The organism is Rhodococcus sp. IEGM 1351, assembly GCF_030056875.1.
Taxonomy (GTDB): domain Bacteria; phylum Actinomycetota; class Actinomycetes; order Mycobacteriales; family Mycobacteriaceae; genus Rhodococcus_F; species Rhodococcus_F opacus.
The window spans coordinates 342,866-400,536 of sequence record NZ_JASHKU010000003.1 but is presented as its reverse complement, the minus strand read 5'-3'; the positions used below and the strand labels follow the sequence as shown (position 1 = coordinate 400,536).

The window sequence follows — 57,671 nt, the reverse complement described above, 5'->3', positions numbered from 1 at the left end:
GGGAACCCGATGACCACGGTTACCACCTCTTCGCCCACGACGCCGCAACTCGAAGCGGCAGCCCGCCGCCACCTGTGGGGGCATTTCTCCCGGCACGGGCAGAACATCACCCCGCCGATCATCACCCGCGGTGAGGGTGCCCGGATCTGGGACGCGGCCGGCAAGAGCTACCTCGACGGGCTGTCCGGGTTGTTCGTGGTTCAGGCCGGTCACGGCCGGACCGAGCTCGCCGAGGCCGCCGCCAAGCAGGCCGAACAGCTCGCGTTCTTCCCGCTCTGGTCCTACGCCACCCCACCGGCGATCGAACTCGCCGAACGCCTCGCCGGCTACGCCCCCGGCGATCTGAACCGGGTCTTCTTCACCACCGGCGGCGGCGAGGCCGTCGAAAGCGCCTGGAAACTGGCCAAGCAGTACTTCAAGAAGGTCGGCAAACCCGGCAAGCACAAGGTGATCTCCCGCTCCATCGCCTACCACGGCACCCCGCAGGGCGCCCTCGCCATCACCGGCATCCCCGCCCTGAAGGCCCCGTTCGAACCGCTCACCCCCGGCGCGTTCCGGGTCCCCAACACCAACATCTACCGGGCCCCCGAACCCCTCGGCTCGGACCCGAAGGCGTTCGGGATCTGGGCCGCCGACCGGATCGCCGAGGCCATCGAATTCGAGGGCCCGGACACCGTCGCCGCCGTCTTCCTCGAACCGGTGCAGAACGCCGGCGGCTGCTTCCCGCCCCCGCCCGGCTACTTCGAGCGGGTCAGGCAGATCTGCGACGAGTACGACGTGCTGCTGGTCTCGGACGAGGTGATCTGCGCGTTCGGCCGGATCGGGTCGATGTTCGCGTGCGACGACTTCGGGTACGTCCCCGACATCATCACCTGCGCCAAGGGCCTCACGTCCGGGTACTCCCCGATCGGGGCGATGATCGCCTCGGACCGATTGTTCGAACCGTTCGCCGACGGGACGTCGATGTTCGCGCACGGCTACACCTTCGGCGGGCACCCCGTCTCGGCGGCGGTGGCATTGGCGAACCTGGACATCTTCGAACGCGAGGGCCTCAACGCCCACGTCGCCGAGCAGGCGCCGGCGTTCCGGGCCACCCTCGACAAGCTCACCGATCTGCCGATGGTCGGGGACGTGCGCGGCGAGGGCTTCTTCTACGGCATCGAACTGGTCAAGGACAAAACCACGAAGGAGTCGTTCACCGACGACGAGGCCGAACGGATCCTGCACGGGTTCCTCTCCACCGCCCTGTTCGACGCCGGCCTGTACTGCCGGGCCGACGACCGCGGCGACCCGGTCATCCAACTCGCCCCGCCCCTGATCTGCGGACAGACCGAATTCGACGAAATCGAACACATCCTCCGCAGCGTCCTCACCGAAGCCTGGACCCTGCTGTGAACCACCAGGACCTTCCCGGGCTGTACGTCGGCGGCCGCTACCGGGACGGCCGGGCGGCCGAACGGTACGAGGTGCTCGATCCGGCCACGGGCGAGGTGATCTCCTCCCGCACCGAAGCATCGGTGGACGACGTCGACGACGCGGTCGCCACCGCGAAGACCGCCTACGCGGACTGGTCGACGACGAGCCCGGGCGAGCGTTCCGCCGTCCTGACTCGATGGGCTGCCGAGCTCACGGAGATGTCCGACGACATCGCACGCACCGAAACCCGGCAGACGGGCAAACCGATCAAACTCTCGACCGAGTTCGACGTTCCCGGGTCGATCGACAACGTGTCGTTCTTCGCCGGCGCGGCCCGCAATCTGGAGGGCAAGGCGTCGGGCGAGTACTCCCCCGACCACACGTCCAGCATCCGCCGCGAACCGGTCGGGGTGATCGGCTCGATCGCGCCGTGGAACTATCCGCTGCAGATGGCCGCGTGGAAGGTCCTGCCCGCGGTGGCCGCGGGCAACACCATCGTGCTCAAACCGGCGGAGATCACTCCCCTGACGTCGCTGCTGTTCGCGGAGGCCGCGTCCCGAGCCGGAATGCCGGACGGCGTCGTCAACGTGATCACCGGCCGCGGCGTGACGACGGGGTCGTCGCTGGTGTCGCATCGGGACGTGAGCATGGTGAGTTTCACCGGATCGACGCCCGTGGGACGGCAGATCGCGGCCGCCGCGGCGGGCAAGCGACTTCATCTGGAACTGGGCGGGAAGGCCCCCTTCGTGGTGTTCGACGACGCCGATCTCGAGGCGGCGATCAACGGAGCCGTCGCCGGTGCCCTCATCAACTCGGGCCAGGACTGCACCGCGGCCACCCGCGCCTACGTGCAGCGTCCGCTGTACGACGACTTCGTCGCCGGGGTGGCCTCACTCATGGATACCGTCCGCCTGGGCGACCCGTCCGATCCCGAGACCGACATGGGGCCGTTGGTGTCGCGGCGACAGCAGCAGCACGTCGCCGGATTCATCGATCGCGCCCGCGACACCGGGGCGAAGATCGTCCGCGGCGGATCCGTCCCCGGGGGCGACCTCGCATCCGGCTTCTACTACGAGCCGACGCTCGTCGTGGGTGCCGACCAGTCGAGTGAGATCGTGCAGCGGGAGATCTTCGGCCCGGTTCTCGTCGTCCTGCCGTTCGACAACGATCCGGACGGAATCGCGCTCGCCAACGACACCGACTTCGGGCTGGCGGCGTCCGCGTGGACACGGGACCTGTACCGGGCTCAAACCGCCTCCCGCGACATCGCCGCGGGCTGCGTGTGGATCAACGACCACATCCCGATCATCAGCGAGATGCCCCACGGCGGGTACAAGGCGTCCGGTTACGGCAAGGACATGTCGACGTACTCGCTCGACGAATACACCAACGTCAAGCACGTCATGTCCGACATCACCGGAACCGCCAGGAAGGACTGGCACCGGACGGTGTTCGGCGACCGAGGATAAGCCCGATCGCCGGGGCGGCAGCGCGTGTGCCGTCCCGGCGACCGCGGCGGTTCTGCCGAGTCCCGCCCTGTGCGCGACTACGCTGACGAACAGGCGCGTTCGCTTCAGCTGAAAGGCAGAGACGATGCATGTGACTCCGTTCGCCTGGATTGTGACGATCATCGTGATCGTCGCGCTGCTCGCGTTCGACTACTTCTTCCACGTCCGCCACGCGCACATCCCGACGCTGAGGGAAGCGGCGATCTGGTCGTCGATCTACGTCGGACTCGCGGTGCTCTTCGGAGTCGCGGTCCTGATCTTCGGCGGCGTCGACATGGGCTCGGAGTACTTCGCCGGCTACGTCACGGAGAAGGCGCTGTCCGTCGACAACCTCTTCGTCTTCCTCATCATCATGTCCAGCTTCCGGGTGCCGCGCGAAGACCAGCAGAAGGTCCTGCTGTTCGGCATCGTGTTCTCGATCTTCGCCCGGACCGCGTTCATCTTCCTCGGTGCCGCGCTGATCAACTCGTTCGCGTGGGTGTTCTACTTCTTCGGCCTGATCCTGCTGATCACCGCCGGCAACATGCTGCGACCCGAGACCGAGGATTCGCATTCGGCCGACAACTTCATCATCCGGATCGCGAAGAAGTTCATGCACACCACCGAGCACTACGACGGCGACAAACTCTTCACCATCGAGAACGGCAAGCGGGCGATGACGCCCATGCTGCTGGTGATGGTTGCGATCGGCGGCACCGACATCCTGTTCGCGCTCGACTCCATTCCCGCGATCTTCGGCCTCACCCAGAACGTCTTCGTCGTCTTCACGGCCACCGTGTTCTCGCTGATGGGTCTGCGGCAGCTGTACTTCCTGCTCGACGGTCTCCTCGACCGCCTCATCTACCTGTCGTACGGACTGTCCGCGATCCTCGCGTTCATCGGGGTCAAGCTGATCCTGCATGCGCTGCACGAGAACAACCTGCCGTTCGTCAACGACGGCGAACCGGTGAACGTCATCGAGATCAGCACGTTCGCGTCGCTGGCCGTCATCATCGGCATCCTCGTCATCACCGTGATCGCGTCGCTCACCAGCAAGCGGGGCAGGGCACAATCCGCCATCGCCGGTGCCCGGCGGCACGCGATCAACTACCTCGACCTCGACTACACCGCCGACCTGGCCGAGCGCGAACGCATGTATGACAAGTTGCGGGGCGAGGAGGAACAGCTCAAGAAGCTCGACCCGAAGTTCAAGAAGATGGTCCGCGAGGAAACCGCACTCATGGACCTCATCAAGCGCGCCCACCAGGAGCACGACGCGTTTCTCAAACAGAATTAGACGAACAACGAAGCGCCCACCGAATCGGCGGGCGCTCCTGTGACTCGTGCCCCATCCCCATGAAGGCACGCGCCGCGACTACCTCCTCCTCATCCGCATTCCGCCGTCCGCCATGCCCATGGCGGTGATACCGAGACCCAGCAGACAGACGACGATGCCGCAGATCACGTTCGACCAGATCATTCCCGCCGTGGTGGTAACTCCGACGACCAGCCACGGGCTGACGATCATCCACAGACCCAGCAGCGGCGCGACGAACGCCATGCCGTGCGTGCGTGAGTAGGCCGACGTGAAACCGACGGCAAGCAGTGCCACCGCAACACCCGACAACAGATTGCACATCGCCAGGCCCGACTGGCTCGCGAACCCGACAATCCACGGCGACGCCGCCATGTAGAGGCCCGCCATGAACATCAGGCCCTCGGTGACCTGCGTCATCGGCTGTTCCGAGACTCGGTCGTAGCGAGCCCGCAACTCGGCGATATCAGGGTGTCTCTCGATCGACATACCTGGTGTCGTCATCACCCACCTCCTTGAAAAAGAGAACCAATCCCTACCGAAGGGGGTGCCCCGAACTTGGCAGGGCAAACCAGCGATAACCAGGTAATTTTTGCGAATTTGTGCTACCGACCAGTCCCCTCGGACCGCGGCGCCCTTGGGCAAGCGTCCAGGGGCGGGCATACTCGAATTGTGTGGTGGATTGCCTGGGTCGCGCTCGTGTGGGTAGCACTGTCGGTGCCGCTCGCGATCCTCATCGGGAGAGCGATACGGCAGAAAGACCTGCGCGAACTACCCGCCAGGGAAGACACGACAAGAAAGAACGACCCGCCCGACCGAACGGTTGCGTGACCGCGCCCCAGCGCGCGCAGTCCCGGCGCAGCTTGGAAGGATAGCGGGATGGCGCTGCCCTTCTATCCACTCGTGTTCATGAATCTGTTGTTTGCGGCGACCACACTGTGCCTTGCACGCCCCTCCCGCCTGTCCGCCGCAGCCACCGTCGCTGCCGCGGTTCTATGGCTGTTCGGCAACGGACCGCTCGAGGGTCAAGTCCTCTGGGAGTTCGACGCCACGCACGGGCTCACGGTGTCCGACCTGCTGTCCGTTGCGGCCGTCGCCATCGCCGCGTGGACGTTCCCGACTACCGAGGACCGACCGTGGGCTCGGCGAACCGGGCGACGCCGCCGAACGCCGTTCCGAATTCGGTACTGAGCGGGCTCAGCGTCTCGAGGACGCCCCGACCACCCTCAACACCGCAGCTGACGTCATGTGCCAATGCGTACTGTCGACGATCCGGTTTCGGACAGCGCCCGCCACGTAGGGCTCCCAGCTCGCTGCCGCCGCCGATCCCGTCGGATCGTCCCGTCCGGCAGTGAAGAACGCGACATCACCGCGAAAGACACCCGGGGTGTGGTGATCGAGCAGCGCGCAGTTGTGTGCGGCACCCTCGATCAGCCTGTGGAGTTGGTCGCGGCTGAGAACGGCCGTGGGGCCGCCCGTCGCAGCCAGTAGGTCCACCGCCGATTCGGGTGTCATGTCCGCAACGGCCGCAGGCACGTCCGCATCGACGCCGATTCCCGAGAGCAGGTCGCTCACACTCACCGGCATCTCCGTGTCCCTCGGGTCCGGTTGATGCGCGTAACTGTCGAGCATCACGACGGTCGCCACCTCGTGACCCGCAGCTTGCAGTTGCACTGCGACTGCATGCGCGAGGACGCCGCCGAGCGACCAGCCCAGAAGTTCGTACGGACCGCGAGGCTGGATCCGGCGGATCTCCCCCACGTACCTCGCCGCGAAATCGTCGATCGATGCCGGCAGCGGGTCCTCGCCGTTGATCGCCGGCGACTGGAGGCCGTAAATCGGCCGATCGGGATCGATCCTGGACGTCAAACCCGTGTAGCACCAGGCGAGACCCACGATCGGGTGGAAGCAGAACAGTGGGCGCCCCTCCCCCGCGGTCCTGATGGGGAAGACCACGTCGAGCGCCCCGTCACGTTGTCGATCGGCCGAACTCAGCCGTTCCGCTATCGAACTCGGGGTCGGATCCGTCATCACCATCTGCAGTGGAACCACAACGCCGATGGACGCCTCGAGGGCACTCACCACGCGCACCGCCATCAGGGAGTTTCCGCCCAGCTCGAAGAAATTGTCGTCCGCACCCACCGTCTCGAGACCGAGCAGCTCCGCGAAGGCGATTGCCACCGCAACCTCGATGTCCGTCACCGGGGCGCGGAACGGCCGTGGTTCGAACCGCGGCTTCGGAAGTGCACGCCTGTCGAGCTTCCCCGCCGACCCCAGGGGCAGTTCGTCCAGGATCATGATCTGCGACGGCACCATGTACGCGGGTAACCGTTCTCGCGCAGACGCCGCCAATTCACGAGTGTCGATCCGCTGACCCTGTTCGGCCACGACGTAACCGACGAGGTGGTCACCGCCACGCTCGTCCGAGACCAGCGCCACGGCGGCCTGGGACACCCGCACCGCCGCCTCCAGCACCGACTCGATCTCCCGCAGTTCGATGCGCAAGCCGCGCAGCTTGACCTGGAGGTCCGTTCGGCCCAGGTACACCAGCTGACCGGTTCGGGTCCACTTCACGAGATCGCCTGTGCGGTACAGGCGTTCTCCCCGCCGACCGAAGGGATCGGCCACGAATCGTTCCGCAGTGAGCTCGCTCCGTCCCACATACCCGCGGGCCAATTGGTCGCCGCCGAGATAGAGTTCGCCGGCGACACCCACCGGAACCGGATTCAGCCGTGCGTCCAGCACGTACGCCTGGGTGTTCCACACCGGCGCACCGATCGGCACTCGCGCATCCACGGATTCGCCCAGCCTGAACGCTGTCGCGCTGATCGCCGCCTCGGTGGGACCATACGTATTGTGGAACGCGCCCGGACGGAGTGCGATCACGTCCTCCGCGAGTTCGGACGACACCTCCTCGCCGCCCACATGGAGGTGTCGTAGCGAGGACAGGGTCTCCCCCTCACCCATTGCGAGGAACGCGGCCAGTACCGACGGCACGAAATGCATCATGGTGATCCGCTGCTCGCGGATGACTGCCGCCAGATAGTCGAGGTCGCGATGCCCGCCGGGCCGCGTGACCACCAGTTGGGCTCCCACACTCAGGGGCAGGAAGATCTCCCACACCGAGACATCGAACGTGTACGGAGCCTTGAGCACTCCGCGGTCGTCGGCGGTGACCTCGTACCCCTCGGCGAGCCAGCGCAGCTGATTCACGATCGCGGCGTGGCTGACGGCCACGCCCTTGGGTCGTCCCGTCGATCCCGACGTGAACAGCACATAGGCCGTGTTCTGCGGCCGCAGCGGGCCCACCCGCTCGGCGTCGCAGATCGGCCGCGAACTGAACCCGGACAGATCGACGGTGTCGATGTCGACGTGCGCGATACCGGCGGGCAAGGACGCGCGGGTCCACGAAGTGGTCAACACCAGTTCCGCCGCCGCGGAGCCCAGCACGTCCTCGACACGCTCTGCCGGGTGGTCGGGGTCGAGAGGCACGTACCCACCGCCGGCCCGGAGGACCGCGCACATTCCGACGATCATGTCCGGTGAGCGCTCGAACGCAAGCGCGACAAGGGATTCCGGTCCTACCCCGCGCTCGAGGAGCAGCCTCGCCAGGCGGTTGACACGCGCGTTCAGCTCGCCGTATGTCAACGAATCGCCCTCGAAGACGACGGCAACGGCATCGGCGGTGTCGGCCACCTGAGCATCGAGAAGATCGACCAGCGTCGATGCGCGCAGCTCCACGTCCGTCGAATTCCACGTATTCAGCATCTGGACCGTCTCGTCGTCCGTCAGCAAGGACAGATCGCGGACCTGATGACCCGGTTGCGTTGCGAAGGCCTCGGCGACGCGCACCACACCCCGGACGAACCGATCCGCCGTTTCCGAATCGAACAGCTCGGTGGAGTACGTGAGCGTCCCGGCGACACCGGCAGGGTCACCGTTCTCGTCGTAACTGTCCGAGAGCGAGAAGTCGAGGTCGAACTTGGTGACATGCGCGTCGATCTCGAGCGGCGCAATGGTCAGTCCCGGCAGTTCCAGCTTCGCCTCGGCCTGATTCTGAAACGCGAGCATGACCTGAAACAGCGACGAATACGATTGCGAACGAACCGGGTTCAGAATCTCGACCAGCCGCTCGAACGGAACCTCCGCGTGGGCCATCGCCCCGAGATCGGTCTCCCGGACCTGGTCCAGCACGTCGAGGAGGGAGGCGTCGGGATCCACCGCGGTACGCAGCACCAGCGTGTTGACGAACATTCCGACCACGTCGTCGAGCACCCGCTCACCGCGGCCCGCGACCGGAGTGCCGATCACGATGTCCGAGGTGCCCGTCACGCGCGCCAGCAACACCGCCAGAGCAGCATGCATCACCATGAACAGGGTCGTATTGTGTTGTTGTGCAACATCGCCGAGACGTCGATGCGTGTCGGCCCCGATGGTCACGGGCACCACGGCACCCCGATGGGTGCGTGCCGCGGGTCGGGGGCGATCGGTCGGTAGCTCGAGGAACTCGGGAATACCCGCGAGTGTGCGCGTCCAGTAGGCGAACTGCTTCGCGGCCGGCGACTCCGGATCACCTTCATCGCCCAGCACCTCGCGCTGCCACAGCGCGAAATCGGCATACTGAACCGCGAGCGGTGTCCACCCGGGACGGTCGCCCCTCGCCCGCGCCAGGTACGCCGCCGCCACATCCCGCGCCAGCGGTGCCATGGAGAAGCCGTCCGCACTGATGTGGTGGACCACCACGACCAGGATCAGTTCGTTGTCGCTCACCCGCAGGAGCCGCCCACGGATCGGGACCGATGCCGAGACGTCGAATCCCCGTGCGACGACCGAGAGTACGTGGGCGTCCACGGCATCTGCTGTCACGACTGTCGGCGACAAATCCAATTCCACAGTTTCAGCGGGCACCACGATCTGCACCGGCTCGCCGTCGTGTTCGGGGAACACCGTCCGGAGAGATTCGTGCCGTTCCAGCACGTCGCGCACCGCCTGTTGCAGTGCGGGCACGTTCAGGTCTCCGGTCAACCGCACGGCCAGGGGGATGTTGTAGGCCGGGGAAGCGGGGTCGAAGCGGCTCAGGAACCACATCCGCTGCTGCGCCGGCGACAGGGGAACACGTTCCGGTCGAGGCCGCCGCGACAGGACCGGCCGGTTACCCGTGCCCAGCACCGAAGACACCTGCTCGGCCAGTGCCTCCACCGTCGACGCCTCGAACAGCATCCGGACCGGCACGTGCGCATTCAACGCCTCCCCCAATCGGGCGGCCGCCTGCGTCGCGATCAGCGAGTTACCGCCCAGTGCGAAGAATTCGTCGTCGAGCCCGACCTGCTCCACTGCGAGCACCTCGGCGAAGACGGCGACGACCGCCTCCTGCACCGCCGACACCGGTGCCCGGAAGACCCTCGACTCGAGTACCGGCGCCGGCAACGCCTTCACGTCGATCTTGCCCGACGGGTTGAGAGGAAACGCGTCGAGCACCACGACCGCGGCAGGCACCAGGTACGACGGCAACATGTCTTCGAGTCTCTTGCGCAACAACTCCACATCGAGAGAACCGCGGGGCACGACATACGACACCAACGCGTCGGCGCCGGCCGCGTTGGGCCGGGCCACCGTGATCGCACCGTCGACGTCGGCGACCCGGGTGATCACCGCGTCGACCTCCCCCGGTTCGATGCGGACGCCACGAATCTTCACCTGCCGGTCCACTCGCGCGATGAACTGCAGATTGTCGTCGGCACGGCGATGCACGAGGTCGCCGGTCCGGTACATCCGAGTACCGCCCGCACCCGCGACGAAACGCACCGAGGTTCGCCCCGGATCACCGACGTACCCGCGAGCCAGTCCGGACCCGGATAGATACAGCTCGCCGATCGCACCCACGGGAACCGGGCGCAATCGGTCGTCGAGCACCCGACCGGTGGTGCCGGGAATCGGTCCGCCGATGGTCACGTGGTCGTCGACCGCGGCGAGGGTGGCGACGACGGTCGACTCCGTCGGCCCGTACGCATTGAGCATTCGCCGGCCGTCGCTCCATGCCGCGGCGAGGTCGGGATGCAGAGCCTCACCGCCGACCGCGACGACTTCGATGTGCTCGAGCCCGTCCGTGTTCAAGGACGCCAGCACCGCCGGCGTCGACAGATAATGGCTCACCTGATGCTCGACGAGCACACGATGCAAATCCGGTCCCGCATACACCTCGGCGGGGGCGACCACCAGGCAGGCACCTGAACCGAACGCGAGCAGCGCCTCGAGGAGCGCGGCGTCGAAGGTGGGGTTGTAGGCGTGGAGCACCCGTGAGGCCGACGTGACCCGGTACCGACGCACCGCTTCCTCGGTCAGCGAGGACACACCGCGGTGCGGCACCATCACCCCCTTGGGCGTGCCAGTGGAACCCGACGTGTAGATGACGTACGCCACCTCGTCCGGATGCACCGGAACATGCACCGGAGCAACATCTTTCAGACAGTCACCCGCGGTGACCGGCAGCCACGCGATCCGCGAACCGCCCACCGACATCGCCCCGACCCCGACACACACGTCGGCCTCGGTCAGCACCCGTTCCAGACGCTCCGCCGGATGTGTCGGATCCACCGGGACGAAGGCCGCACCGGTCTTGGTGATGGCCCACAGCGCAATCATGAAATCCACCGACCGCGGCAGGGCGAGCGCGATCACGCGGCCCGGACGGGCACCTGCGTCGATCAGGACACGCGCCAGCGAATCGGACCGCGCATCGAGGTCACGGTAGGTGAGAGTCACGGCACCGTCGGAGAGCGCCTGTGCATTCGGGAAGGCGCGGGCAGTGCCGGTCAGAATCCCGGAAAGGGTTCTCGGTTCCGACGGTTCGCCGCCGTCGAGGACTGCGCCGGCAGCGAGGCCGATGCTGCCGACGTCGATCTCGGGGCGGTCGGTGACGACGGCCAGCACGTCCACGAACAACTCGGCCAGCGATCGAACGGTCGCGGTGTCGAACAGCGACGGCGTATAGGTGACGACACCGTCCACTCCCACCGGATCGTGATCCGACCAGCGCTCCGAGTACGTGAACGCCAGATCGAACGGCGTCGGCGTGGTGCGCTTCTCCGAGGTCGGCGCGAGCACGAGCGACACCTGCGGTCGCTCGCCGCCGAGCAGGTCGGCGAGCGCCTCGAACGGCACGTCCGCGTCCTGGAAAGCCGCGACATCGAAGCTCCGGACCTGCTCGAGGACCTCGAGAAACGACATGGAGGGGGTGACGCGGGCCCGCAACGCCACCGTCTTGGCTCGATCTCCCGCCAGCCCGGCATTGCCACCGATGACGATGTCGCGGTGAACACCGATGCGTGCGAGCAGGATCGCGAGAGTCGCCCGTAAGACCGTGAACAGCGTCACGCCCTGTTCGCGCGCCAACCGCAGGGCGGCCTCGTGGCGATCGGAGCCGATCGCGAACTCGTGCACGCAGTCCGAGCGGGAGGCAGCTCCCCCGACTCTCCGGTCGGTCGGCACCGGCGACGACGAACCGACGCCGCGCAACGCCCGCTGCCACCGTGCGAGGCTGCTGTCTCCGGATGTCCTCGGTAGCCGCTCCAGTTGCCCGTCGAGATACCGCCCTCGGTCCCCGGTTCGGTACATCCGTACTCCCCCGGCTCCCTCCGTGCTCTCGGGCACGAACGGGTCGGCCACGAACCTTTCGGCAGTACCCCGGGGCCGACGGTGAAATCCTCGGGCAACCTGCTGCCCTCCCACATACAGTTCCCCGACCGTGCCGGGCGGGACGGGCCGCAACGCCCGGTCCAGCACGTAGATGCGGGACCCGGCATCCAGGTAGGTGGGTTCTGCAGGCTCGCGCTCTGTTCGGTCGTGCCCCACCGTCCCGCCGTCGACGAGCGGCCCCCAGATGTCCGCCACCACACCGGCGCAGTCGTTGCCCGACCGTGCCAGCACATTCGCGTGGGTCACCGCGACCGGTTCCGAGCCCACGGGGCAGAGCACATAGGCAACGCGGTCCGGATGAATCGGTTCCGACTCCCACGCCGTGACGTCGTTGTCGCCGGCGCTGTTCATCTCGACGTCGTCGAGCAGCACGGTCGGGTATCCGCCGTGAGGAATCGCTCCGGCGTCAGCCCGACTGAGGAGCAGCAGCGTCGGCACCACGTCGGCCAGCATGTACCGGATGCGTTCGGTGGGATGGTCGAGGCTCAGCGGGAGGCAGGTCGCGCCTGCCCGCATGACGGCAATATGCGCAACCACCCGGTCGGCCGGGTTCGACAGTCCGACAGCGACAATGGTCGAATCTTCGATTCCGGACGCCGTCAGCGCCCGCGCCAGACGGTCGGAGCGACGGTCGACCTCGGCATAGGAGAGCACCTCCCCACCGCAGCTGACGGCGACGGCGCCCGGGCGGTCGGCAACTCGCTGCAGGAACACCTCGGACAACGACGTGTCGTGGTCCGCCGATTCCGTCATCCCTCCGACGGCTCTGGCGCGCTCGTCCGGCGTCAGCAGGTCGATCGAGCTCAGCGCAACACCGGGGTTCTCGGCCACCACCACGAAGAGCCGGTGCAGCCGCCACGTCCAGCGCTCCACCGTCTCCCGCTCGAAACGATGTGCCGCGTAACGTAATACGCCCTCGACCCCGCCGCCTTCTCCGCCGACTCGATCACGCAGCGATACCACCAGGTCCAGACCGTCGAACTCCCGCTCCGTCTCCGCTTCCACCGACAGCATCACCTGGAAGAGCGGGTGCCGTCCCGGCGAAAGCTCTTGCCCGACAGCATCGACCACGTGCGCGAACGGAACCGCGCCGTGTGCGCGTGCGGCCTGCTCGACGCGACGGGTTTCGACCAGGAACTTCTCGAACGTCAGAGGTGGATCCGGCCTGCTGCGCAGCACCAGGGGCTCGGAATCGTGGTCGCCCCGTCCGTCGGCGCAGTCCGACAGGACCGCTCCGATGGCGAGGTCGTCCTCACCGCTAACGACGGACAACAACACCGCCACGGCCGCGTGAACGACCGTGAAGAGCGAGACCTCGTGCCGGGCCGCCAGGTGGTGCACATCCCGGCTCAGGGCGGGATCCAGGGCGAACGGAACCACACCGGTGAGCGCCCCGGAGTTCAGCGAGACCTCGTGGTCCATCGGCAACGGCAGGGAACTCGGCATACCCCTGAGCTGCTGTGCCCAGTAGCGCAATTCGCGTTCGTACGGCGCAGGAATCGGCAACGCGGATCGATCGACCTTGCCGCTCGGTGTGAGCGGCACCGCATCGAGAACTGTGACCGTCGAGGGCACCATGTACGCCGGCAGCCGCTCGGCCACACCGGCGAAAACGTCGTCGGGATCCAGGCCGGCGCCGTGAACGTAACCGTCCACCACCAACTCGCCGTTCCGGTCGTGTGCCACGGCGATCGCCGTGTCAACACCAGGATGCCGACCGAGGACCGCGGTGATCTCGCCCAGTTCGACCCGGAATCCGCGGATCTTCACCTGATCGTCGGCCCGGTCCACGAATTCCAACTCGTGGTCCTCAGTCCACCGGACGAGATCGCCCGTCCGATACATGCGTCGCAGATCGGTCGCGAACGGATTGGCGACGAAACGAGTCGCGCTCGCACCCGGCCGCTCCAGGTATCCGCGGCCCACCCCCGGACCGGACAGGTACAACTCGCCCACCACTCCGGCCGGCACCGGCTGCAGGAACCGGTCCAACACCACGGCCGACACACCTTCGATCGGTCGCCCGATCGTGGTGCGGGAACCAGGGACCAGCGCTTCGGTGGCCGTGGCCCACACGGTGACTTCCGTCGGCCCGTACAGGTTCAACACGGTGCGGCCCACGCCCCAGCGCGCCACCAGTTCCGGCGGGCAGACCTCACCGGCGACGGCGAGTACCTCCAGGTCGGCCAATCCAGCCGGATCCATCTGCGCCGGGACCGCCGGTGTCGTGGTCCAGTGGGTGATCCGCTCACGCCGCAGCAGGTCGGCGAGCGCCTTCCCCCCGCGCACCGGCGGCGGCGCGATCACCAGCGTCGCACCCGCTGTGACTGCGACCAGCAACTCGTGAATCGAGGCGTCATAGGAGGGCGACGCGCACATCAGCACCCGCGAGCGGGAATCTGCCGCGTAGAGACGACGCAGTGCGGCGGCGTGATTCGCAAGTCCCCGATGGGGCATGGTGATACCGCGTGGCGCCCCGACCGAGCCGGACGTGTAGATGACATAGGCCGCGTTGTCCAGCCTGATCGGGTGTGCCAGTTCCGCATCGGCTATAGGCGCGCTGTTCCCCGGCGCATCGGCGACATCCACCCACTCGACACCAGGAGGCACCACCTCCGGTTCCGTTGCGACAGCGATGGTGACGCCTGATTCGTCGATCATGTGCGCGATGCGTTCGGCCGGATAGTCCGGGTCCACCGGAACGAACGCCGCACCGCATCGCGCGACGGCCCACACCGCGACCACCTGTTCGATCGAGCGGGGCAGCATCAACGCAACGCGGTTTCCGACGCCTACGCCCTGCGCAAGCAGTCTGCGCGCGAGCCGATTCGATCGCTCGTGCAGAGCGCGGTAGGTCATCTCGACATCGCCACAGCGGACGGCAACCGTGTCGGAATCCGCTGTCTTGTCGAACATGTCCGGAAGGGTGAGCGGAGATACCGAGGGGGGACCGGTGAGAGGCACAAGCGTCTCGAGTTCGTCGTCGGTGAGCAATGGCAGGCTGCCGACCGCTGCCTCGGCATCCGCGCCGACGAATCCGCCCAGATACTCCAGAAATCTCTCGTGGTGTCCCGCAAGTTCGTCTCGTTCGTACACCGCCGGGTTGCCCTCGAAGTCCACGCGGACGTTCTGGCCGGCGGCACCCGGATAGATCGCCACCGCGAGGTCGTCGACCGGGCCGGCGGTGAGAACATTCAGTTCACCGAGTACCTCACCCCACCACGTCTCGGTGTGGAACATCATGATGTTGACCATCGGCCCGAAGCCGCGGCCGACGCGGGAGGTCGACCGCATGTCGTGGAGGATGTCTTCGTACCGGAAACGTTGATGTCGCAGCGCACCGGTCAGTTCCAGTTGGACACGGCGCACCAGGTCGTGTGTAGTCCCGTGCGCATCCACCGCGATCCGGAGCGGAACGATGTTGGCCACACTGCCACCCGAACGGCGCGCGCCCGCGGTGGTGCGGGCTGACACCGGGAGACTCAGCACGACATCCGAATTGCCCGTCATCCGTGCGAGAAATGCGGCGAACGCCGCGACCACGATCGGTACCTCGAACGAATTCCAGTCGCGAGCGAGTGCTTCCAGCTCGTCGACGACAGCGGGATCCATCACCTTGCCGGCGAGCAACGACACTGCCGACGGGGCGCTCTGCCGGTCGGTCAACCGGGAAGGCTCGGGCAGGTCCGCTGTGCGTTCGGCCCAGTACTCTCGGTCGATCTCGAACCGGCGGGACTGCGGGTACGCATCCTCGGCCTCGTACAGTTCGCGTAGTGGCAGCGCCTTCGACGCGGGAGCCTCCGTGCGCGCGACTGCGTGCGTGTAAAGCTCGGCCACCCGATTCATCAGCACCATGGCGCCGTAGCCGTCGAGGATCAGGTGGTGCGCGAAGGTGGTGAGAAAGTAGTGGTCACGGCCGACGTGCAGCAGTGTCGCGGAAATCAACCGGTCCCGATACACCGACATGGGGCGGCGCCGCCGCTCGTCCATCCACCGGTGCGCCTCGGCCACAGGATCTTCACGGGACCGGAGGTCGACGTAGGCGAGTTCGTCGTCGATCGTCTCGTCGGCCAACTGGTACGGCTCACCCGCGTAGTCGACGATCCGTACCCCGGGTGACTCGATATCGAACGAGCCCTGCTCGGACGCCCACTTCAACGCTCCGACGTCCACAGGCCCACGGAGTTCGACGTACTGCGCGACGAGTATGGGGACGTTCGGTTCCAACTGCTGCGCAAACCACAGCCCCTTTTGGGCATGCGAGAGCGGGAAGGCACGTGAATCCACTTCACCTGCAGTCTTGCGCGGAAACCCCGAGCCCACTATCTGTCCCCCGATCTACAACTTTGACGAACTGCCCGGACGGGGCCGTATACGTATGGGTGTTGCAGAGGAAATCGTTACGGTGACCCTACTCGCAGTCCCAACTCGTTCGCAGCGCTCGTCCGGCGGGTGCCCGCGCCACCACCGAACAGGAACATGCCTGCGCTTACCCTTACTCTTTGTTGACCGGAACAGACACGGACAGAGGAGGATACGACAGGTGGCGCAGGTCTACTAACTTCGCAGAAAACGGGAATGCAACAGCAGAAGCCGGCGCGGTGACATAAGCCGCAGTAGTCCTGTGCATTCCTCCCGCGACTAGCAGTTCAGCTACGCGACCAAAAACCTCATCCTCGATAGCTAGGAGCAGACCTGAATGGACGCGAAGTCGCCCAACAACTCCCACAGCGACGGTTCGATACCCGCTGGGGCGCCGACGGCGCCGCGTCGGTGGACCGTTCGACGGCGCGTACTCACCGGTGTGGGCATAGCCGCTGTCGTGGTCGTCGCATGGTTCGGCTTCTCGGCCTGGCAGGTCCAGCACAACCTCACCGCCGCGCGGGACAACGCGCAGCTCGCGAAGAATTCACTGCTCGACGGGGACACGGAGGGCGCCCAGCGAGCGGCGGCCGAAGCCCGGGAACGGGCCGAGGGCGCACAGGACAACCTGCACTCGGTCCCCTGGAGTTCGCTGGCAGCCGTTCCCGGCCTAGGAGCCCCGTTCGAATCGGCACAGCAGATGTCCGACGTCGTGGTCGGGCTCACTCGTGACGTTCTCACACCCGCGGTCGACGTCGGCGTCGCGTTGTCACCCCGCGATCTGATCGGCGAAGGCGGCAGCGTGCAACTCCAGCCGCTGCGCGACGCGGCCCCGGCACTGCAGGAGACGTCAATTGCGGCGCGGAACCTGGCGACCCAGGCGCAGGGCATTCGAGGCGCGGGATACCTCGGCCTGGTGGACGATGCGCGGTCCGAACTACAGAATCAGACCGACGACGTGGCGAAACTACTGGAGAACACGACGATCGGCGCCAAAGTGCTTCCGGCGATGCTCGGCCTCGACGGACCTCGGAGCTACTTCCTCGCGTTTCAGACCAACGCGGAAGCACGCGCCACCGGCGGACTCGTCGGCGGCTACAGCGTCATCCGCGCCAGCGACGGAAAACTGGGCATCGAGAAACTCGGCAAGAACACCGAAGTGTCCTACGACAAGCGGCCACTCGATCTCGGCCCCGATTACAAGAGCATGTACGGCAACTACAATCCCTCGGTCGACATCCGAAACAGCAACCTGAGCTCCCACTTCCCGTACGCGGGCCGGATCTGGCAGTCGATGTGGGCGCAGGAGTCGGGTGAGCAGGTGGACGGAGCAATCGCGACGGATCCTGTGGCACTGAGCTACGTCCTGGCCGCCGTCGGCCCGGTCACCCTGCCCGATGGGGAGGTTGTCGATGCCGGCAACGTCGTCGAACTCACCGAGTCCACCGCCTACACCCGATTCATCACCGACGAGGCCAATTACCACGCCGAGAACGCCGACCGCAAGGAATACCTGCAGACCATCGCCGGGAAAGTCGTCGAGAAGATGACCGGCAAGATCGAATCACCCCAGCGACTTCTCGATGCGGTCGGGAGGGCCGCCGGAGAGCGGCGCATCGCAGTGTGGAGTGCGCATCCGGAAGAGCAGGCGATTCTCGCCGACACCACGCTGGGATACACGGTGCCCCAGGATCCCGCCCCGTACGCCGGCGTCGTGATCAACAACAACGGCGGCAACAAGCTGGACTACTACCTCGACCGCGAGATCGACTACACCGCCGGCGACTGCACAGGTGATACCCGTACGACCGCCGTCACCGTGCGGCTGACCAACAACACCCCGGACACCAACTTTCCGCGCATCGTCGCAGGAACCTTCAAGGACAAGCCCCTGCCATATGGCACCAACGTCGCCATGGTGTCGTTGCTGTCGACCAACGGTGCAACCCTGACGAAGGCAAGCATCGACGGCAAGCAGTCGTTCGCCATCCAGGGAAAGGAACTGGGTCACCCGGTCTTCACGGTCCCCGTCACCATCCCGAAGGGTGCCACCGTCGAGTTGCGGTACGAACTGAACGAACCCACCGCACCGGGTGAGGCGCGGGTGCCGGTCCAGCCGCTCGTCGATGATCCGAAAGTGACCGTCAATGCGCCAGTGTGCGATGGATGATCCTTTCGTTCGCCGGTTACGCACTACCCGCGCACCAATCGAAGGAACGTGATGAGCGAGTCGCAGATTTCCGTGATCATAGTGACCTACAACAGCGAAGCCGTCATCGGCGATTGCGTTCGCCCACTGTCCCGACAGGACGGAATCGAACTCATCGTGCTGGACAACGCATCCGCGGATCGCACACTGGCGGTTCTCGCTGAGGTAGCGCCGGACGCAGTCGTAGTTCGGAACGAGGAGAACGTGGGTTTCGCCCGAGGTGTCAACCGTGCGGCACGCCATGCACGGGGGCGAGCGATACTGCTGCTCAATCCCGATGCACGCATCTCCCCTCGAGACGTACTCGCTCTGGCGACAATCTTCGACGAGTCGCCAAGTGTCGGGATCGTCGCACCGACACTCAGTCATCCGGCCGGACGCCTTCAGATCCGCGAAGGTGGCAGGGAACCCAACGTCGTCAGCGTGTTCAACCACTTCTCGGGCCTTTCACGACTGTCGCACAGACATCCTCATTTCGAAGGTCTTTATCTCCTCCATGCCCACGATTTCGCAACGCGCGAGCTGGATTGGGTATCCGGGGCCTGCATGATGGTCCGCAAGCAGACATGGGACGAATTGGGCGGACTCACCGAAAGATGGTTCATGTATGCGGAGGACCTGGAGTTCTGTCTTCGCACACGGCAACACGGCATGCGGATCATCATGAGTGCCGAACAATCGGGAACCCACGTTGTCGGAGGCAGTACAGGCTCCAACGTATCGAAAAGGCCGAATCCTGCATGGGTGATCAATCTCTACGACTTGTACAAGTGGAAGATGGCCCAGAATCGTGTGCAGAGTGTGGTGTGGAAGGCCTCCGTCGCCGCTGGCCTACTGTCGAGGTCGGTGGCGTTCTACGTGAAATCGCTCGGCTCACCGGAACGGTCAGTGCTGTGGCGGTCCGAGTCGCACAGGTTCCTCTGGTACACCCGCTCACTTCTCGCGCAATCCAGCAGAATCGATGAGGTCACGGCATGACCGGTCCGAATCCGCGAATCCTCGTGCTCTGGGCCGATCGGGAGTCGACGAATCTCGGCCTTCGCGCTCTGGCGGAGGGAACAGAGTCGATAGTCGAACGGAGATGGCCGAACGCCGAATTGACCTTCCACACCCAGGACAGTGACGACACCCCACTCAGCAAGCGAAGCGTGCTCCGGGACGTCTTCCGCTCACGCGGACCGATCAAGCGGGAACTCTCCCGATACGATGCGATTCTGGACACCGGCGCCGGCGACAGCTTCACGGACATCTACGGGCTTCGACGCCTCGTCTTGATGGCTTATGTACAGCGCGTCGCCGCACAGTTGCGAGTGCCGACCATTCTCATGCCCCAGACGATCGGCCCTTTCGACAGCAGGCTCGGGCGGATCATCGCGACGAGATCCCTCCAACGGGCCACCAGCGTGTTCGCCCGCGATCCAGTCAGTCTCGAGTATGCGAAACAGCTGGGAAGGCAGTCGACGTCCGAGTCGACAGACCTGGTGTTCGCGCTGCCGCGTACAGAACACACCGGCGGTATCGAGCGGGACGTGGTGATCAACGTCTCCGGGCTTCTCTGGCACGAAAATCCGCACGTCGACTACGCAAGCTATCGTCGATCCGTCACAGCCCTGATCGATGGGCTGCTCCAACGCAATCGCAGTGTCAGTCTCCTTGCACACGTCCTCGATTCGACTGTGACAGATAACGATGTACCGGCAGTCCGAGAACTCGGAAGGTACTTCGGAGACTCGGTCGAGATCCTCGTTCCGGACTCCCTGACATCGGTTCGCGGCATTCTCGCCACGGCCGACGTGGTCGTCGGTGCGCGCATGCACGCTTGCCTCAACTCGCTGTCCGTGGGTACGCCGGCGATTCCCTGGGCGTACTCGCGCAAGTTCGCACCGCTGATGGATGCGCTGGGGTGGAACCTGCACGTCGATCTGAGAACGACAACGGATCCAGCTCGCGAGACCCTCATGCTCATCGACTCGACGGACTTCACCGTGGCACGCGACCGGGTGCTGCAACTCCTTGTCGGGACCGATTCGAGGATGGACGAACTCGGAGCCGCCCTCGGCGACATTGGTGTCGGTCAGACAGCGCTGTGATCGATGTGGCCCTTGGTCACGACAGTGAAGGCTTGACGGAGGTCACCGGCGTGAAACAGCAACGACGTGGCACTCAGTCGGAGGGCACGCACGCTCGCGAGGGTTGTCAACAGCCAGCCCGCAACAGACGCCAGCGCCGCCCCTGCGCCGCCCAGAGTAGGTCCCAGAACGAACATCAATGCGACGCTCAGGCCCAGTCCGACTAGCTGCGCGGCGGTCATGAGGACACCTTTGTCCTGCGCCACAAGCATCTGTGACGCAACATAGTTCACGGTGAGAAGGACTGATCCGCACAGACAGATCAGAGTGATCGAAACCGAACCCCGGAAGCCCTCACCGAAGATGAGAGGAATGAGCAGGGGCGTCGTACATGCCAACACCACGACAGGCACGATAGCGGTCAGGGCGGTGATACGAATCGACAACGCCGACAGACGCATATTCGCCTCCCCTGCCGAGGCAGCGGCATCCCGGAACATTACGGACGTAATCGTGTGCCCCAGGGTCATCGGCAAGCTCGCAACTGTTATCGCGATAGCAAACAATCCCGCATCGTGAGCCCCGATCGCGACCACTGCGATGATCTGAGGAAGCGTATTTGCCGCGGTCTCTGCCGCTTGACTCCCGGAAAACGCAATGCTTTCTCGCGCCAGTGGACGAAGGCGCGATCTCGGTCCACGCGGCGATATACGCGTGAGATACACCCCCATGAGGGTGGACAGAAGTGTGCTCGCAGCCGCACAGACAAGTACCCACGGCAGGGTCAGACTTCCGAGAATCCATCCGAGGGCGACTCCGAATGTAAGTGCAACTGGTTGCGTCGATTGCAGAAGCGCGATAGCGCCGTATCGCCGGCCTCCGATCAACACACTCTGAAAGCAGAGTGTTGCGATGAATCCAACGGAACAACCCATCCCGAGAATGAACGCCCTGGCACTGTCGGGATCGAGTTCAGCGACGACATACCGCTCGATCAGGAAGCCAACCGCAACTGCCACCGGAACCAAGAACGGCAGAACAAGGTATACGGCACGTAGCGTCGCGTCAGGAGCACCTGTCGACGCACGCCGGCGCACGGCAAGCGGTAGCCCCATCCCCAGAACTACCGGCGCGAGAACCATGGCGGCGAAGCAGGCCGAATAGAGGCCCCGCCCTGCGGGCCCCAACTCTCGCGCGATCACCGGAGCAGTGATCAGGGGGGACAGCTGGACGATCAGTCGTGTCACCGCAATGATGCTCGGCGACTGGACAGCCGCCGAGATCTTCATTCGCGCATCGCTACCAGCTACCATCGCCGGGCCCGTCGAAACGTTCCGGCCGCGGCACGCAGGGTTCTGACCGGTGATCGCAACGCCAACCACCACAGGCGGAAGCCACGATACCGGGGCGTCGGGCGTCCCGCGAGCCTGCTTCCCGCCTGACGTCCCAGCAGGGTGGCGCGCCGAACCACCTGGAACGGTTGCACAGCCGCAACATCGTCCGGGTCGACGGCGCGGACCGAGATCACGCCTTCCTGAGCGGCACGCCGGATGACCTCCTCGCCTCGCCTTGTCCGCGCGATCAGAACGCTGAGCCCATCCTGATCGGTGAAGTCGGGGTAACCCTTGGCGTCCGCGCGCCAGAAGTCACCGGCAGAAATATCCGCGCTTTCGCCGACGCCGTCCGGACACAGCTTGCAACGCTGCTGGACCGCCGGCCCGAGATGCTTCCCCCACGAGACGTCATAAGTCGTCCGAACCGAGTTGCCGCGTGCATCCTCCGCGTAGAAGTCGCCTGGCCAGCCATGCCCCCGGTATCGCATTGCCGCCAACTCGGTGCCCTCGTCCACGCCGAGCTCGCGGAGCAGGGAGTCGGTCGCGTGCTGACTGGATACACCCGCGCAGAAGAATGAAAGCAGCAGCGGAGGCTGCTGATCGCGGGACTTCGCAAGCGCTCTCAGCGCGGCTATCTCGCAGGGCTTCCCGACGACCGCTGACCCTGGATTGTCGACGTCGGCCACCGCCGCATTCGCAGTTGGTGCATACCGTGACCCTGCGGCCCGGACAACATCCGATCTGGTCCGGACTGCACTCGATTCGGTCCTCTCAGGACCCGACTCCGCGGCGGCAGCGACAACGACACTGTCGATCTGCCCAGTGGCGAGCAACCATTCGTTCAGGGCCGTGAGGGTGCCACCACTGCTTCCCTTGAATCGGATGTCCTCGTCGAGTGCGTAAGCCTCCCAGATCGACACTATCGGGCCCAGGAAATCGTGACGGGTGGCATCGACTGGACGCTGTGCCTGCACGGAAATGCCGGGACACGACTGGCGGAACTCCGCCAAGGCTGTCGGGTCGGTTTCCGACGAATCGGACGAGCTCATACGCGGACGAACGAACCCGTTGTCTGCGAGTGCCAGGGCAACGCCCTTGTCGAGTAGCGCGCATGCCCCACAACCTGAACAGTTTCCGCGTCGCACGACCTCCGCGATCTCGGCGTGCAGGAGGTTCCGATGCATGAGTCAGAGGCCCTTCATCGCAGCGGATGCCGTCGCAGAGCTGTCGCCTTGCCCGTACGCCGCGGAAACCCCGTCGACATTCGTCCCCTCGTCCTCGTTTGTCATCGGACGGATCAGCGACGCCATGATGATCCAGGTAACGCTGAACCAGAACATGCTGGTCATCGTTGCTGCCGCGGCAAACGTCACCACGACCGCGTAGGCAATCGGTCTTCGCTGCCACGGCACGTGGCGCAACACCGTGACGACGAGCCCCACCAACAACAACAAACCGACGACGCCCACGTCGTAGAGTATTTGCACCGGAAGCATAATGATGTGGCCGGGAACTCCGGGCGAGCCTGGCTGGTCGTGGCGCAGACTGAATGTGTTGGTGCCGTTGCCGAGCCATAGGTGTGCTCCGTGCATGTCTTCGGCGGCAGCCTTCGCTACCTCGATCCTGAAACCTATGTTTCCGCCCTGAAAGTCGATGTCACCCAACTTCCCCGACGGCTCGAGTGCCTCCGCAGTGGAGGACGACGCCGCCGCTGCCGGTTCTGCCCGCCCGACATCCTCACCGAAGGCGGGAAGGAAGGTTGCAGCGCCGTAGCCGACAGCAATCCCCACGATCAAGAGCACCGGGCCGAACCAAAGCCCTGTGCGTTGCCGACCGTTCTGATACGACCGCACCACTTCGTACGCGAGATAGACGATCAGACCTACGACCAGGCAGAAGACGGCCGTGCGCGTTTGTGAACCGATAACTCCCAGGGGCACAGCGACGGCAGCGGCGATCATCCAGATTCGGTTGCGTCCCTTTCGCGCCACCAGGAGAAGAGTCCACAACACCAGGATCGACGCATAGATGTTGGCTTCCTGCGACGTCATGCGCGCTACGTAGACCTGGTACATCCCGTCGAAATCCGTACCGGGTGTCAAGCCTCCATGCGAAACGTTGGCGACGATGAACGCGGCGAATCCTGCCAGTCCCCATGGAACGACCCAACGTATACCTGTGTTCTCGGCCCATATCGCGCGCGTGCCGAGCGAGATGATTCCCGCGAGCAGCAGTAGATCGATGACCAACCAAACAAGGATCGACGCACTCTTTCCGAGGCTCGGAGAGAACATCAGCGTTGCGACGACATTCCAGGCGATGAACGCACCGAAGACAAGCACCACCGGATGTGTCAGGGCGCGGAAGAAGTCGGCCCTGGTCCGCGCCCACGCCGTCAGCCACCCTACGAGGAGTAGCGGGACCACCTGCTCGACGCGGACGTTGTAACCGGCTATCGCCACACCGTAATGGCCGAGGAAGGAGGACACGACCACAGCGACCACCAGCGCGAGGGTCACCAACTCATGCCTGTCGCGCTCGTGGACGAGAGTGCGCCAACCGGCGACACGTCGAGGTTCAGTGGACTGCGCAATCATCAATCAAGGTCCTTGGAGATTTGTCGAACAACTCAAAGAGGATCAGCCGATCGCCGCGAGGAGAGACTCTTCGTAACGTTGGCAGACATCTTCCCAGGTGTAGTAGTCGTACGCCCGTTGGAGTGCCCGATCTCGCATTACCTGCTGGCCTGCCGAATCGGCGATAACGTCCTTCACCGTGGTGACGATCGCCGAGGATTCGGCCGCAACAAATCTTCCTGCGTCACCGAGTACCTCGCGGTTATACACGGTGTCGCGGGCGACGATGGGCGCTTGGCACGCCATAGCCTGAACCAACGCCGGATTTGTTCCACCCACACTGTGACCGTGAAAGTAAGCTCCGGCATTCTGCCATAGTGAGAACAGTTTTCGGTCGTCGCTGACGTGGCCCATCCACGTAATCCGTTCATTTCGCTGCGACAGGGCGCGCACCTGCTCATCCAACTCGCCGCCGTACCCCGATGATCCGACGATGACGACGTCGCGATCGCGACTCAGGACTTCTGCAGCTTCGAAGAACTCGACCACGGTGTTTTCGGGCACGAACCGTGCCACCATCAGTACGTACTTCTTCGGAGTGAGTCCCTCAACGGGGGGAAGCGGAGCGACGAAGTCACCTCCGTACGGTATGAAATCGCCCTCACGTTGGAAGTCGTTTTCCCACCGACGCTTGATTTCGAGGGAATCGACTACCAAGCGCGTCGCGTAACGCGCCGTGAGGGAGGCACCGGCGCGAAACACCTTCTTGGCGCCCTTTCCCCACTTTGCGCGCTCCCATTCGATCCCGTCCACGTTGACGACAGTGGGAATTCCACGTGACTTCAGCGCAGGCAGCCAGAACCCGTTCGCCACGTTCAGAACAAGGGCAACGTCGGGCTTTTTCACCGCCGCATCCAGGCAAGATGTCAGCCCGTAGGACAGCGTGCTGAGCGAGCGCGATTCGAACCCGAGCGTGTTGCGAACAACGACTCTCCTGTCGCGGGCGGGGTCGGTAGGGACCGTTGCGCCCGGCCGTGAATAGACGGTGACATCCCACCCTTTCTCCGCCAGGCACGGAGCGAGACGCCGGATCAGGGTCTCGAAGCCGCCATAGTAACTCGGATATCCCCTCGTACCGATGATTGCAACCGAACGGCCCACTGACGTCATTGAACTCCTGCTCTTCCTGTCGAAACCACACTGTTCACAAACAAGCGGTCGGGACTACGTGCTGTCGGCTAGTTCCGCGATGGCAGTTCTGATGGTTTCCACGGCGAAGTCCCAGTCCCCTGTTATTCGACATTCCGCGGCCGACGCCCTTGTATATCCCCGTTCATGCCTGGCTGGGGCCAACAAGTCGGTGATCGCGTTCGAGATCGCCAAAACGTCGTTCGGATCGACATACTCCGCAGCTCCGCCGAGATTTTCTCGGAAGACCGGTATGTCGCTCACGAGAACGCGCGCGCCGAAGTACGCCGCCTCCATCGGCGGCAGGCCGTATCCCTCACCGAGGGAAAGGAAACAGAAGAGTGCGCAGTTCTCATAGAGCCACCGCAACTCGTCATCCGGCGCGAATTCGACGAACATGACTGCACCCGTAGCCACCCCCGACCTGACCACACTGGACTCCGAGAAGCGGCCCGATCTCTGACCGACAACGACTAGTGGAAAGTGCTCTGAGATTGCACCTGATTCGATCGCGGCGGCGATGGTGTTCTCCAGATTCTTGCGAATATTCAGTCGGCCTACAGTCAGCAAGAACGCGTGGGACTTCAATCCGAACGATGGCTTTCGCGCAGGAGCGGTCAGCAGTGTCGTCGACAGCCCCAGTCCCGTCACAGCCACTTCCGACGAGAGGGAGTTGTACGCGGCTACGCGCTTCGCCTCGTGTTGCGTAGTGGTCATGACGAGGCCGGTGCGTTTCGCGAGGATCGGAATTGCCGAGAGGTAAAGTCGCTCGATCTTCGTGAACCACTCAGGATTGCTCTGGAAGAGAACGTCATGAACGAGAACCGCAGCGCTCGAGGTCGGTGCACCGAAATTCTGCAGAAAGATGGCGTCGAAATCTCGCCCTGACTTGAGGTAGAGGGGAAGCTCGATCGCGTTGATTGCCGGATGCCGTCTCATTCGCGTCGAAATGCGCTCGACTCCCGCAGGCAACTCTGCATCGGAATCACTCCACTTGGACGGAATCGCGAGGACAAGTTCGTCGTCGGGGAACACCGACCGCCATCTACCGACGATCTCCCGCAACACGAGCCGGTTCGAATACGGGCCGTCGACCCACCAATAGGCATCGACCAGGATTCGCATTACCGGATCACCAGTTTTCCCGTGTCGATCTGCCTCGAAACACATCTCGAGATGGGCACCACATCATTGACGTCGTCGTCGTGGATCAATACGCACCGTCACTCGCCACCACAGCCTTCAGGGTCTTGGCGATGATGAGCATGTCGCCGACCATCGACCAGTTCTCGACGTAGGACAGATCCAGACGCACGGAGTCCTCCCACGACAGGTCCGAGCGGCCGCTCACCTGCCACAGGCCGGTGACACCGGGCTTCACCAGGAGCCGGCGATGCACCTCGCTCTCGTAGGACTCGACCTCGACCCGCAGGGGAGGTCTCGGTCCCACCACACTCATTTCGCGTCGCAACACGTTGATGAACTGTGGCAACTCGTCGATGCTGAACTTGCGCATGACGCGGCCGACACGGGTGACACGCGGATCCTCTCGCAGTTTGAACAGAACTCCGGCACCGTCGTTGTGCCCGCTCAGGGTCGCGCTGTGCTTGTCGGCGTCGTCCACCATCGACCGAAACTTCAGCATCGGGAACGGCTTGCCATCCATGCCCATTCGTTCCGATTTGTAGAACACAGGCCCTCGACTCGTCAGCTTGACCGCCACCGCTGCAACAACCATCACGGGACTCGCCAGCACGAGCGCAAGAATGGCAAAGATCAGATCGAACGACGTCTTCCCGAATCGCTTCGCGCCGTGATAGCGCGGCTTCTCCACGTGGATCAGAGGCAGACCCGCGACAGGTCGCATCTCGAGGCGCGGCCCGGAGACGTCCATCATTCCCGGAGCGACCACCATGTCGACGTCCAGCTGCTCGAGATCCCACACCATTTCACGAAGCCCGTGATGGCCGAGGTGCTCGGTCGCCGTGACCGCGACGGTGTCGGCCCCGGATCGCTCGATCGCATCGACGACGTCGTGCTCGTCGCCGAGGACCGGAATCAATCGCCCGTCCACCGTGATCGTGTCGTCGGACGACCGGTAATGAGCTGGGATACATACCCCGACCACGTTGTACCCGTCCGCCGTTCCACGGTCGAAGGTCCTGGCGAGGTTGCGCACGGAGCGTTCGCCTCCGACGACCAACACCGATGTCTGGCACAGCCCGCGCGCCCGCTTGCGAGCGAGGACGCGGCGCCACATCCATCGGGTCAGCAGCAGACCGAGTAGACCCGTGGGGAATGCGATCGCCAGGTACAGCCGCGCCAATTCCAGCTGCAAGAGGAGCGCTGCGATCGCGATGAGCCCGAAAAGTCGTAGCGTCGCGGTGGCGATGCGTCGATACTCCTCCGGGCCACTCCCGACCACTCGTGGGGATCGAACGTGAAAGACGGCGAGCATGGCGAGCCACGACGCTACGAGAGCGACGGAAATCAGACCGTAGCTCACGTTGCTCAGAGTGCGCGAGTCGACGAGGGTCCCGGGGCCTCCGAAGCGCACCCATTGAGCCAGAGCCACCGCTGCCACCACGACGAGGGTGTCGGTGAGGAGAATTCGCCTGATGTACACGGCCAGCCAGTGCCGGCGTGCGACCCCTCGTTGCGCTGGAACTGCCGCAACGTTGTGGACAGCTGAAGATCTGTCCACAGTCGAGTTGAACGTCGCCATGCATCCCCTCCACTGTCGAACCGACCGTCGGCAGAGTGTGATGGTCGAGTCGGCCGTTTCACGACAGCGGATCTCTGGACGCGGACCGTGCCGTCGTCACCAACGAGCAAAAACCAGAAGTGCCCCGAGCACCGCCATGTAGATAGACGACATCGAACATTCACAACGAGTGTGGACGCTATCAGCGCGATTCCGTCCTGTCTCATCCGCACCGGCGACATGAGACCGCGCGGTCTGCACTAAATACGGACTGAGCAGCGGTTATTCGCTCTTACAATTGGTTCGGGGACAGTCGTTTTCGTCAAACTGACCACAGGTGTTCGGGCAGAGAGATTTTCACGCAGTCAAGTCCGCATCGCGGTGTCTGCGCACACTCGAAGTCCTGCCAACACTCGAATTACATACCCAAAGTTGGCGATTGCGAGACGTATGCGATCCCATCACCGAATCGAAGATAATCTTCACGAGTCGGCACCGAAATTCGGTGACCGACTCGAGAATTCGAACGGTCCGGCATCGACGCTCTCCCGTTTCACGCCCCGCCACGGTGGGGCGTGGCCGACGCACCGACCTGCGGCTGTCCCATCCGCGCCCGAACGCGGGCGGTCACCTGCCAGATCAAGGTCGTGTCATGGACGCTGATGCACGGCACGCCGAGCGCACGAGCGTGCTGAACGGCAGCCGATTCCGTCGGCGAACAGAGCCCGTCCAGAATGTCTTCGGTGACGATGACGCAGAGCACGTCTCCCTCGAATTCGCGGATCGGTTCCAGCCCGTGGAGCGACACCCATTGCCGGACCATCGCCCACTGCGACACATCGTTGTAGCGGGTGGGATTGCCGACGAACAACACGCGGCGAGACCGCCGGGCTCGGGCGACCTCGATACTGGAGATGGGTGACATGACAAAGGCTCCTGTCCACGTGAACGGCTGATCCCGGTACGAGACAACTCTCTCCCGTCCCGGTGCCCACGTCTGTCCTCCGATCAGGTCATGCATCGGATGAATCGCGCCTCCCCCGATCGGGGGACACCCCCGCACGTGAGTGGGAAAGTGTGCTCGAGCACGCATCGGCACTCACATGGGAGGTTGCATGATCACCGTTCTATGCTGCCGCGGCATCGGTGAGGATCGGGGCGTCAACATGCTCACCAACACCACACAACTGCTGGATCCCGCACGGTTCGTCGTCAAACAGGTTCCGTGGGAGGCAAGTTACGGACCGGTGCCCGATCCGGGTGGATCGGCGTTCGACAAGGCGCTGTCCGAAGGACGCACGCTTCTGTTGCGGATGATCGCGGAAGATCCGAGTCCCGTTGTTCTGCTCGGCTACTCGGGAGGCGCTGCGCTCGCCGGCAACGTGGCGGCCGAGGTGGGACGGGGGCAGCATCCCTCGCTGGACGTTCGCGGGGCCGGTCTGATCGCCGATCCGCTGCGGCCGGCATCTCCGGACCTGCCGGGCTGGGGAATCGCGGGGCAACGCCCGATCACGGGGATGCCCGTGTGGCAGATCGCCGACCCGTTGGACGTCATCTGCTGCTGTCCGAGCAACTCGCCGCTGCGCACGTTCGCGGACCAGTCGGCGGCCTTCTCACTCGCCGACCCGGCGGCGTGGGTGGCGGACCTCCTCGACCGACTCCGCACCCGCCGGTGGCAGGCGGTGATCCTGAACTGGTGGCGACCGTGGACGGTGTGGCAGCAATACTCCGAGGCAATCGAGGATGTGAACGGTTACCTGTTCCGGGGCGACCACACCAGTTACTGGGTGCGGCTCGCCCCGGGCACCAATCGCACCTACAGTGAGCTGCTCGCCGATCGCGTCGGCAGCCTTTCGGACTGATCCCCGCACGCCGAGGGATTTCAGAGTGGGCCGCACGGGGCGGAGATGCAGATACATGCATTGCTCGACGCCCACCCGTCATCGCACTCCCCTCCGTCGTTCTCGGATCGGCAGGTGATCGATGAGGTCCGTGGCATGAACGGCACCGTCATGGGAGCGGATCCGCGCTCCCAGAGTTGCTGCGGTCACCCTGTGCGGTCCGGCTACGAGCAGCTCGCCGACAGCTGACCGGATTCGCTCGGGCGAAGCCGTCTTGCGGAGGCAACGGGCCACGCCGCGCTGCTCCAGACTGCGGCCGATCATCTTCTGATCGAGCGCCGGGTGAATTGGCAGGATGACCAGGGGCAGGTCGTGCGCGAGGGCGCGCATCGTGGTGTCGTGGCCGCCGTGCCCGACAACGAGAGTGGCGGTCGGCAGGATCTGTTCGTGCGGAACGTAGCCGTGCACTTCGATGTTCGGGCCCGCTGTGAGGGTGCTCGGGTCGACGGACGGCCCGGTAGTGACAACGGTGTGGGCGGACAGTCCACCGACAGCCTCGAGGACGTTCTGCAGGGCCCGCTGTTGCCCGTCGAAGTTGAGACTGCTGAGGCTGACCAGGATCAGCTGATCGCGTTCGGACACGGGTGTCAACGTGGACGGCATCGAATGGTGCACCACCCCGGTGTAGTGGACGGAGGCGGGCAGGCTCCTGCGGGAGGCCGGATCGAGTTCCTTCTCGGTCGTTACCAGCGCCAGGTCCGATGACGCCCACAGCCTCAGTGGCCGTTGGCCTTTCAGACGGGCCATCACAGGCGTCATACCATGCGTCACGTCTCGATACATGTACTCGTAGTAGGTGTGTACCAGCGTGACACGCATCAGGTTCGCGTCGTCGGCGGCCTGCAGGGCCCCGTACAGCAGGCAATCGACCACGACCACGTCTGTCGGCTCGCACGCGACGGTGTCGAGTAGATCGATTCCGGGCCCGGCGTCGGTGAAGACAGCAAGCGATTGGTACACGCCGGCGATACCGGGATGTCTGGCGGTCGACTGCCAGGGTCGTGCGTGGGTGTAGGCCGTGAAGCGGAAACCGTGGCTTTCAATTCGCCGGCGTTGCTGGGCGTGTCCGAGAAATCGGACCTGGTGACCGCGGTTGCGCGCCTCCGTCGCGATGCCAAGAGCGGGTGGCACGTTGCCGCCGCCGTCCCAGGTGACGAACAGAATGCGTGCCATGGGGTGCCTCCAGACGCTCGAGGTCGGGCCCGTCAAAAGCTGCTCGGGCAGTCGGTCCGGCAGTTGGGCTCGCACGCGGCCGAGCTGGGCCTGATCGGTGAGTTCGGCCGACGAGCAGATCGTTGCGGAAACGAGCCAGACGAGAACGTCTGTCGCCGGAGCCCGTTGGGAGAACAACAGGTCACGATCGCCTGCTGCCAATGGGTTCAGGACGTCGCATGAATGATCCGCTCTGTGGTCTACGCGGCAACCTGCGCCCGCGCCACCATCCGGTATGGGCGGGCGGCCCGACTTTCATGTCTACAACGATCGTCTCCGGATTACCGGCCGTCAACAGCCGCGGTACAGCCGATGCGCGTAGTCGCAGCCCAGGATCGGTGCCCATGCCCCTGGGCGGCGACTTCACGCTCCGGCATCCCAGTGGGCCGATACGCAATCTCGATGAACTAGCCATACCTCATGACGCGAGCACCAAAGGCGGGCGCCGCGATGCTCGCGACGCCCGCTACTCGCCGCTTCTTCGACTAAGGGGTGCCGCCGTCGGGGTTCTCCGCGTCCGGGTTCTCCGCGTCCGGGTTCTCCGCGTCCGGATTCTCCGCGTCCGGATTCTCCGCGTCCGGGTTCTCTGCGTCCGGGTTCTCTGCGTCCGGATTCTCACCCGCCGGGGGCTCGCCTACTGGAGGCTGCTCGACCGCCGCCGGCGGGTTCTCGACGACGGCAGGCGGAAGCACCACCGGCGCCTGCTGCTGACCTGCGACCGGAGCCTGCCCACCCCCGCCGGAACCGCCCTGCCCGGTCCCCGACGAACCGCCGCCGCCTCCGTTCGACTCGGGTGCGACAGCCGGCGGTGCGAGCTCCGATGTCGGCGGAGCGGTCGTGGCTGCGGCGGGTGTCGCCTTAGTGGTCGAGCCAGCCGTTTCGGATGTCGGCGTCGGTTCGCTGTCGGACCCGCAGGCCGACAGCGTCAGGAGCGCACAACTTGCCGCGATAACCACCGAGCGTTTCAAGGACGATCTCCTTCGTTCGAGTATCTATCGATCGAACGAAACATACGGCCCGTTTGGTACGTTTTGGCGATTTTATGGGGAATCGTCACCGTTCCGACATGGGTCAGGGGTCAGTGCGATGCATTCCTGCGCGCTGCACGCTTGGCCCAAGCATTGCGGACCATGGACAGCGGCGTCGGCGGCACCCAGCCCAGCTGGACCGCCTGACCGAGGTCGTCCCGGGTGGCCCAGTGCTCGATGACGCGGCCGTCTTCGACGCGCAACCAGTGCGACTGGTTGACCGCCAACGATCGTCCCGTGGGCGCGAACACCTGGTCGATCGACCCCTGCTCGTCGTAGACGACGAAGGGTCCGACGTGCCTGCCCTTCATGATCGTGTAGACGACGGCGAGGTCGCCCTCGACGACGACATGCTCGACGTCGAACCGCAGCTCGGCGAACGCGGAGCGCAGCCACACGGCGGTAGCGTAGAACGCGTCGGGTCCACGCCGTCGCGTCCGCGGGGGTTCCGTCGCGCTCTCCCGGTTGAATGCGTCCGTGTGGACGACGGAATCGAAATCGGCGCGGCTTCCGTTCGCCATGATCTCCATCGCGCGAACGGCGAGGGATTTCACGTGCTCCGACGGGACCGGTTCCTCGATGCTCACGGTGCACTCCGCAACAGTCAATGGGAACTCTCAGTATTCGACCGCCGCCGACTGGAAGTCAACGACCTGATGCCGGTCCGATCGGGTGCGGGATTTGCGCGCGCCTCAGCGAAACCGCCGTCGACGGCGGTACCGTCGGGGAGGTGATGGGACTGCCTGATGCGATCTCGGCCTGCTTGTTCGATCTCGACGGTGTGCTCACGGGAACGGCGGTGCTGCACCGGAAGGCGTGGAAACGCACGTTCGACGAGTTCCTGAAGCATCGCGAGGGCACCAACTTCCGGCCGTTCACCGACCAGGACTACTACGACTACGTCGACGGACGCCCCCGCGCCGACGGGGTCCGGACCTTTCTCACGTCCCGCAACATCACGTTGCCGGAGGGGTCGCCGGACGATCCACCCGGCGCCGAGACCGTGAACGGTGTCGGGAACAGCAAGAACCGACTGCTGCTGAAAGTCATCGAAGAGGAAGGCGTCAGCCCCTACCCCGGTTCGGTCCGCTACATCAGCGCGGCGTACGACGCCGGCCTGAAGATCGCCGTCGTCACGTCGTCCGCGAACGGCAAGGCCGTCCTCGACGCGGCCGATCTCAGCCGCTACGTCCACGTCCGCATCGACGGGGTCGTGATCACCGAGCAGGGTCTCCGCGGGAAACCCGCGCCGGATTCGTTCCTCGCAGCCGCCCGCGCCCTCAACGTCCATCCCGATCAGGCGGCCGTGTTCGAGGACGCCCTGTCCGGAGTGGAAGCGGGGCGGGCAGGCGAATTCGGCTACGTCGTCGGGGTCAATCGCAACGATCAGGCCGAGGCGCTACGCGAGCACGGCGCCGACGTGGTGGTGAACGACCTGGCCGAACTTCTGGAAAGGTGAGCATGGACGACAAGGGCTACGAGATCTCACCGTGGCAGCTGCGCTGGCGCGGACTGGATCTGGAGGCGCTGCACGCCACCGAATCCACCTTCGCACTGTCCAACGGACACATCGGGATTCGTGGCACGTTCGAGGAGGGTGAACCGCGCGGTCTCCCCGGCACCTACCTCAACGGGTTCTACGAGCAACGTCCCCTGCCCTACGCGGAGGCGGGCTACGGCTACCCCGAGGACGGGCAGACCGTCGTGAACGTGACCGACGGCAGCATCATCCGCCTGCTCGTCGAGGACGAGCCCATGGACATGCGGTACGGGAGCGCACCGGCGCACGAGCGCGTCCTCGACTTCCGCTCGGGCACCCTGCGCCGCACCACCGAGTGGACGTCACCGACCGGACGCCGGGTGCGCATCCACTCGGAACGACTCGTCTCGTTCACCTCGCGCGCGGTCGCCGCCATCCACTACGAGGTCGAGCCGCTCGATGGCGATATCGAACTCGTCCTGCAGTCGGATCTGCTCGCCAACGAACACATCCCGGCCCGCACGGACGACCCGAGAGTGGCTGCCGCCCTGGACAGTCCACTTGTCTCCGATTTCGCTGCCGCCCACGACTTCAAGGCTGTGCTCGCCCATCACACGAGGGCGTCGGGACTGCGGATGGCCGCGGGGATGGACCACGAGATCGACTACCCCGCCAACGGGCGGTGCAGTATCGAGACCGAGGAGGATCTGGCACGGCTCACCGTCGCCGTCGACATCCCGCAGGGTGAACGCCTGAGGGTGACGAAATACCTGGCGTACGGGTGGTCGGCGCGGCGCTCGACTCCGGCTCTGCGCGGCCAGGTGGAGGGGGCGCTCGCCGGCGCACTCGAAACCGGCTGGGAAACCCTGCTGAAACGGCAGCGCGAGTATCTCGACGCCTTCTGGGAGACGGCGGACGTCGAGATCGACGGCGACGCGGAACTTCAGCAGGCGGTGCGGTTTGCGCTGTTCCACGTGCTGCAGGCGGGTGCTCGCGGTGAATCGCGGGCGATCCCCGCGAAGGGCCTGACCGGGCCCGGATACGACGGACATGCGTTCTGGGATACCGAGACGTTCGTCCTCCCGCTGCTCACGTACACGGTGCCGGACTCGGCCCGCGACGCACTGCGCTGGCGGCACTCCACGCTCGACAAGGCGAAGAACCGTGCCGTGCAGCTGGGGCAGGCAGGCGCCGTGTTCCCGTGGCGCTCGATCGACGGCGAAGAATGCTCCGGCTATTGGCCCGCGGGAACCGCGGCCTTCCACGTGGGTGCCGACGTCGCCGCGGCGACATCCCGGTACCTGGCCGCGACCGGGGACGAGGAGTTCGAAGCCGAATGCGGCGTCGAACTGCTCGTGGAGACCGCCCGGCTGTGGACGTCGCTCGGCCATCACAATGCGCAGGGCGAGTTCCGAATCGACGGTGTCACCGGGCCGGACGAATACACCGCCGTCGCCGACAACAACGTGTTCACCAATCTGATGGCGCAGAAGAATCTGCACGACGCGGCGGCCGCCTGCGAGAGACGCCCCGGCCTGGCGCGCGAGCTCGGTGTGGACGACGAGGAAGCAGCACTCTGGCGAGATGCCGCCGAGCACATGCGCATCCCGTTCGATGACGCTCTCGGCGTCCACCAGCAATCCGACGCCTTCACGCACCACGCCGAGTGGGACTTCGAAGGCACACCACCCGAGCATTATCCGCTGCTGCTCCACTACCCGTACTTCGATCTCTACCGCAAGCAGGTGGTGAAGCAGGCCGACCTGGTGCTCGCGATGTATCTTCGGGGCGACGCCTTCACCCACGAACAGAAGATCGCCAATTTCGCCTATTACGAGGCACTGACGGTTCGGGACTCGTCCCTGTCGGCGTGCGTGCAGTCCGTGATGGCCGCCGAGGTCGGGCAACTTCAACTCGCCTACGACTACCTCGCCGAGGCCGCTCTGACCGATCTCCACGACCTCCACGCCAACGTGGAGAACGGATTGCACATCGCCTCACTCGCCGGAACGTGGATGGCGTGTGTCGCGGGATTCGGTGGAATGCGCGACCACGGCGGCAACATCTCGTTCGCACCGCGGATACCACCACAGCTGGTCAATCTGTCATTCCGGATGACGGTGCGGGGCAGCCAGATCCACGTGGACGTCCGCGCCAAGACCGCAACCTACCGCCTGCTGTCCGGCGAACCGGTGCAGCTCGCTCATCACGGCAGCCCGTTCACTCTCGACTCCTTCCCGGTCACGCGGCCGATCCCCGAACTGCCGATCACCGCGCCCGTGCGACAACCGTACGGGCGCGCACCCGTGCGTCGAGGCTGATCTGACACCCGGCCAGCCCGAACACCGCGGCCGCGAGCAGCAGCGCGGCACACCGAACCTTCGTTGTGCGACAGTGGTGCGATGAGCCCTGTGGTGACGATCGACGAGTTGGCGGAATCGCTGAGCAGCGACGCTCCGCCGGTCCTTCTCGACGTGCGGTGGGCGCTCGGCGACACCGAGGGCAGGCAGCACTACCTCGACGCGCACATTCCCGGTGCCGTGTTCGTCGACCTGGACACCGAACTGGCCGCCCCGGGATCCCCGGAGCGGGGCCGGCATCCGCTGCCGACGGTGACGGACCTCCAGGACGCCGCACGCCGGTGGGGTGTCCGGGCCGGCAGCCCGGTCGTGGTCTACGACGCCACGGGGAACCTCGCCGCCGCGCGGGCGTGGTGGCTGCTGCGCTGGGCCGGAGTTGCCGACGTGACGATGCTCGACGGTGGACTCGGCGCGTGGACGTCGGCGGGCCACCCCGTCCGATCCGGCGACGAGCACCCACGACTGCCCGGTGACGTCGTGCTCACCGCGGGCCACCTGCCGACGCTGACCGCGGACGAGGCCGCCGAACTCGCCACCCACGGTCGCCTTCTCGATGCCCGTGCCGCCGAGCGGTACTCGGGCGAGACCGAACCCGTCGATCTCCGCGCAGGGCACATTCCCGGTGCCCGCAGCGCCCCGACGTCCGAGAATCTCGGGCCCGACGGACGGTTCGCGCCTGCCGAGGCGCTGCGCGAACGGTTCGCCGCGGTCGGCGCGGAACCCGGACGTCGCGTCGGCGTCTACTGCGGATCGGGTGTGACGGCAGCCCACCAGGTTGCGGCACTCGCGCTCGCCGGCGTCGACGCCGCCCTGTATCCGGGGTCCTGGTCGCAGTGGTCGTCCGATCCCGGCCGCCCGGTCGCCACCGGCCCCGACCCGCGGTGACGGCGAGTCACGCCGTCTGACCGGCCGTCTCCACGTCGTGCGCCGGATAGGCGTGGATGAGGGCGGTACTCAGCTTCGGAACGGCGTACCTGAGTGTGTGTTCGGCGGTGTGCGCCACGCGGTGCGCGTCGCGCAGGCTGGTCGAAGGGTCGACGTCGAGTTCGGCGTCGGCATGCAGGTGGTGCCCGATCCACCGCATCTTCACGCTCCGCACCCCGACCACCCCCGGTTCGGCGGCGAGGGCCCGTTCGGCGGCGTCGACGAGTTCCGGGTCGACGCCGTCCATCAACCGCCGGAACACGTCGCGTGCCGCGGTCCGTAACACGAGCACGATCGCAGCCGTGATGACCAGGCCCACCACCGGGTCGGCGAGCGGAATCCCGACCGCGACACCACCGGCGCCCAGCACCACGGCGAGGGAGGTGAATCCGTCGGTCCGTGCGTGCAGCCCGTCGGCGACGAGCGCGGCGGAGCCGATCCGCCTGCCGACCCGGATGCGATACAGCGCCACCCATTCGTTACCGGCGAAACCGATGACACCGGCGAGGGCCACCCACCCGAGGTGGTGGATCGGCACGGGATCGAGGAGGCGGCGGGTCGCCTCGACACCCGCGACGACCGCGGACAATGCGATCATCGCCACGACGAACAACCCGGCGAGGTCTTCGGCCCGGCCGTATCCGTACGTGAATCGCCTGGTGGCTGCCCGCCGTCCGAGGGCGAACGCGATCCACAGCGGAACCGCTGTCAGCGCGTCGGAGAAGTTGTGCACGGTGTCGGCGGCGAGCGCGACGGAACCGGACAGCGCCACCACGATCACCTGCGCCAGGGCGGTGACGCCCAGCACCACCAGGCTGATCTTCACCGCCCGGATCCCGATCTCGCTCGCCTCGAGTGCGTCGTCGACGCTGTCCGCGGAGTCGTGGCTGTGCGGGGCGAAGATCTCGCGGATCACCCCGCGGACGCCACCCGAATGCCCGTGGCCGTGGCCGTGGCCGTGGGAATGTCCGTGCCCGTTCACGACCCGCCTCCCTCCGCGGCGAGGTCCGCGTCCTCGTGGATGACCTGCAGGTCGCCGGTGGCACGGTGATGTCCCGGGATACCGGGGCCCGCGTGCTCGGCATTGAACACGGCGTCGGTGACCAACTGCTGCACGTGCTCGTTGGCGACGCTGTAGTAGATGGACGTTCCCTCCCTCCGTGTGTGCACGAGCCGCGCCATCCGGAGCTTCGCGAGATGCTGCGAGACGGATGGCGCCGGCTTTCCCACCCGTTCGGCCAGCTCGTTCACCGACAGCTCGCCTCCCACGAGTTGCCAGAGCACCTGCACCCGGGTCGCGTCGGCGAGCATGCGGAAGACCTCGACCACAAGCCCGACCTGGTCTTCGTCGAGCCGACGCCGGCAAGAGCGCATATCTGCATTCATACGCAGATAATAATTCACTTCGTTTTGTGATGCATCAGACACCGATTCGACTTACTTGCTTGCGCTAACGATGTATATAGTTGCTTGCATCAAGTAAGTCGTCCTTCAGGGGTTGCCATGTCCGTCTCGTCAGTGCCTACCGTGTCGTCCGTATCTCTCGGCACCACCGAAGCGCTCATCGACGAGGTCTTCCTCTTCGGCCGCGTGCTTCGCGACGCCCTGGTGTCGGAAGGCGACGGTCACATCCCGCGCGCGTTGACGGGGGTCCTCCTCGTTCTCGCGGCTCGGGGGGAATGCCGGCAGAACGAACTCGCCACCGAGCTGTGTGTGAGCCAGTCCTCACTCAGTCGCCAGATCACCGATCTGGTGGACGTCGGCTACGTCACCCGGCACTCGGATCCCGCCGACGGACGCGCATTCCGAATACGCGTGTCGCCGGAGGGAATGGCGTACGTCAAGCACGTGAGAACACAGCGAGCCGCACGAATGCAGAAGTTGATGACCGGATGGAACGAGACCGAGGCAGCGATTGCCCTCGAGTCCATCCGGCACCTGAAGGAAACACTCTTCGATCCAGAACACCGGACCGTCACGAGCTCGAACCCGATTGGAACACAAAGCGTATGACCGAAACACAGACTCGGCCGCCGGTTGAAGAAACGACGGCCATGACGCACCGCCAAATCCTCGAAGCCCTCACGGGCCTGCTCGCGGCGCTGTTCACCGCGCTGCTGAGCAGCACGATCGTCGCCACCGCCCTCCCGACGATCATCGGTGACCTGAAGGGCACGCAGACCGCGTACGCCTGGGTCATCACCAGCGCGTTGCTCGCCAATGCCGCCTCGACACCCATCTGGGGCAAGCTCGCCGACCTGTTCAACAAGAAGGTTCTCGTCCAGAGCGCGATCGTCATCTTCGTCATCGGTTCGGTGATCGCGGGCTTCGCGCACAACGTGCCGATCCTGCTGGCCGCGCGCGTCATCCAGGGCGTCGGCATGGGTGGCCTGACGGCCCTCGTCGTCGCCATCATCGGCACCATCGTCGCTCCCCGTGAGCGCGGCCGCTACTCCGGTTACATGGGTGCCGTCATGGCCGTGTCGATGTCGGGTGGTCCGATCCTCGGCGGCGTCATCGTCGACAGCCCCCTCGGCTGGCGCTGGTGCTTCTTCGTGTGCGTGCCGCTCGCCGTCATCGCACTGTTCCTGCTGCAGCGCACGCTGCACCTCGCGACCGAGAAGAAGGACGACGTCTCCATCGACTGGCTCGGCGCCCTCCTGCTGACCGCCGGTGTGTCCATCCTGCTGATCTGGGTCTCGTTCGCCGGCAAGGCGGGCTACTACGAGTGGTTCTCCCGTGAGACGGTCATGTACGTCGGATCGGGTGTACTCCTGCTGGCCGCGACGATCCTCGTCGAAGCCAAGGCCAAGTCACCGATCATCCCGCTCAAGATCGTCACGGAGAAGACCACCGGACTCGCCATCATCGCGTCCGTCGCCGTCGGTGTCGGAATGTTCGGTTCCACCACGTTCCTCGGCCAGTACTTCCAGACCTCGCGTGGCTACACCCCGACCATGGCCGGAGTGCTCACCATCCCGATGGTCGCCGGCATGCTCCTCGGCACGGTCGGATCCGGACAGCTCATCACTCGCTTCGGTAAGTGGAAGCCGTTCGTCGTCGGCGGCGCAGTCCTGATGATCGTCGGCTTCGGATTGCTCGGCACCATCGATCACGAGACCAGCCTGACCCTGGTCGGCGCGTACATCGCGATCATCGGTCTCGGCATGGGCATGCTGATGCAGAACCTGGTCCTCGCGGTGCAGAACACCGTCAGCGTCCAGAACATCGGTGCGGCATCCAGCTCGGTCGCCTTCTTCCGGACCTTCGGTGGCGCGATCGGCGTCTCGGTTCTCGGCTCGGTGCTGGCCACCCGCGTCGCCGACCTGTCGGCCGACGGCTTCGCGAAGATCGGTATCAAGAGCGGGGCGGGCAGCGGTGGCGGAAGCCTGGACCTGACGTCCATGCCCGCTCCCGTGCAGGGTGTCATCCGCGCCGCATACGGAGACGCGACCGGCCGGATCTTCCTCATCGCCGCCGCCGTCGCCGTCATCACCCTGATCGCCGTCATCCTGCTGCCCAACCGCCCGCTGCGTCGCACCATCGACCTGTCGAGCGAGCAGGAGCCCGTCCAGGAACCCGAGTACGCCCCCGTTCCGGAGTACGCACTCGAGCCCGACACGGCACCGATCCAGTCGTCCGACGTCCGCGGCGGCAGGCACGAGGCCCCCGCCGATCAGCGGCAGCCCTTCGCGGGGTTGAGCGCCGACGCCCGGGACCGTCTCCTGTCCATGCTGCTGCCCCAGCCGGAGCGGACGCTGGAAGCGATCGACGAAGCGGAGAAGATCCGCGACGAGGTCAACCGCCTGCGTAACGATCTCAACGCCAAGCTCGTCGAATTCGACGCGGTCTGGGATCGCCTGCGCGAACTGGGACTGAGCGAAGAGCAAGTGGCCGGCGTCCTCGGCGGCGGCCACGTGACGGACACCGGCAACGGTGCCCTCATCCGCTGAATGAGATGATCGTTCAGTTCCACGACGCCGTCGGCCCGCCCACGTATCCCCCTCTACGTGGGCGGGCCGGCGGCGTGTTCGCTCAATTGACCCGGTTCACGCTGGTGGGCACGTCGAGCAATGCGCTCTACGCTCTCGCGTTCTTCACCCTCGACATGTACGGGTCGTTCGTCGCCAACCTGGTCGGCGTGGTGACCAGTTCGATGTTGGCCAACGAACTCCACCGACGGCTCACCTTCCGCGCCGTGGACCGCGTCCGCTGGTTCGTCGCGCAATGGGAAGGCGGAACCCTCGCGCTGATCGGTCTGGCCGTCAGCTCACTCGCGCTCGCCCTGCTGCACATGCTCTTCCCCGGCGCCGACGGCCCGGCGCAGGTCGCGCTCGTCATCGCCGTCAGCGCCGTCGTCGGCGGGCTGCGGTTCCTCGCGCTCCGCGGGTGGGTTTATGCCTCCGGCCCGTGAGTACTTATTAACCGCGGGCGGTTGACAAGTACTCACAGGGGACGGTGCCACGGACCCGTGATCGCCAGCGTCAGCCCCGGCGACTGGATGTTCACGAACAGGATCTTCCCGTCCGCACTGAATGCCGGACCGCAGAACTCGCTGTCGTTCAACTCGTTGCGAGCCATCGCGAACGGTTCGCCCTGCGCCGTGACGCCCACGAGGTGGCTTATTCCCTCGCCGTCCTCGGCGAGGATCACGCCGCCGTACGGCGAGACGGTGATGTTGTCGGGCCCGTCGTAGTTTCCGGTGTCGACAGAGGGATCGGGATTGACACCGAACAGGGTCTTCAGCGTGACGGTCTGCTTCGCCGGGTCGTAGAACCACACCTGGCCGTCGTGCTCGGCGACGCTGCCGTCGCTGGTCCGCGCGTAGCTCGCGACGAAGTAGGCGCCGCCGTCGCCCCACCACTGGCCCTCCAGCTTGCGGCTCCGGGTGACGACGTCGTTCCCGAACTGCTCGCGCACCGACGTGCTCGTCGCGTCGCGGTCCGGCACACCTACCCACTGCACGGCGTACACGGTGCCCGGCTCGGTGGCCTGCGACAGGTCGGGGACGTGCGTTCCGCCCTGGAAGCACGCCATCGCCTGGAGGGCGCCCGCGGTGTCGCCGCCCGGAGACTGCGCGAGTTCGCGCAGCGCGTTCGGCCCGCCCCGGAAACCCTGCGGCGGCGTCCACCGGTAGTACAGGCCGTTCGGCCCGGACGCGTCCTCGGTGAGGTAGATGGTGCTCGATGCCGGATCCACCGCCACGGCCTCGTGCGCGTACCGGCCCAGGAACTTCAGCGGCACAGGACTTTTTCCCCTGTTCGCGTCCTGACTCGCCGGGTCCACCTCGAAGACGTAACCGTGGTCGAGCAGGAACCCGTCCTCCCCCGCCCGCGCCTCCGTCTCCTCGCAGGTCAACCACGTTCCCCACGGGGTGATGCCGCCCGCGCAGTTGTTCACGGTGCCCGCGACGCTGACGTACTGGCCCTGCCGTGCGCCGTCGGCGCCGACCGCGGTCGTGGTCGTGCCGCCGCGCGCGCCCGTGTCGTACGTCAATCCGTCGAGGGCGGGTACGCCGAACGGTTCGTCGCTGCCGATCTCGTGATTGGTGACGAGTGTGGAACCGCCGGGTCGCGCGAACACCCCGATGGCGTCGGGATCGCTCGGAACCGGTACGCCACCGTCCAACTGGGTCTCACCCGAACGGGAGACGACGGTGTACGAAAAACCCACCGGGAGCGAGAGAATGCGGTTCGGGTCGGGTACGAGCGGTCCGTAGCCGATCGCCTGTCCCGGCGCCGCGGACGCGAACGCCGGCCGGACGAGGGCGTCGACGCTTCCGGCGAGTGCCACACCGAGGCCGGTGAGCGCGGTGCGACCGAGGAACCCGCGGCGGTTGAGTGGTGCAGTGGACACTGTCTGAAACCTCCATGGTGACGAACCGGGACCCTCGGACGGTAGGGACCGGACTGCCCTGGTTCGTGGACGCACCGTGGCGGGCGCGTGAACCGGGCGAGAACTTCCCCTGTGAGTACTTGTTAACCCCCCCGCGGTTAATAAGTACTCACGGGCGTTGACATGTGACCAAATGGTCACCTATTCTCGATTCATGGACGACGATCACGTCTTCAAGGCGCTGGCCGATTCCACCCGCCGCCTGATACTCGACCGATTGTTCGCCCAGGATGGTCAGACGCTCACCGAACTCGAGTCGCAGGTCGAGATGACGCGATTCGGGGTCATGAAGCATCTGCGTGTGCTCGAAGACGCGGGGCTCGTCGTCACGCGCCGCTCCGGCCGGGAAAAACTTCACTACCTCAATCCTGTGCCGATACAGCTGATCCACAACCGGTGGATCGACAAATACACCGAGCGTCACACGAGTGCGCTCGCTCAGCTGAAAGCCGAACTGGAGGAAGAGAAATGACTACCGCCGACGCATTCCAGATCTACGCCGTCTACATCAAGGCGACGCCGGAGGCCATCTGGGACGCCATCACCAAACCCGAGTGGTCGCAGCAGTACGGTTACGGCGGCCTCGTCGACTACGACCTCCGCGCGGGCGGTGCGTTCCGATCGCGCGCGGACGACGCGATGAAGGAATACCCGGGCGTGCCCGACGTGATCGTCGACGGCGAGGTGATCGAGTCCGATCCGCCGAAGAAGCTGGTGCAGACGTGGCGGATGCTGATGGACGCCGACAACGTGGAGGGATTCACCACGCTCACCTACGAGATCGTGCCGTCGAGCCGGCCCGGAGTCGCGAAACTGACTGTCACACACGACCTCACCAACGCACCGGGCCTGGCCGAGATGGTCGCGGGCAGGCGGGAGTCCGAGGGCGCGGGCGGCGGCTGGAACGAGGTGCTGAGCGGAATGAAGACCCTGCTCGAGACGGGGCAGCCGATGGTGAACTGGGGCTGACCCGCGGGTCGGCGGGCGCGAGGGCCCGACATCTGTCGGACGGCCGCAGTAAGCTCCAACCATGACGGCTGCGCAGTCGCTCGACGGGGATTTCCTCGCACTCGCCGACCCTTACCGGCGCGAGTTGCTCGCCCATTGTTATCGCATGATGGGCTCGCTTCACGACGCCGAAGACCAGATGCAGGAGACCTTCATCCGGGCCTGGCGGGGGTACGACGGCTACCAGCAGCAGGCGTCGCTGCGGACGTGGCTGTACAAGATCGCCACCAATACGTGCCTGACGGCCCTGCAGAGCAAATCCAAGCGTCCGCTGCCGAGCGGGCTGGGGGCTCCCGACTCCGACCCGACCGCCGACCTCGTCGAGCGACACGAGGTCCCGTGGCTCGAACCGCTCCCCAACCGCCTCATCGACGACGATGCGAACGATCCCGCCACCGTCGTGACGTCGCGCGAGTCGGTGCGGCTGGCGTTCATCGCCGCCCTTCAGCATCTTCCTGCACGTCAGCGTGCGGTTCTCGTCCTCCGCGACGTGTTGCAGTGGAAGGCGTCGGAGGTCGCGGCGGCTGTCGGTACCACCACGACGGCGGTCAACAGCCTGCTGCAGCGTGCACGTGCGCAACTCGAACTGGCCATGCCGACGGCCGACACTCTCGTGGAACCGGAATCACCCGAGGAACGCGACCTCCTCGACCGCTACGTCGCCGCGTTCGAGAACTACGATATCGACGCGATCGTCGAACTGTTCACCAAGGACGCCGTCTGGGAGATGCCACCGTTCGACGGCTGGTATCGCGGGGGCGCCTCGATCGGCACCCTGATCAGCGGAAACTGTCCAGCCAAGGCTGCGGGCGACATGCGCCTGGTGCCCACGGCGGCCAACGGACAACCGGCCCTCGGCCTGTACATGCGCGGGGAGGACGGCGTCCACCGTCCGTTCCAGCTCCACGTCCTGGACGTCACGGCTGACGGGGTCTCCCATGTCGTCTGCTTCTTCGACGTCGATCTGTTCGAGAAGTTCGGACTACCGGAGACCCCGCCCGCCTGACCCCTACGCCGGCACGGCGGCCGGATCCATCCACATGACCTCCCAGACGTGACCGTCCAGGTCGCGGAACGCGCGTCCGTACATGAAGCCTTCGTCCTGGAGCTTGCCCCACGACGTCCCGCCGGAGGCGAGGGCTTTGTCGACGAGGCTGTCGACCTCCTCGCGACTGTCGGCCGAGATACACATGAGGGCCTCGACGGACTTCGAGGTGTCGCAGATGCCGCCCTCGATGAAGTCCTTGAACCGGGACTCGACGAGGAGCATCACGGACGTGTACTCGTTGATCACCATGGCGGTGCAGGAGTCGTCGCTGAACGTAGTGTTGAACTCGAAGCCGAGTCCGGCGAAGAACGTCTTGGTCGCGTCGAGGTTCTTGATCGGCAGGTTCACGAAGAGCATCCGGGACATGTGATTCTCCTTCTCGGGTTCCGCCCACTGCGGAAGGTCATCGATACAGACCGCAGCGGTGCGCAAAACTCATCGGCGACCGCTCGCCCGATCCCCTCAGCTCTCGGCGAGGTCGAGGAACGAGCCGATGATGATCCGCCCGGCCGCTTCCACGTCGGCCATGTGGGCCCCCGACGGCGCGGTGTCCGGCGGCATGTGGGCCTGCATCACCGCCAGCTGCGCGCGGGTCAGTTCGACGTGGAACTGCAACCCGTACGCCCGGCGGCCGATCGCGAACGCCTGATTCTCGTAGAGGTGACTGCTCGCCAGCCCGATCGCGCCGTCGGGGAGGTCGAAGGTGTCGCCGTGCCAGTGGACGACGGGCACCTCGGCGCCGGCCGAACCGAACACGGGATCGCGCGTCCCGTCCACGGACACGGTGACCGTCCCGGCGCCGTTCTCCGGGGTCGGCCCCCGGCGGATCGCGCTGCCGAACGAGGCGGCGAGAAGCTGCGCGCCGAGGCAGATTCCCAGCATCGGAAGTCCGGCGTCCACAATTTCTTTGATGAAGTTTCGCTCTCGTGGAAGTTGCGGGTGGGTAACGTCATCGAGTGCGCCCATCGGACCGCCCATCACCACGAGGCCGCCGATGTCGTGAACGGCCGGGAGTTCCGACGCCCGGTACATGGGGTACTCGGTGTACCGAATTCCCCGCTCCGCCAGCAAAGTACCGACGAGCGCCGGTCCCTCGAACGGCACGTGCTTTACAACCGCCCATGGCTTGTTCATGCCACAATTCTTACCGAGTAGGGACTTTCGACCCTATGCAGGCCCGAATTCGCGAATTCCGCACTGAGTGCACAAAATTCGGATGTTCACACGGAGTTCACCTTCGGTGTACTCCACCCGAATGACACCATCCAAACTGGACGCTTGTCTAGTGGCATGGCTCACGCGAAACCTGTAGACATACGACGTCACGCTTTCGTGACCCGTCCCATATCAATTAGTTATCCGGTGGTGGTCCCTGACAAACGGAACGTCACCATCTCCCGTTACCTCAGACCACAGACGAGCCCTCCCGCGATCCGGGAAGTCGTCTACGGGATGGAAAGGGCCCTAGATGCCGCTCCCCATGTCCCCTCTCGACTCGATGTTCCTTCTCGGCGAGTCCCGTGAGCACCCGATGCATGTCGGCGGCGTAGAGATCTTCCAGCTCCCGGAAGGCGCCGACACGTACGACATGCGCGCGATGCTCGACCGCGCGCTCGCCGACGGCGACGGAATCGTCACCCCCCGGCTCGCCAAGCGAGCCCACCGGTCCTTCTCGACGCTCGGTCAGTGGAGCTGGGAGACCGTCGACGACATCGACCTCGGTCACCACATCCGGCACGACGCGCTGCCCGCCCCCGGGGGCGAGGCCGAGCTGATGGCACTCTGCTCGCGGCTGCACGGATCGCTGCTCGACCGCAGCCGCCCGCTGTGGGAGATGCACCTGATCGAGGGTCTGAGCGACGGACGGTTCGCGGTCTACACCAAGATCCACCACGCGGTCGCCGACGGCGTCACCGCGATGAAGATGCTGCGCAACGCGCTCAGCGAGAACTCGGAAGATCGGGACGTGCCGGCTCCCTGGCAGCCGCGGGGCCCGCGGCCGCAGCGGACGCCGTCGAAGGGCTTCAGCCTGTCGGGTCTGGCCGGTTCCACGTTCCGCACCGCCCGCGACACCGTCGGTGAGGTCGCCGGGCTCGTGCCCGCGCTCGCCGGCACCGTGTCCCGCGCCTTCCGCGACCAGGGCGGCCCACTCGCCCTGTCCGCACCGAAGACCCCGTTCAACGTGCCGATCACCGGTGCCCGCCAGTTCGCGGCGCAGTCGTGGCCGCTCGAACGTCTCCGGCTCGTCGCCAAGCTGTCCGACACCACCATCAACGACGTCGTGCTCGCGATGTCCTCCGGGGCGCTCCGCAGCTACCTCGAGGATCAGAACGCCCTGCCCGCCGAGCCGCTGATCGCGATGGTGCCGGTGTCGCTGAAGAGTCAGCGCGAGGCGTCGAACGGCAACAACATCGGGGTGCTCATGTGCAACCTCGGCACCCACCTCCCCGACCCGGCGGATCGCCTCGACACCATCCGGACGTCGATGCGCGAGGGCAAGGAGGCGTACGAGACGATGAGTGCGACGCAGATCCTCGCGATGAGCGCTCTCGGCGCGGCACCGATCGGCGCGAGCATGCTGTTCGGGCACAACTCGCGGGTGCGCCCGCCGTTCAACCTCATCATCTCCAACGTTCCGGGTCCCAGCTCGCCCCTGTACTGGAACGGGGCGCGGCTCGACGCCATCTACCCGCTGTCGGTGCCCGTCGACGGCCAGGGCCTGAACATCACCTGCACCAGCAACGACGACATCATCTCGTTCGGGGTCACCGGCTGCCGCAGCGCGGTGCCCGACCTGAAGTCGATCCCCGCCCGGCTCGGGCACGAACTGCGCGCCCTCGAGCGCGCGGTCGGAATCTGATCCTAGGGACTCTTACTGTCGCTGTGCCCGAGGTGGCGGTCGGGCGCCACCCGGTCCCGGACCAATTGCTTGAGCACGGTGATGTCGGGGAAGCCGCCCTGTTCCTTGCGGTCCCAGATCAGTTCGTCGTCGACGGTGATGCGGAAGATCCCGCCGGTGCCGGGGACGAGCGCGACCTCGCCGAGGTCCTGCCCGAACGTGCCGAGTAATTCCTGCGCCATCCACGCCGCGCGCAACAGCCACTGGCACTGGGTGCAGTAGGTGATCGCGACCCGGCTGTCTGCGCTGCTCGTCGTCATCGTGCCAGGTTAGCCGAAGGTGCTCCCCCGCTTGCTGTTCGAGTTGCACGGAGGACACCTGTTCGTCATGCGGACGTCAGCATCGTGAGGCAGACTGTCGATCGCCATGCTGTGCCCCCTCGACGAAAGGAAGCCGCCATGTCGACCGCGCTCGAAGAATCGCGTCGCCACGCCATCGAGCTGACCAACGAGAAGATCCAGGCCGTCAAGGACTTCTTCACCAACATCTTCCGCCTGGACACCACGCACCGGACCGAGGCCTGAACACATGGGGAGGTCTTCGCCGAGAAGGCCTCCCCGTGTTCACCGGATCGTCTCGAAGAACTGCACGACCTCCGCGGTGCGGAAGTGGTCTTCCGAGACGTGCGGTCCGCTCACCTCGACGAACTCGACGGCGTCCGAGCCGCGGCGGAGCATCTCGACCCACGGCCCCGTGACGCCGGCAATGTTCGCCACCTCGTCCTCCCGCGACGCGTACACCCGAATCGGCACTCCGACATAGTCTCCCGGCTCGTGCCGGACGGCGTCCCAGTGCTCGGTCTTCGGTTCGAGGTCGTGCCCGTCCGCGGATACGCGGAAGGCGTCCCGCACGGTGTCGCGTCCGTGTTCGCCCCGTTCCCACACTGCGCGCAGCGACAGCGACGGAGCGATGAACACGGCTCCGTCCCACGCGACCTCCCGCAGGCGTACGGCGTTGGCAGCGGCGTTGGCGCCCATCGATTCGCCGATGAGGAACCGAACTGTCACCGGCCACCGGCGGGACACCCACTCGTCCAGTGCGACCACGGCGTCCTGCGCCAGGCGGTTTCCCCACTGGTCGCCGTGCAGGTAGGGACTGGCGACCAGGTAGCCGGCGTCCAGCAGGCCGTCCCGCAGGCCGGCGCGGTCGTCGATCGACCTCTCGTCACCCGTACGCCCGTGCAGGTAGCACGCGACCGCGGACGGCGTCACCCCGCGCGGCACCGCGACCAGCGCACGATCGCCGGAGCGTGGGACGGTCACCGCGTGCTCGTCGAACGCCGTGCCATGTGCCGTGCACCGCGTCAGCGGTTCGACGGGCTGGGCACGAGGTGTCACCCCGCCACGCTAACAAGCGGAGACGCGACGTGCGTGGCGGGGAATTCGGGCGCGGTATCGGTTTCGCCGAGTCGAGCTGACGCCCGGCGGCACGCTCCTATAATTCGTACCCTGAGCCCTAGTTGCGAGGGGGACCGATGGCCGGCTTCCTGCTACGACGAGCGCTCAACTACGTGGTGCTGTTGCTGCTGGCGTCGTTCCTGACGTTCAGTCTCGCCTCGCTCACGTTCCGGCCGCTCGACAGCCTGGAGCAGCGCAACCCCCGGCCACCCCAATCGGTGATCGACGCGAAGGCCGCCGAACTGCATCTGGACGACCCGATCCCGGTGCGGTACGCGAACTGGCTGGGCGGCGTGGTCCACGGCGACTTCGGCACCACCATCACGGGTCAGCCGGTGTCGGACGAGTTGGGTCGCCGGATCCTGGTGAGCATGCGATTGCTGATCCTCGGTTCCGTGATCGGAGCGGTGCTGGGTGTGCTGATCGGCGCCGCGGGTGCGATCCGGCAGTACAAGTTCAGCGACTATTTCAGCACCGTCCTGTCGCTGCTGATTCTCAGTGCGCCCGTGTTCCTCGTCGCGACACTGCTGAAATATGGTGCTCTCCAGATCAACTCGGCCACCGGAAGCCAGATCTTCTTGTACACTGGCGAATCCTCGGCCAGCACGATCACCGGGTTCTGGCCGCAGTTCGTCGACCGGGTGCAGCATCTGGTGCTGCCGACTATCGCGCTGGCGCTGGGCAGCATCGCCGGCTACAGCCGGTACCAGCGCAACGCGATGCTCGACGTTCTGGGCAGCGACTTCATCCGGACCGCGCGGGCGAAGGGACTGACCCGGCGGGCGGCACTGCTCAAGCACGGTCTCCGGACGGCGCTGATCCCGATGGCGACGCTGTTCGCCTACGGATTCGGGGCGCTGGTCGTCGGCGCCACGTTCACCGAGACGATCTTCGGCTGGCACGGTATCGGCGAGTGGATCGTGATCGGCATCGACAACCAGGACACCAATATCGTCGTGGCGATCACATCGTTCACCGGGCTGATCGTGCTGTTGTCGGGACTGCTGTCGGACGTGGTGTACGCGGCGCTCGACCCGAGGGTGCGTGTCGGGTGACCGAGATCCAGATCGCGTCCACCGATGCGGCGGTGTCGGCCGTCGGTCGCCGGACCCTGCTGTGGCGGCGGTTTCTCCGGAACAAGCCCGCCATCGCCGGGGTGTGCGTCCTGGTGCTGTTGTTCGTGGGCAGTTTCGTCGGACCGCACCTGCTCCCCTACGACTATCAGCAACTCGACTACACCGCGCTGCTGCAGCCGCCCAGCGCCGAACATCCGTTCGGCACCAACCAGATCGGCCAGGACGTTCTCGCCCAGACGCTGCGCGGGCTGCAGAAGTCGCTGATCATCGGGATCTGCGTCGCGATCTTCTCCACCGCCATCGCGGCACTCGTCGGTGCGCTGGCAGGGTATGTCGGCGGCTGGCCCGATCGGGTGATCATGTGGCTGGTCGATCTGCTGCTCGTCGTTCCCAGTTTCATCATCATCGCGGTGTTCACTCCGCGGCTGAAGTCCTCGAGTTCGATCGTCCTGCTGATCCTGCTGCTGGCGGTGTTCGGCTGGATGATCACCGCCCGGATGGTCCGGGGGATGACGCTGAGCCTGCGCGAGCGGGAATTCGTCCAGGCGGCCCGGTACATGGGCGCCCCCACGCACAAGATCATCACCAGCCACATCGTTCCGAACATCGCGTCGATTCTGATCATCGACGCGACCCTGAACGTCGGTGCCGCGATCCTCGCCGAGACCGGGCTCAGTTTCCTCGGGTTCGGCGTCCAGAAGCCGGACATCTCCCTCGGGTCGCTGATTGCCGACGGCACCGAATCCGCGCTCACCTACCCGTGGCTGTTCCTGTTCGCGGGCGGACTGCTGGTGATCACCGTGCTGTCGGCGAACCTGGTGGGCGATGGTCTGCGCGACGCGGTCGACCCCAGCTCGACGCGCGCCCGGTCCCGCAAGAGCAAGAGGAAGAAGGAGGCGAAGCGGTGACCGGGCAACCGCTGCTCGAGATCGAGGACCTGCGCGTCAGCTTCCCCAGCGAGGAGGGCCGCATCGAGGCGGTGCGTGGTGTCAGCTACCGCGTCTCCGACGGCGAGGTGCTGGCCATCGTGGGTGAGTCGGGTTCGGGTAAGTCGGTGGCATCCCTCGCCGTGATGGGTCTGCTGCCCGAGCACGCGCGCGTCACCGGCTCGATCCGTTTGCAGGGCCGCGAGTTGCTGGGCATGGGCGACAAGGAGCTGTCGGCGCTGCGCGGGAAGACGGTCAGCATGGTGTTCCAGGATCCGCTGTCCGCGTTGACGCCGGTGTACCGGGTCGGTGACCAGATCGCCGAGGCGCTGCTCGTCCACGGCCGGGCGAGCAGCAAGAAGGATGCCGCGCAGCGCGCTGTCGACCTGCTCGACCTGGTCGGGATACCCGATCCGGCGGTGCGCGCCAAGGCCTTTCCCCACGAGTTCTCCGGCGGTATGCGCCAGCGCGTCGTGATCGCCATCGCCATCGCCAACGACCCCGGGCTGATCATCTGCGACGAGCCGACCACCGCCCTCGACGTGACCGTGCAGGCGCAGATCCTGAACCTGCTGCGCAAGGCCCGCGACCTCACCGGCGCCGGCGTCGTGATGATCACCCACGACATGGGCATCGCCGCGACGCTGGCCGACCGCGTGGTGGTGATGTATGCGGGCCGGGTGGTGGAGTCGGCGTCGGTGCGCGAACTGTTCGCCGAACCCCGGATGCCCTACACCGCAGGCCTACTCGTGTCCGTGCCGCGGATGGACGCTCCGATCCGGAGCCGCCTGGTCTCGATCGCCGGTGCCCCGCCCGCGCTGCATTCGCTGCCACCCGGCTGCACGTTCGCGCCGCGCTGCCCGCTCGCCGTGGACGACTGCCTACTGGCCGAGCCGGAACTCGTCTCGACCGGACGCGGTCATCAGGCGGCGTGCATCCGCGTCGACGAGACGCGCACCCGCGACCTGTTCACGGCGTATCGGCGGGACCAGCCGGCACCCGCCGCCACCGCGGAGACGGCACCCGAGCAGCGCGTGGTGCTGCAGGTGGCCGATCTCGTGAAGACGTATCCGATCACCAGCGGTCTGGTGTTCCGCCGCAAGCGGGGCGAGATCCGGGCGGTCGACGGCATCAGCTTCGACATCAGCGCCGGCCGCACGCTGGCGCTGGTGGGTGAATCCGGCTCGGGCAAATCGACCACGTTGACGCAGATTCTCGACCTGGCCGCACCGGAATCCGGTTCGATCGCGGTGCTGGGCGCCGACGTCGCTGCGCTGAGCCCACACGAGAAGCGCGCGATCCGGCGCAAGATGGCGGTCGTCTTCCAGGATCCGACGGCGTCCCTGGATCCCCGGCTGCCGGTGTTCGACGTTCTCGCCGAGCCGCTCCGGCTGGACGGCCGGAAGCGCGAGGAGGTCGGCCGCCGGGTACCGGAGTTGCTCGACCTCGTCGGGTTGCGCCGCGAGCACGCCGATCGCTATCCGGCGGATTTCTCGGGCGGCCAGAAGCAGCGGATCAGCATCGCCCGGGCGCTCGCCCTCGATCCGGAACTGCTGATCCTGGACGAGCCGGTGTCGTCGCTCGACGTCTCGATCCAGGCCGGGGTGCTCAACCTCCTGCGCGATCTTCAGGAGCAGCGAGGCATGTCGTACCTGTTCGTCTCCCACGACCTGTCGGTGGTCCGCAACATCGCGCACGACGTCGCGGTGATGTACCGGGGCAGGATCGTCGAGTCGGGGACAGCGCAGACGATTTTCGAGGATCCGCAGCACGAGTACACCCGGGCACTCCTCGAGGCAATTCCCGTTCCGGATCCGACGTATTTGGCACACTAAAGCTCAGCGAACTTCGAGGAAGGGCACATCCATGAGGATTCGTTCGGCGCGCACCCGCCTCGCGGTATCGGTCCTGGCCATCGGCCTGATTCTCGGTGGCTGCGGGGGTTCGGACACCGGCGGCGTCGAGGCCGGGTCCGGGTCGATCGGCACCACCAACGACATCAATCCGCACGACCCCAGCGAGCTGCGCGACGGCGGAAACCTGCGGTTGGCGTTGTCGGGTTTCCCCCCGAATTTCAACACCCTGTCCAACGACGGCAACGACACCGAGATCGGCGCCATGCTGAAGCCGATGATGCCCCGCGCCTTCAGCACCGACGCCTCGGGAGCGCTGTCGGTGAACCACGACTACTTCACCGACGTCGCGCTCACCGGCACCGACCCCCAGCAGGTCACGTACACGATCGACCCGAAGGCCGTGTGGTCGGACGGCACCCCGATCACGTGGGCGGACATCCAGTCTCAGGCCGCAGCGCTCAGCGGGAAGAACAAGGAATTCCTGATCGCGAACACGTCCGGGTTCGAGCGGGTGGACAAGGTCGAGCGCGGCGTCGACGACCGTCAGGCGGTGATCACATTCGCCGAGCCGTACGCCGAATGGAAGGGCCAGTTCGCGGGCAATTCGATGCTGTACCCGAAGTCGGTCACCGCGACCCCCGAGACGTTCAACGAGAGTCTGCGCGACGGGGTCACACTGACGTCGGGACCGTTCCGGATCGCGTCGATCGACAGGGCGCAGAACCGAATCACGCTGGGCCGCAACCCCGCGTGGTGGGGCAACACTCCGAAACTCGACACCATCACCTACAGCGTGCTCGACGACTCGGCGCGAATTCCCGCTCTGCAGAACAACGAGATCGACGCGTCCGGACTGGGCACCATCGACGAGGTGAAGACCGCGCAGGGTTCGGCAGGCATCGCGATCCGCCGGGCACCGGGAAACCAGTTCTCGCACATCACGTTCAACGGAGCGGAGGGATCGATCCTCGCCGATCCGGAATTGCGGGTGGCGCTGTCCAAGGGCATCGACCGGCAAGGCATCGCGACCGCGATCCAGAATGGTCTGGTCGACGATCCCCAGCCGCTGAACAACCACGTCTACCTCAACGGCCAGGAAGGCTACCAGGACAACAGCGCAGCCGTCTCCTACGACCCCGAGGAGGCCGCGAGGCGGCTCGACGAACTCGGCTGGACACTCAACGGCGAGTTCCGGGAGAAGGACGGGCGCAGGCTCGAGATTCGCGACGTGATGTACCAGTCGACCACCTGGGTTCAGATCGCGCAGATCCTTCAGCAGAACCTCGCGCAGATCGGCGTCAAGCTGAACATCGACACCCGTGGCGGCACCGGGTTCTTCACCGATGTCATCCAGCCCGGCGACTTCGATATCGCCCAATTCTCCTGGGTGGGTGATCCGTTCCCACTCAGCGGCCTGCCGCAGATCTACGCGTACAACCCCGACGACCTGCAGGGAAATTACGGCCGGATCGGTTCGCCCGAACTGAACGCGCTGATCGAGCGGACGATCTCGGAACTCGACCCCCAGAAGGCGATCGAACTGGCCAACGAAGTGGACACCGCGGTGTTCGAAGAGGGATTCTCGCTGCCGCTGGTGCAGGCGCCGGGCAACGTCGCGGTGCGCGACAACCTGGCGAACTTCGGCGCCGCCGGCCTCGCGTCCTACGACTACACCACGATCGGCTTCCTGAATTAGCGGGTTCGCGGCCGTCCGCTACCCCGTTGCCGTCAGCGCGTGCGCGCTGGTGGTGTGCGGCGCGTTCGCCGTGGTCGCCGACGCCGATCAGCTCAGCGCACTGGTCGTGGTGGCGGCGACGGTGCTCGGCGTCACCGGCTACACGTGGTTCGCTGCCACCCGTTCGGGGTCGGAGCCGGGTCGGCCCGCCACGGTGCACCGGGTACGCCAGCAGCATCGGCTGACCAGCAGGTCCTGGATCGAGGTTCGTGAGGAACCGGGTTCACTGTGGATTCCGGTGTTCTTCGATCCCGCGCTGATCACGATGCCGACCCCGACCGCGGCGACGGTGCACGACGCGGGGCGTCGCCGCGTCGTGGTCTGGGAAGGCCGTCGACTCCTCCCGTCCGGGCGAGCGCGTCGTTCGGAGCCGGCCGGGCGGTTGATCGACAACCCGTCGCGCCCGGATCCGGGCGTCCCGGTGCGCGCCCGGGCGGCCACCCGACCGGCCCGCCGGATCGTCCTCGACGCCCAGTTCGCGGTGGCGGCACCGTTCGTCGGGGCACTGTGGGTGTACGTCGCGGGCGGTGGGCTTCCGGCGTTCGCGGGCGCGACCTGTGTGGCTGCGGCTGTCGCGGTGTGGTTGGCGGCCGTCCGCGGCTCCGACCCCAGCTGAGGGGTCAGGCCATGGTGACGCCCGCGCTGACGAAACACGGCAGCAGTCCGGCGATCTCGCTCAGCACGGGGCCGAATCCCACGGCTGCGGGCACCGGGTCGTTGACGAACGCGACACCCCGGAACCCGGTGGTGAGGTTGGTGAACTGCACCACGGCACCGTTCCACTGCGCGAGCGGCGCAGCGGTGGTGTACCGGATCCGGTCGGGCGCGACCCGCTCCGCGTTGAACGTCAGCCACGCGCCGGGGGCACACGTCGACATCGAGCCGGGAACGAAGGGCGCCGCCGAGGCGGCCGCGGGCACTGCGAACGACAGTGCGCCTGCCACGGCGATCACTGCACCCAACCGGCCCACCACGTGTCGAGTAGACATCGGAATTCCTTTCGGGGCGCGCCAATCCGTCTCCCCGATACGGCGGAACCGCGTCACTGAGTGTGAATACCAGGTCAGAGAATTATATCCCCGCAGGTACCTCCCACCGCCAGGGTCAGGAGGCGTCACCCACGTCCAATTCGAGGCGGTCCTCTTCGAGCAGGACCACCCGGACGGCGCAACTACGTCTTTCATGGCAGCGTCTACGTAGATTTCATACTGTCTGCCACTGATGTGGCGGGGGATAGAGATGTACGTGTGTCACGGCTACCCGCATCACCGTGCGGTGGTATGGGTTTGACCGTGTCCCACACCGACGCTTGTGATGCAGGAACATGCTGTTTCGAATTCACCCCCAACCGCCGTGTTGTGGTGGGTAGGCTGCGGCGGACCCGTCGGTGCCGTGGCCTGCTCGGGGTGGGACCGTGCTTGTCGCGGCAGCGGCGTACCGGTGCATGTTCGGCCACCCGGACCGCGGACAATTGCCCACGCCGTCTGGTGGCTTTGTTTCTGCCGAGCAGTGCGCGTTTAGCCAGGTTCACCCCGGCCATGTGGTCGCGGTTGCCGCCGACCTGGCAGGCCGGGCACCAGGCGGTGTGGTAGCCGCCGGGGCGGGAGAGCGGTTCGTCGCAGCCCGGACACCATGCGGAGGAGCCCCGGGCGGGCACCGAGACCACCGTGACGCCGACACCTGTGGCGGTGTGCGCGAGGGCAGTGACAGCTTGGCGGCGGGCGGACTGCGCGGCCCGGTTGTTGTTGACTCGTCCGTGTCCGCGGGTCTCGAGGGTGGTGAGATCTTCCACCGCGATCACCTGCGCGCCCGCGGCGGTGGCGTAGTCGGTGACCTGGCGGGCGAAATGGAAGGCCAGTTCCCGGTTGATCTTTCCCCGCTTGACGCCCACCGCGGTGCGGTGGGCGTCGAGGACGGCGATCTTCGTCTCCAGCCGGGCGCGGACCTCGGGTGGGGCGGTGGCGGCGAGCCGCGTCAACCGGGCCGCCTTGCGGTGCAGCATCTGCCCCTCGGTCTGCAGGCGTGCCAGTTTGATCCCGAGGCCGCGGTCGTCGTAGGTCCAACCTCGGTAATCAGAGGATAACCCGTCCGGGCCCTCTGCTGCGATGGCGGCGGCACCGAGAGTGGACGGGGACCAATCGACGCCCACCGCCGCCGCGCCGTCCATTAGATCGGCTTCAGGGACGAGCTCGGTAGCGGCGCACCGCCACAACAGACCCCGGCGATCGAGGACCAGGGTCGGCAGATGCCAGTCGGAGACAGCTCTGCCGTGCAGGTGCGCGGGGACGGCGGCGGTCAGCCGGACCCGCCGCCACTGCGCCCGCCCTGCCGGGGTCGGGCAGGTGGGCAACTTCACCGTCAACACCAGCTCGTCACCGGTGACGGCAAGCTGCGCGAGCTGCCGATCGGCGGCCGACAGCCGTGCCATCGCGCTCGTCTGCGGCGGACCCTGCACCTCGGTGATCCGCAACCGGCCGGCCGGTGCCCCGCCGCCGCGGCGAGAGCGGGCGACGAGCTGACGTTGCACGCCCCGAGCGAAGCCCGACGGCACGTCGTCCGCCGACCCGACCG

The 57,671-nt window shown here is 65.9% G+C and carries 46 protein-coding genes and 1 pseudogene (2 of these 47 running past the window's edge); 25 read left to right on the top strand and 22 right to left on the bottom strand.

Translation table 11 applies throughout. The features are described from left to right. The 4 genes from QM806_RS07880 to QM806_RS07865 all read left to right on the top strand — a co-directional run. Positions 1–13, top strand: the end of a protein-coding gene (locus tag QM806_RS07880) for an Lrp/AsnC family transcriptional regulator (protein ID WP_005264039.1). It extends 449 nt beyond the left edge of the window; the window shows 13 of its 462 coding nt (coding positions 450–462); its start codon lies off the left edge, out of view; the stop codon is at positions 11–13. Then, on the top strand, positions 10–1,395 hold the full coding sequence (locus QM806_RS07875; protein WP_283290954.1) for an aspartate aminotransferase family protein: 1,386 nt from the start codon (positions 10–12) through the stop codon (positions 1,393–1,395). The genes QM806_RS07880 and QM806_RS07875 overlap by 4 nt, the downstream gene beginning before the upstream one ends. Continuing rightward, on the top strand, positions 1,392–2,885 hold the full coding sequence (locus QM806_RS07870) for a gamma-aminobutyraldehyde dehydrogenase (RefSeq protein ID WP_054245802.1): 1,494 nt from the start codon (positions 1,392–1,394) through the stop codon (positions 2,883–2,885). The genes QM806_RS07875 and QM806_RS07870 overlap by 4 nt, the downstream gene beginning before the upstream one ends. A 124-nt stretch (positions 2,886–3,009) precedes the next feature. Continuing rightward, a complete protein-coding gene (locus QM806_RS07865) occupies positions 3,010–4,200 on the top strand; it encodes a TerC family protein (RefSeq protein ID WP_265147111.1) in 1,191 nt (396 codons plus the stop codon). 78 nt (positions 4,201–4,278) lie between these two features. On the opposite strand, the gene QM806_RS07860 is transcribed toward QM806_RS07865, so the two are convergent. Next, positions 4,279–4,722, bottom strand: coding sequence for an SPW repeat protein (locus tag QM806_RS07860; protein ID WP_011597573.1), 444 nt, complete (start codon positions 4,720–4,722; stop codon positions 4,279–4,281). 375 nt (positions 4,723–5,097) lie between these two features. Between QM806_RS07860 and QM806_RS07855 the strand changes: the two genes are divergently transcribed. Continuing rightward, positions 5,098–5,409 (top strand): hypothetical protein, encoded by a 312-nt coding sequence (locus QM806_RS07855; RefSeq protein ID WP_283290950.1) that lies wholly within the window; start codon positions 5,098–5,100, stop codon positions 5,407–5,409. Positions 5,410–5,415: 6 nt separating this feature from the next. Here QM806_RS07855 and QM806_RS07850 read toward each other — a convergent pair whose 3' ends face one another. Next, on the bottom strand, positions 5,416–16,200 hold the full coding sequence (locus QM806_RS07850) for a non-ribosomal peptide synthetase (RefSeq protein ID WP_283290949.1): 10,785 nt from the start codon (positions 16,198–16,200) through the stop codon (positions 5,416–5,418). A gap of 412 nt (positions 16,201–16,612) precedes the next feature. Between QM806_RS07850 and QM806_RS07845 the strand changes: the two genes are divergently transcribed. From QM806_RS07845 to QM806_RS07835, 3 genes are read left to right on the top strand one after another with little or no spacing between them, the layout of a single operon-like run. After that, positions 16,613–18,445, top strand: coding sequence for a DUF4012 domain-containing protein (locus tag QM806_RS07845; protein WP_283290947.1), 1,833 nt, complete (start codon positions 16,613–16,615; stop codon positions 18,443–18,445). Between the two features lie 51 nt (positions 18,446–18,496). Beyond that, entirely contained in the window at positions 18,497–19,462 is a 966-nt protein-coding gene (locus tag QM806_RS07840; protein WP_283290945.1) for a glycosyltransferase family 2 protein, read from the top strand. Beyond that, positions 19,459–20,574, top strand: a complete 1,116-nt coding sequence (locus tag QM806_RS07835; RefSeq protein WP_283290943.1) for a polysaccharide pyruvyl transferase family protein — start codon at positions 19,459–19,461, stop codon at positions 20,572–20,574. Before QM806_RS07840 ends, QM806_RS07835 begins: the two co-directional genes overlap by 4 nt. On the opposite strand, the gene QM806_RS07830 is transcribed toward QM806_RS07835, so the two are convergent. The 8 genes and pseudogenes from QM806_RS07830 to QM806_RS07795 form a co-directional block, all read right to left on the bottom strand. After that, entirely contained in the window at positions 20,559–21,842 is a 1,284-nt protein-coding gene (locus QM806_RS07830) for a lipopolysaccharide biosynthesis protein (RefSeq protein ID WP_283290941.1), read from the bottom strand. The genes QM806_RS07835 and QM806_RS07830 overlap by 16 nt on opposite strands. 17 nt (positions 21,843–21,859) lie before the next feature. Continuing rightward, positions 21,860–22,573 carry a Coenzyme F420 hydrogenase/dehydrogenase, beta subunit C-terminal domain gene (locus QM806_RS07825; protein WP_283290986.1) on the bottom strand — a complete coding sequence of 238 codons (714 nt, stop codon included), beginning with the start codon at positions 22,571–22,573 and terminating at the stop codon, positions 21,860–21,862. Positions 22,574–22,585: 12 nt separating this feature from the next. After that, a pseudogene (locus QM806_RS07820) lies at positions 22,586–22,936 on the bottom strand (coenzyme F420 hydrogenase/dehydrogenase beta subunit N-terminal domain-containing protein); the annotation flags it as partial. A gap of 138 nt (positions 22,937–23,074) precedes the next feature. Continuing rightward, positions 23,075–24,484, bottom strand: coding sequence for a hypothetical protein (locus QM806_RS07815; protein WP_212636456.1), 1,410 nt, complete (start codon positions 24,482–24,484; stop codon positions 23,075–23,077). 42 nt (positions 24,485–24,526) lie between these two features. Continuing rightward, the gene (locus QM806_RS07810) at positions 24,527–25,633 is read right to left on the bottom strand and encodes a DUF1972 domain-containing protein (RefSeq protein WP_133986263.1); all 1,107 of its coding nucleotides are present in this window, start codon (positions 25,631–25,633) and stop codon (positions 24,527–24,529) included. 54 nt (positions 25,634–25,687) lie between these two features. Further along, on the bottom strand, positions 25,688–26,776 hold the full coding sequence (locus QM806_RS07805; protein WP_133986262.1) for a glycosyltransferase family 4 protein: 1,089 nt from the start codon (positions 26,774–26,776) through the stop codon (positions 25,688–25,690). Between the two features lie 85 nt (positions 26,777–26,861). After that, the gene (locus QM806_RS07800; protein ID WP_283290938.1) at positions 26,862–28,376 is read right to left on the bottom strand and encodes a sugar transferase; all 1,515 of its coding nucleotides are present in this window, start codon (positions 28,374–28,376) and stop codon (positions 26,862–26,864) included. 532 nt (positions 28,377–28,908) lie between these two features. Beyond that, complete coding sequence (locus QM806_RS07795; RefSeq protein ID WP_133986260.1) at positions 28,909–29,280, bottom strand: hypothetical protein; 372 nt, start codon at positions 29,278–29,280, stop codon at positions 28,909–28,911. Positions 29,281–29,470: 190 nt separating this feature from the next. On the opposite strand from QM806_RS07795, the gene QM806_RS07790 reads away from it, so the two are divergent. After that, positions 29,471–30,217 (top strand): alpha/beta hydrolase, encoded by a 747-nt coding sequence (locus QM806_RS07790; protein ID WP_167117019.1) that lies wholly within the window; start codon positions 29,471–29,473, stop codon positions 30,215–30,217. A 78-nt stretch (positions 30,218–30,295) separates the two neighbouring features. Here QM806_RS07790 and QM806_RS07785 read toward each other — a convergent pair whose 3' ends face one another. The 3 genes from QM806_RS07785 to QM806_RS07775 all read right to left on the bottom strand — a co-directional run bounded on the left by QM806_RS07785 (position 30,296) and on the right by QM806_RS07775 (position 33,083). After that, positions 30,296–31,429, bottom strand: coding sequence for a glycosyltransferase (locus tag QM806_RS07785; protein WP_283290935.1), 1,134 nt, complete (start codon positions 31,427–31,429; stop codon positions 30,296–30,298). A 524-nt stretch (positions 31,430–31,953) separates the two neighbouring features. Beyond that, a complete protein-coding gene (locus QM806_RS07780) occupies positions 31,954–32,436 on the bottom strand; it encodes a chromosome condensation regulator RCC1 (RefSeq protein ID WP_269591391.1) in 483 nt (160 codons plus the stop codon). Between the two features lie 110 nt (positions 32,437–32,546). After that, on the bottom strand, positions 32,547–33,083 hold the full coding sequence (locus QM806_RS07775) for an ester cyclase (RefSeq protein WP_283290933.1): 537 nt from the start codon (positions 33,081–33,083) through the stop codon (positions 32,547–32,549). Positions 33,084–33,229: 146 nt separating this feature from the next. Here QM806_RS07775 and QM806_RS07770 point away from each other — a divergent pair, with 146 nt between their 5' ends. The 3 genes from QM806_RS07770 to QM806_RS07760 all read left to right on the top strand — a co-directional run bounded on the left by QM806_RS07770 (position 33,230) and on the right by QM806_RS07760 (position 37,221). Then, positions 33,230–33,955, top strand: a complete 726-nt coding sequence (locus QM806_RS07770) for an HAD family hydrolase (RefSeq protein ID WP_283290932.1) — start codon at positions 33,230–33,232, stop codon at positions 33,953–33,955. A gap of 2 nt (positions 33,956–33,957) precedes the next feature. Further along, the gene (locus QM806_RS07765; protein WP_005573278.1) at positions 33,958–36,297 is read left to right on the top strand and encodes a glycoside hydrolase family 65 protein; all 2,340 of its coding nucleotides are present in this window, start codon (positions 33,958–33,960) and stop codon (positions 36,295–36,297) included. 90 nt (positions 36,298–36,387) lie between these two features. Continuing rightward, positions 36,388–37,221 (top strand): sulfurtransferase, encoded by an 834-nt coding sequence (locus QM806_RS07760; RefSeq protein ID WP_283290984.1) that lies wholly within the window; start codon positions 36,388–36,390, stop codon positions 37,219–37,221. Between the two features lie 7 nt (positions 37,222–37,228). On the opposite strand, the gene QM806_RS07755 is transcribed toward QM806_RS07760, so the two are convergent. Both QM806_RS07755 and QM806_RS07750 read right to left on the bottom strand, forming a co-directional pair. Continuing rightward, positions 37,229–38,242 carry a cation diffusion facilitator family transporter gene (locus QM806_RS07755; protein WP_133986253.1) on the bottom strand — a complete coding sequence of 338 codons (1,014 nt, stop codon included), beginning with the start codon at positions 38,240–38,242 and terminating at the stop codon, positions 37,229–37,231. After that, entirely contained in the window at positions 38,239–38,646 is a 408-nt protein-coding gene (locus QM806_RS07750) for an ArsR/SmtB family transcription factor (RefSeq protein WP_039952872.1), read from the bottom strand. Before QM806_RS07750 ends, QM806_RS07755 begins: the two co-directional genes overlap by 4 nt. Positions 38,647–38,763: 117 nt before the next feature. Between QM806_RS07750 and QM806_RS07745 the strand changes: the two genes are divergently transcribed. Genes QM806_RS07745 through QM806_RS07735 form a run of 3 tightly spaced genes read left to right on the top strand, consistent with a single transcriptional unit; the run spans position 38,764 to position 41,674 of the window. After that, on the top strand, positions 38,764–39,273 hold the full coding sequence (locus tag QM806_RS07745; protein WP_005264015.1) for a MarR family winged helix-turn-helix transcriptional regulator: 510 nt from the start codon (positions 38,764–38,766) through the stop codon (positions 39,271–39,273). After that, positions 39,270–41,213, top strand: coding sequence for an MDR family MFS transporter (locus QM806_RS07740; RefSeq protein WP_169695637.1), 1,944 nt, complete (start codon positions 39,270–39,272; stop codon positions 41,211–41,213). Before QM806_RS07745 ends, QM806_RS07740 begins: the two co-directional genes overlap by 4 nt. 5 nt (positions 41,214–41,218) lie before the next feature. Further along, positions 41,219–41,674 (top strand): GtrA family protein, encoded by a 456-nt coding sequence (locus QM806_RS07735; RefSeq protein WP_283290928.1) that lies wholly within the window; start codon positions 41,219–41,221, stop codon positions 41,672–41,674. Positions 41,675–41,706: 32 nt separating this feature from the next. Here QM806_RS07735 and QM806_RS07730 read toward each other — a convergent pair whose 3' ends face one another. Continuing rightward, entirely contained in the window at positions 41,707–43,116 is a 1,410-nt protein-coding gene (locus QM806_RS07730; protein WP_169695937.1) for an alkaline phosphatase PhoX, read from the bottom strand. A gap of 172 nt (positions 43,117–43,288) precedes the next feature. On the opposite strand from QM806_RS07730, the gene QM806_RS07725 reads away from it, so the two are divergent. From QM806_RS07725 to QM806_RS07715, 3 genes are all read left to right on the top strand, one after another. After that, positions 43,289–43,627 (top strand): ArsR/SmtB family transcription factor, encoded by a 339-nt coding sequence (locus QM806_RS07725; protein ID WP_065489769.1) that lies wholly within the window; start codon positions 43,289–43,291, stop codon positions 43,625–43,627. Then, entirely contained in the window at positions 43,624–44,124 is a 501-nt protein-coding gene (locus QM806_RS07720; protein WP_169693855.1) for an SRPBCC family protein, read from the top strand. The genes QM806_RS07725 and QM806_RS07720 overlap by 4 nt, the downstream gene beginning before the upstream one ends. A gap of 61 nt (positions 44,125–44,185) precedes the next feature. Continuing rightward, positions 44,186–45,169 carry a sigma-70 family RNA polymerase sigma factor gene (locus QM806_RS07715; RefSeq protein WP_169693854.1) on the top strand — a complete coding sequence of 328 codons (984 nt, stop codon included), beginning with the start codon at positions 44,186–44,188 and terminating at the stop codon, positions 45,167–45,169. A gap of 3 nt (positions 45,170–45,172) precedes the next feature. Here QM806_RS07715 and QM806_RS07710 read toward each other — a convergent pair whose 3' ends face one another. Beyond that, a complete protein-coding gene (locus QM806_RS07710; RefSeq protein WP_007300651.1) occupies positions 45,173–45,577 on the bottom strand; it encodes a VOC family protein in 405 nt (134 codons plus the stop codon). A 96-nt stretch (positions 45,578–45,673) separates the two neighbouring features. Continuing rightward, positions 45,674–46,345 (bottom strand): type 1 glutamine amidotransferase, encoded by a 672-nt coding sequence (locus tag QM806_RS07705; protein ID WP_169693853.1) that lies wholly within the window; start codon positions 46,343–46,345, stop codon positions 45,674–45,676. Positions 46,346–46,679: 334 nt separating this feature from the next. On the opposite strand from QM806_RS07705, the gene QM806_RS07700 reads away from it, so the two are divergent. Next, the gene (locus QM806_RS07700; protein WP_005257349.1) at positions 46,680–48,071 is read left to right on the top strand and encodes a WS/DGAT/MGAT family O-acyltransferase; all 1,392 of its coding nucleotides are present in this window, start codon (positions 46,680–46,682) and stop codon (positions 48,069–48,071) included. Between the two features lie 2 nt (positions 48,072–48,073). On the opposite strand, the gene QM806_RS07695 is transcribed toward QM806_RS07700, so the two are convergent. Further along, on the bottom strand, positions 48,074–48,370 hold the full coding sequence (locus tag QM806_RS07695) for an Rdx family protein (RefSeq protein WP_005573297.1): 297 nt from the start codon (positions 48,368–48,370) through the stop codon (positions 48,074–48,076). Between the two features lie 138 nt (positions 48,371–48,508). On the opposite strand from QM806_RS07695, the gene QM806_RS07690 reads away from it, so the two are divergent. Continuing rightward, positions 48,509–48,634 (top strand): hypothetical protein, encoded by a 126-nt coding sequence (locus QM806_RS07690; RefSeq protein WP_005257351.1) that lies wholly within the window; start codon positions 48,509–48,511, stop codon positions 48,632–48,634. A gap of 39 nt (positions 48,635–48,673) precedes the next feature. Here the strand turns inward: QM806_RS07690 and QM806_RS07685 are convergent, their stop codons facing one another. Next, positions 48,674–49,447, bottom strand: coding sequence for a serine aminopeptidase domain-containing protein (locus tag QM806_RS07685; protein WP_120659568.1), 774 nt, complete (start codon positions 49,445–49,447; stop codon positions 48,674–48,676). Between the two features lie 137 nt (positions 49,448–49,584). Here QM806_RS07685 and QM806_RS07680 point away from each other — a divergent pair, with 137 nt between their 5' ends. From QM806_RS07680 to QM806_RS07660, 5 genes are read left to right on the top strand one after another with little or no spacing between them, the layout of a single operon-like run. Next, a complete protein-coding gene (locus QM806_RS07680; RefSeq protein WP_005257355.1) occupies positions 49,585–50,562 on the top strand; it encodes an ABC transporter permease in 978 nt (325 codons plus the stop codon). Then, on the top strand, positions 50,559–51,491 hold the full coding sequence (locus tag QM806_RS07675; RefSeq protein ID WP_054245779.1) for an ABC transporter permease: 933 nt from the start codon (positions 50,559–50,561) through the stop codon (positions 51,489–51,491). The genes QM806_RS07680 and QM806_RS07675 overlap by 4 nt, the downstream gene beginning before the upstream one ends. Further along, positions 51,488–53,344 carry a dipeptide ABC transporter ATP-binding protein gene (locus QM806_RS07670; protein WP_169693851.1) on the top strand — a complete coding sequence of 619 codons (1,857 nt, stop codon included), beginning with the start codon at positions 51,488–51,490 and terminating at the stop codon, positions 53,342–53,344. The genes QM806_RS07675 and QM806_RS07670 overlap by 4 nt, the downstream gene beginning before the upstream one ends. A gap of 31 nt (positions 53,345–53,375) precedes the next feature. After that, positions 53,376–55,061: an ABC transporter family substrate-binding protein gene (locus tag QM806_RS07665; protein ID WP_007300645.1), complete on the top strand. Its 1,686-nt coding sequence runs from the start codon at positions 53,376–53,378 to the stop codon at positions 55,059–55,061. A gap of 49 nt (positions 55,062–55,110) precedes the next feature. Next, complete coding sequence (locus QM806_RS07660; RefSeq protein WP_169693850.1) at positions 55,111–55,716, top strand: hypothetical protein; 606 nt, start codon at positions 55,111–55,113, stop codon at positions 55,714–55,716. 4 nt (positions 55,717–55,720) lie between these two features. On the opposite strand, the gene QM806_RS07655 is transcribed toward QM806_RS07660, so the two are convergent. Further along, positions 55,721–56,089, bottom strand: coding sequence for a hypothetical protein (locus QM806_RS07655; RefSeq protein WP_169693849.1), 369 nt, complete (start codon positions 56,087–56,089; stop codon positions 55,721–55,723). A gap of 203 nt (positions 56,090–56,292) precedes the next feature. After that, a protein-coding gene (locus QM806_RS07650) for a zinc ribbon domain-containing protein (RefSeq protein ID WP_283290921.1) crosses the window boundary here: on the bottom strand, positions 56,293–57,671 show its 3' portion. 427 nt of this gene lie beyond the right edge of the window; 1,379 of the gene's 1,806 nt are visible here — the last part of the coding sequence; its start codon lies beyond the right edge, outside the window; its stop codon occupies positions 56,293–56,295.

What these genes read in the sequence shown, in the direction of transcription:
- QM806_RS07875 (WP_283290954.1), top strand. Translation starts at nt 10, where the DNA reads ATGACCACGGTTACCACCTCTTCGCCCACGACGCCGCAACTCGAAGCG.
- QM806_RS07865 (WP_265147111.1), top strand. Translation starts at nt 3,010, where the DNA reads ATGCATGTGACTCCGTTCGCCTGGATTGTGACGATCATCGTGATCGTC.
- QM806_RS07860 (WP_011597573.1), bottom strand. Translation starts at nt 4,722, where the DNA reads ATGACGACACCAGGTATGTCGATCGAGAGACACCCTGATATCGCCGAG.
- QM806_RS07855 (WP_283290950.1), top strand. Translation starts at nt 5,098, where the DNA reads ATGGCGCTGCCCTTCTATCCACTCGTGTTCATGAATCTGTTGTTTGCG.
- QM806_RS07845 (WP_283290947.1), top strand. Translation starts at nt 16,613, where the DNA reads ATGGACGCGAAGTCGCCCAACAACTCCCACAGCGACGGTTCGATACCC.
- QM806_RS07840 (WP_283290945.1), top strand. Translation starts at nt 18,497, where the DNA reads ATGAGCGAGTCGCAGATTTCCGTGATCATAGTGACCTACAACAGCGAA.
- QM806_RS07835 (WP_283290943.1), top strand. Translation starts at nt 19,459, where the DNA reads ATGACCGGTCCGAATCCGCGAATCCTCGTGCTCTGGGCCGATCGGGAG.
- QM806_RS07830 (WP_283290941.1), bottom strand. Translation starts at nt 21,842, where the DNA reads ATGAAGATCTCGGCGGCTGTCCAGTCGCCGAGCATCATTGCGGTGACA.
- QM806_RS07815 (WP_212636456.1), bottom strand. Translation starts at nt 24,484, where the DNA reads ATGATTGCGCAGTCCACTGAACCTCGACGTGTCGCCGGTTGGCGCACT.
- QM806_RS07810 (WP_133986263.1), bottom strand. Translation starts at nt 25,633, where the DNA reads ATGACGTCAGTGGGCCGTTCGGTTGCAATCATCGGTACGAGGGGATAT.
- QM806_RS07805 (WP_133986262.1), bottom strand. Translation starts at nt 26,776, where the DNA reads ATGCGAATCCTGGTCGATGCCTATTGGTGGGTCGACGGCCCGTATTCG.
- QM806_RS07800 (WP_283290938.1), bottom strand. Translation starts at nt 28,376, where the DNA reads ATGGCGACGTTCAACTCGACTGTGGACAGATCTTCAGCTGTCCACAAC.
- QM806_RS07795 (WP_133986260.1), bottom strand. Translation starts at nt 29,280, where the DNA reads ATGTCACCCATCTCCAGTATCGAGGTCGCCCGAGCCCGGCGGTCTCGC.
- QM806_RS07790 (WP_167117019.1), top strand. Translation starts at nt 29,471, where the DNA reads ATGATCACCGTTCTATGCTGCCGCGGCATCGGTGAGGATCGGGGCGTC.
- QM806_RS07785 (WP_283290935.1), bottom strand. Translation starts at nt 31,429, where the DNA reads ATGGCACGCATTCTGTTCGTCACCTGGGACGGCGGCGGCAACGTGCCA.
- QM806_RS07770 (WP_283290932.1), top strand. Translation starts at nt 33,230, where the DNA reads ATGGGACTGCCTGATGCGATCTCGGCCTGCTTGTTCGATCTCGACGGT.
- QM806_RS07765 (WP_005573278.1), top strand. Translation starts at nt 33,958, where the DNA reads ATGGACGACAAGGGCTACGAGATCTCACCGTGGCAGCTGCGCTGGCGC.
- QM806_RS07750 (WP_039952872.1), bottom strand. Translation starts at nt 38,646, where the DNA reads ATGAATGCAGATATGCGCTCTTGCCGGCGTCGGCTCGACGAAGACCAG.
- QM806_RS07745 (WP_005264015.1), top strand. Translation starts at nt 38,764, where the DNA reads ATGTCCGTCTCGTCAGTGCCTACCGTGTCGTCCGTATCTCTCGGCACC.
- QM806_RS07740 (WP_169695637.1), top strand. Translation starts at nt 39,270, where the DNA reads ATGACCGAAACACAGACTCGGCCGCCGGTTGAAGAAACGACGGCCATG.
- QM806_RS07735 (WP_283290928.1), top strand. Translation starts at nt 41,219, where the DNA reads ATGATCGTTCAGTTCCACGACGCCGTCGGCCCGCCCACGTATCCCCCT.
- QM806_RS07725 (WP_065489769.1), top strand. Translation starts at nt 43,289, where the DNA reads ATGGTCACCTATTCTCGATTCATGGACGACGATCACGTCTTCAAGGCG.
- QM806_RS07720 (WP_169693855.1), top strand. Translation starts at nt 43,624, where the DNA reads ATGACTACCGCCGACGCATTCCAGATCTACGCCGTCTACATCAAGGCG.
- QM806_RS07715 (WP_169693854.1), top strand. Translation starts at nt 44,186, where the DNA reads ATGACGGCTGCGCAGTCGCTCGACGGGGATTTCCTCGCACTCGCCGAC.
- QM806_RS07710 (WP_007300651.1), bottom strand. Translation starts at nt 45,577, where the DNA reads ATGTCCCGGATGCTCTTCGTGAACCTGCCGATCAAGAACCTCGACGCG.
- QM806_RS07705 (WP_169693853.1), bottom strand. Translation starts at nt 46,345, where the DNA reads ATGAACAAGCCATGGGCGGTTGTAAAGCACGTGCCGTTCGAGGGACCG.
- QM806_RS07700 (WP_005257349.1), top strand. Translation starts at nt 46,680, where the DNA reads ATGCCGCTCCCCATGTCCCCTCTCGACTCGATGTTCCTTCTCGGCGAG.
- QM806_RS07695 (WP_005573297.1), bottom strand. Translation starts at nt 48,370, where the DNA reads ATGACGACGAGCAGCGCAGACAGCCGGGTCGCGATCACCTACTGCACC.
- QM806_RS07690 (WP_005257351.1), top strand. Translation starts at nt 48,509, where the DNA reads ATGTCGACCGCGCTCGAAGAATCGCGTCGCCACGCCATCGAGCTGACC.
- QM806_RS07680 (WP_005257355.1), top strand. Translation starts at nt 49,585, where the DNA reads ATGGCCGGCTTCCTGCTACGACGAGCGCTCAACTACGTGGTGCTGTTG.
- QM806_RS07665 (WP_007300645.1), top strand. Translation starts at nt 53,376, where the DNA reads ATGAGGATTCGTTCGGCGCGCACCCGCCTCGCGGTATCGGTCCTGGCC.
- QM806_RS07655 (WP_169693849.1), bottom strand. Translation starts at nt 56,089, where the DNA reads ATGTCTACTCGACACGTGGTGGGCCGGTTGGGTGCAGTGATCGCCGTG.